Genomic DNA, 56688 nt, shown 5'->3' with positions numbered 1-56688 from the left:
GGACCGCGCCGCCCAGCTGCAAGCCACGAGCGATGCGCTCGGCGCCGGTGCCACGAAGGAAAACCTCGAGGCGTCGGAAACGATGCAAAGCGAAGCGTCGCAGGAAATCCAGGCGAAGCTGAAGGACGGCAACGTCAAGCTCGACGCCGCCGGCAAGAAGAAGTTCAGCGAAGGCCTGGGCTCGCTCGGCCGCGGCATCGCGAAGTACGCCACGCTGAAGGGCCCCATCGCCTCTTTCCAGAGCTCGCTCACCGGCGGCGGCGTGGCCGGCGCCCTGGGTGCCGCCAGCAAGCTCAACGCGGGCCGCTACATCGTCGGCAGCACGCCGGGCCACGTGAAGAACCTGTCGAGCACGCTCAACACCGCCGTCAGCTACGCGAAGAGCAACGACATCCCCGTGCCGGCTGACGCCACCGCGGCACTCTGATCCCGTTCACCGTCCCCCAGTCCCGCGGAGCGATTCGTCGATGAAATTTCACACCCTGATGTTCGCCTCCGCGTGCCTGGTGCTCGGTGCATGTGACCAGACGGTCACCCCGGCCGCAGCCCCCGTGGCGGCCAGCGCACCGGCCGCGGTGGTGACCCCGGCCTCGGCGGTAGTGGCCCCCGTGCCACCACCGCCGCCTCCCATGGTGGCCGGCCTCGACGTGGGCAAGACCAGCACACAGGCCACCCGGGCGCCCGGCGCGGGCAAGTCGCTCTCCGCCGCCGTGAATGACGCCATCCGCACCGCGATCCTGCAGGTCAACGGCACCACGGTGAACCTGAACACCGAGCAATACAAGTTCGCGCTGGATGCGGCCACGCCGTACAGCGAGGTCAACATCCGCGCCACCGGCTTTGCCGACGTGATGCGCCAGCAGACCCGCGGCGCCATCACCGGCTTCAAGCTCGACAGCGCCGAAGGCCCTGACGCCGGCGGCATCTACAAGGTGTGGATCGAGGCCCAGGTGGCCAAGTACACCGCGCCGGAGGCGGAAGCCAGGAAGATCAAGCTCGTCGTGGCACCCATCCGCTTCGACGCCAAATCGTTCACCGTGGGCGGCCGCTCCGTGCCGGCCACCCAGGTGGCGCAGGAGATCCGCGGCAAGATCCTCGAAACCCTCGCCCAGTCCGGCCGCTTTGCCGTGCTCGACCGCGAGTTCGACGCCGAGGTGCAGCAGGAGCTCGACATGGTCGAGTCGGGCCAGACACCCAACGCGCAGTTCGGCAAGCTGGGCCAGGCCTTCAGCGCCGACCTGATCTGGATCGGCCGCATCCGTTCGCTCGGGTACGTGCGCCACAGCCGCGAGCTGCGCGCCACCGATCGCGAGCTCGTCAGCTACTCGGGCGGCTGGGCTGTGTCCCAGAAGCTCGTCAACGTGGCCACGCGCCAGGTGCTGCTGGCCAACTCGCTGCAGGACCAGATGCCAGCCACTGCCCCCACCACGCTCGGCGTGTCCGTCGACAGCGACAAGACACTGTCGTCAATGCAGGCGGGCATCGCGCAACAGGTGGTGGCATCGATCATGTCGAGCAGCTTCCCCGTGAGCATCGTCTCGCGTGACGGCAACTCGGTGATCCTGAGCCAGGGCGCCAACGCGGTGAAGCTCGGCGCCCGCTACCAGGTGGTCGCACTCGGCGCCGAACTGCGCGATCCGCAGACCGGCCAGTCGCTGGGCCGCACCGAGGCACCTTGCTGCGAGGTGGTGATCGACCGTGTCACCCCCACGCTGTCGTATGGTCACCTCGAGGCCGTGGCCATCGCCATCGACCAGGTGCCGCAGGGCGGCCTGCTGCTGCGCGAAGCCATCACCCGCAAGGCGGCCCAGGTGGCCACGACGGACCGCCCGGCTGCAAAGGGCCGCCGTGCCGACAAGGACGACATGGGTGACCCGGTGCCGCCCACCAAATCGAAGCGTGGTGACGCCGACTGGTGACCTGACACCACCGAACCCCGCCAGCCCGGCACCGCAAGGTGGCCGGGCTTTTTCTTGCGCCGGCTGGCTTCGCGGAGTTCGTGACGGATGCAGCGGCACTCAGGGCACAAGCGCCTACTTCGCTAGTGCAACTACCGTAGCTGCGGAGGCCTGAACCTCCGAACATGGACTTTTCAACGTGATCGCCCATTGGAGTCCTGCCCATGCAAAAACCCTGGCTGAAGAGTTACCCGCCTGGCGTTCCTGCGGAGATCGACCCGAAGGCGTACGCCTCGCTCGTCGACCTGCTCGAGGAGTCGTTCCAGAAGTACGCGGGCCGCGCTGCAGCCGAAAGCATGGACAAGGTCATGACGTTCGGCGACGTCGACCAGGGCTCCAAGGCGCTCGCCGCCTGGCTGCAGGCGAAGGGCCTCGCACCCGGTGCCCGCGTGGCCATCATGATGCCGAACGTGCTGCAGTACATGATCGCCATCGCCGGCATCCTGCGCGCGGGCATGGTGGTGGTCAACGTGAACCCGCTGTACACCGCACGTGAGCTGGAGCACCAACTGAAGGACTCGGGCGCCGAGGCCATCATCGTGCTGGAGAATTTCGCCGCCACGCTCGAGCAGGTGATGGCCCGCACCAACGTCCGCCACGTCGTGCTTGCCGCGATGGGCGACATGCTTGGCGTGAAGGGCGTGCTGGTGAACTTCGTCGTGCGCCACGTACGAAAGATGGTGCCCCCGTTCCACCTGCCCACGGGCGGCGGGCGCACCGTCACCCGTTTCAACACGGCCGTGTCCGAGGGGCGCGGCCTGCCGCTCAAGCGGCCCACGCTCACCCCCGACACCGTGGCCTTCCTCCAGTACACCGGCGGCACCACGGGCGTGTCGAAGGGCGCCACGCTGCTCCACCGCAACGTGGTGGCCAACATCCTGCAAAGCGAGGCGTGGTTCACCCCCATGCTCAACAAGATTGGCGACAAGCAGCTCATTGTCGTGTGCGCACTGCCGCTGTATCACATCTTCGCGCTGACGGCCTGCTACATGCTGGGCGCACGCCGCGGCATGATGAACCTGCTGATCGCCAACCCGCGCGACATCCCCGGTTTCGTCAAGGTGCTGAAGAAGCACCGCGTGAACATGTTCCCGGCCGTCAACACGCTCTTCAACGCACTCGCCCACGCGCCCGACATCACCCAGGTCGACTTCTCCGAACTGGTAATCTCGAACGGTGGTGGCATGGCCGTTCAACAGGCCACGGCGGACAAGTGGATCAAGCTCACCGGCTGCCCGGTGGTCGAAGGGTATGGGCTCTCGGAGACCTCTCCCGTCGCCACCGTGAACCGACTCGATGCGCAAGAGTTCACCGGCAGCATCGGCCTGCCGGTGCCGTCCACCGACATCGTCATCCGCGACGACAACGGCAACGACGTACCGTATGGTGAAGCTGGCGAGATCTGCATCCGCGGTCCGCAGGTGATGGCAGGCTACTGGAACCGCCCCGACGAAACCGCCAAGACCATGACCGCCGACGGCTTCTTCAAGTCGGGCGACATCGGCATCATGGACGAGGCCGGGTTCACCAAGATCGTGGATCGCAAGAAGGACATGATCCTCGTCTCCGGCTTCAACGTGTACCCGAACGAGATCGAGCAGGTCGTCGCGCTGCATCCCGGCGTGCTGGAGTGCGCGGCGGTGGGCGTGCCCGACGCCAAGTCCGGTGAAGCCGTGAAGCTGTTCGTCGTGCGGCGCGACCCCACGCTCACCGAGGCGGCACTCGGCGAGTACTGCAAGGAAAACTTCACGGCCTACAAGCGGCCTCGCGTGATCGAGTTCCGCACGGACCTGCCCAAGACCAACGTCGGCAAGATTCTGCGGCGGGAACTTCGCGACAAGTGACCTCAACGGGCCGCGGCCCACGGGGCCAGGTCCATCGCATCCAGGCGTCGGCACGACAGTTGCCGGCGCGGAACGTGCGCGGTCGACGCTGGCAATCGAGCGGGCAGAGGTCACCCATTCGCGCAATGGGTGATCACTTGACGCTCCGGGAGCTTGCTACGCCGCTTCTGCGCGCCAACGCACGACCCACCGAAGTCGTTGGGATGGCGCAGGCTGCCCTTTTGGCGGCCCGGCGGGCAGCGAACGGCGGCCCAATCCGGTGCGGTGATTGCTCCACTCCCGCGGCTTCGCCATTCTGTCGCTGGAACCGCGTCGTTCTACGCAGTCAGATGCGCCTGAGCGGTGAACGCAATCGGTGCCGCAACAGGTAACCGATGACCGTCGTCCCCAGCCGGCACGCGCGGACGAAGTCTCATCCCAGCCACCAGATCACGCGGGAGCACCAGCACATCAGGCAAATGCTTGGCGCATGCAATATCAAAATGGGGGAATTGCGGCCGATGAATATCGAGGCCGAAAATAGCAAAAGCCCTCGTCACGCCGTGACGAGGGCTTTGCAATTAATAGCCTGACGATGTCCTACTTTCACACGGGAACCCGCACTATCATCGGCGCTGAGGCGTTTCACTGTCCTGTTCGGGATGGGAAGGAGTGGGACCACCTCGCTATGGTCATCAGGCTTAACCGTTCGCTGTCTTGAYTTTGGCAAGACAGCCAATTCGCAGAGTCGGCAGTTGATGCTTGTTCAGCGATCAACTGCAATCAGAATGTTCTTGATTACGCCAGCCAACGATTATGGCATAACGTGTCTTTGACTTCAAGTCAAAGTTATAGGGTCAAGCCTCACGAGCAATTAGTACTGGTTAGCTTAACGCATTACTGCGCTTCCACACCCAGCCTATCAACGTCCTGGTCTCGAACGACTCTTCAGGGGGCTCAAGGCCCCGGCAAGACTTATCTTGAGACGAGTTTCCCGCTTAGATGCTTTCAGCGGTTATCTCTTCCGCACTTAGCTACTCGGCGATGCCACTGGCGTGACAACCGATACACCAGAGGTGCGTCCACTCCGGTCCTCTCGTACTAGGAGCAGGCTCTCTCAATCTTGCAGCGCCCACGGAAGATAGGGACCAAACTGTCTCACGACGTTTTAAACCCAGCTCACGTACCTCTTTAAATGGCGAACAGCCATACCCTTGGGACCGGCTACAGCCCCAGGATGAGATGAGCCGACATCGAGGTGCCAAACACCGCCGTCGATATGAACTCTTGGGCGGTATCAGCCTGTTATCCCCAGAGTACCTTTTATCCGTTGAGCGATGGCCCTTCCATACAGAACCACCGGATCACTTAGTCCTACTTTCGTACCTGCTCGACTTGTCAGTCTCGCAGTCAAGCACGCTTATGCCTATGCACTATCAGCACGATTTCCGACCGTGCCTAGCGTACCTTCGAACTCCTCCGTTACGCTTTGGGAGGAGACCGCCCCAGTCAAACTGCCCACCATACACTGTCCCCAACCCGGATAACGGGCCAAGGTTAGAACCTCAAACACACCAGGGTGGTATTTCAACGTTGGCTCCACGACACCTAGCGGCACCGCTTCAAAGCCTCCCACCTATCCTACACAGATCTGTTCAAAGTCCAATGTAAAGCTACAGTAAAGGTTCATGGGGTCTTTCCGTCTTTCCGCGGGGAGATTGCATCATCACAAACATTTCAACTTCGCTGAGTCTCTGGAGGAGACAGTGTGGCCATCATTACTCCATTCGTGCAGGTCGGAACTTACCCGACAAGGAATTTCGCTACCTTAGGACCGTTATAGTTACGGCCGCCGTTTACTGGGACTTCAGTCAAGAGCTTGCACCCCATCATTTAATCTTCCAGCACCGGGCAGGAGTCACACCCTATACGTCGACTTTCGTCTTTGCAGAGTGCTGTGTTTTTAATAAACAGTTGCAGCCACCGATTCTCTGCGGCCTTATTGGGCTCACCAAGTAAATGGATCACCTACTAAAGGCACACCTTCTTCCGAAGTTACGGTGTCAATTTGCCGAGTTCCTTCTCCAGAGTTCTCTCAAGCGCCTTAGAATACTCATCTCGCGCACCAGTGTCGGTTTGCGGTACGGTCGTATGTAGCTGGAGCTTAGTGGCTTTTCCTGGAAGCAGGGTATCACTCACTTCAGCGGCAAGCCGCCTCGTTATCACGCCTCATCTAATTCCCCCGGATTTGCCTAAGGGATACGACTACACGCTTGAACCGGGACATCCAACACCCGGCTGAGTTAACCTTCTCCGTCCCCACATCGCACTACATATCGGTACAGGAATATTGACCTGTTTCCCATCAGCTACGCATCTCTGCCTCGCCTTAGGGGCCGACTCACCCTACGCCGATGAACGTTGCGTAGGAAACCTTGCGCTTTCGGCGAGGGGGCTTTTCACCCCCTTTAACGCTACTCATGTCAGCATTCGCACTTCTGATACCTCCAGCAGCCTTCACAAGCCACCTTCACAGGCGTACAGAACGCTCTCCTACCACGTGCAATAAATTGCACATCCGCAGCTTCGGTAACTGGCTTAGCCCCGTTACATCTTCCGCGCAGGACGACTCGATCAGTGAGCTATTACGCTTTCTTTAAATGATGGCTGCTTCTAAGCCAACATCCTGACTGTTTTAGCCTTCCCACTTCGTTTCCCACTTAGCCAATTTTGGGGACCTTAGCTGGCGGTCTGGGTTGTTTCCCTCTTGTGTCCGGACGTTAGCACCCGGTGCACTGTCTCCCAAGCTGTACTCATCGGTATTCGGAGTTTGCAATGGTTTGGTAAGTCGCCATGACCCCCTAGCCATAACAGTGCTCTACCCCCGATGGTAATACTTGAGGCACTACCTAAATAGTTTTCGGAGAGAACCAGCTATTTCCAAGTTTGTTTAGCCTTTCACCCCTATCCACAGCTCATCCGCTAGTTTTGCAACACTAGTCGGTTCGGACCTCCAGTACCTGTTACGGCACCTTCATCCTGGCCATGGATAGATCACTTGGTTTCGGGTCTACACCCAGCGACTGAACGCCCTATTCGGACTCGATTTCTCTACGGCTTCCCTATTCGGTTAACCTTGCCACTGAATGTAAGTCGCTGACCCATTATACAAAAGGTACGCCGTCACCCGTTTCCAGGCTCCGACTGTTTGTATGCATGCGGTTTCAGGATCTATTTCACTCCCCTCCCGGGGTTCTTTTCGCCTTTCCCTCACGGTACTAGTTCACTATCGGTCGATTACGAGTATTTAGCCTTGGAGGATGGTCCCCCCATATTCAGACAGGATTACACGTGTCCCGCCCTACTTGTCGCACGCCTAGTTCCACACTCGAGATTTTTCATACGGGGCTATCACCCGCTATGGCCGGACTTTCCATTCCGTTCTGATATCAAGAATGCTAAAACGTGCAGGCTCTTCCGATTTCGCTCGCCACTACTTTCGGAATCTCGGTTGATGTCTTTTCCTCGAGCTACTGAGATGTTTCAGTTCACTCGGTTCGCCTCGCATACCTATGTATTCAGTATGCGATACCCTTGCGGGTGGGTTTCCCCATTCGGAAATCTCCGGATCAAAGCTAATTTGCCAGCTCCCCGAAGCTTATCGCAGGCTATCACGTCCTTCGTCGCCTGTAATCGCCAAGGCATCCACCACATGCACTTAGTCACTTGACCCTATAACTTTGACACCGCTGACTGCAGTGTCGTCAAGGACTCATATTTGAGTATTACGCGTTATGCCGAATTCAATCTCTTTCGAGTTGAATTGTTGTTGACGCAATCAAAAACAGTTACTGTCGGCACGGTGCGTCTTGCGACGCTTTCCGACAGCAACTTCTGATTTTCGACTCTACGAATTGTTAAAGAACAACAGCCGATTCTTTCGAATCGCTGACGCAAACACCCATGTTCAGGCATTTGAGTCAACGATGAATATCGTGGTGATTGGTGGAGGATGACGGGATCGAACCGACGACCCCCTGCTTGCAAAGCAGGTGCTCTCCCAGCTGAGCTAATCCCCCAATGAATATTGGTGGGTCTGGTTGGTCTCGAACCAACGACCCCCGCCTTATCAAGACGGTGCTCTAACCAACTGAGCTACAGACCCTGCAATCTTCTTAGTGAAGCGCAAAGGCCTGGGCAGCGCCAGGACGCATTTGCCGGCTCACATTTCACACTGTTGTGAATTACAGCCGATAAGCGTGGGCGCAAGAATTTGAGTGCAATTTCCAGAAAGGAGGTGATCCAGCCGCACCTTCCGATACGGCTACCTTGTTACGACTTCACCCCAGTCACGAACCCTGCCGTGGTAATCGCCCTCCTTGCGGTTAGGCTAACTACTTCTGGCAGAACCCGCTCCCATGGTGTGACGGGCGGTGTGTACAAGACCCGGGAACGTATTCACCGCGGCAAGCTGATCCGCGATTACTAGCGATTCCGACTTCACGCAGTCGAGTTGCAGACTGCGATCCGGACTACGACCGGTTTTCTGAGATTAGCTCCCCCTCGCGGGTTGGCAGCCCTCTGTACCGGCCATTGTATGACGTGTGTAGCCCTACCCATAAGGGCCATGATGACCTGACGTCATCCCCACCTTCCTCCGGTTTGTCACCGGCAGTCTCATTAGAGTGCCCTTGCGTAGCAACTAATGATAAGGGTTGCGCTCGTTGCGGGACTTAACCCAACATCTCACGACACGAGCTGACGACGGCCATGCAGCACCTGTGTTCTAGTTCTCTTTCGAGCACGAAACCATCTCTGGTAACTTCTAGACATGTCAAGGGTAGGTAAGGTTTTTCGCGTTGCATCGAATTAAACCACATCATCCACCGCTTGTGCGGGTCCCCGTCAATTCCTTTGAGTTTCAACCTTGCGGCCGTACTCCCCAGGCGGTCAACTTCACGCGTTAGCTTCGTTACTGAACAGCAAGCCGTCCAACAACCAGTTGACATCGTTTAGGGCGTGGACTACCAGGGTATCTAATCCTGTTTGCTCCCCACGCTTTCGTGCATGAGCGTCAGTACAGGTCCAGGGGATTGCCTTCGCCATCGGTGTTCCTCCGCATATCTACGCATTTCACTGCTACACGCGGAATTCCATCCCCCTCTACCGTACTCTAGCCATGCAGTCACAAATGCAGTTCCCAGGTTGAGCCCGGGGATTTCACATCTGTCTTGCATAGCCGCCTGCGCACGCTTTACGCCCAGTAATTCCGATTAACGCTTGCACCCTACGTATTACCGCGGCTGCTGGCACGTAGTTAGCCGGTGCTTATTCTTCAGGTACCGTCATTAGCTCCTAATATTAGTAAGAGCCGTTTCTTCCCTGACAAAAGTGGTTTACAACCCGAAGGCCTTCTTCCCACACGCGGCATGGCTGGATCAGGCTTGCGCCCATTGTCCAAAATTCCCCACTGCTGCCTCCCGTAGGAGTCTGGGCCGTGTCTCAGTCCCAGTGTGGCTGGTCGTCCTCTCAGACCAGCTACAGATCGTCGCCTTGGTAGGCTTTTACCCCACCAACAAGCTAATCTGATATCGGCCGCTCCAATAGCGCGAGGTCTTGCGATCCCCCGCTTTCACCCGTAGGTCGTATGCGGTATTAATCCGGCTTTCGCCGGGCTATCCCCCACTACTGGGCACGTTCCGATATATTACTCACCCGTTCGCCACTCGCCACCAGGATTGCTCCCGTGCTGCCGTTCGACTTGCATGTGTAAGGCATGCCGCCAGCGTTCAATCTGAGCCAGGATCAAACTCTTCAGTTCGATCTTGATAATTTACTCAAAGAATTGAAGTGAACTTCACTTCTATGAGCGTTTAAGGTCCATGAGACCTCGAGTCTTGCGACTCTTGGCACTCGCCTTCAAACGCCCACACTTATCGGCTGTTAATTTTTAAAGAGCTTGCGAATTCGTTTCCGTTTTCGCGCTGCTGTTTGCGTTTTGTCGCATTCAGCAGAGAGAGCGATTATTGCATTCTTTTATTCAGACTGTCAACACATCGCTTCGTTTTCTTCTTCGCTGCTTGCTTGCTGTTTCGGCGTTTGCCAGAACCGCGCTGCACTCAGCGAAGTCCATGACTGTAGCACGATTTCTGGCTGACGCAACACCCTTGTGACATCTTCGTGAAGTGCCCGAACGGGCACTTCACTCCGCCGCGACGGCGCGGCGGTTGAAGAGGCGTTCGGCGGTGGCCTCCGGATCGTCGCTGCGGAGCACGTCGGCGACGTGAGGCGACAGCTGGCGGGTGTCCGCGCGCAGGATGCGCTGCTTGATGGCGGCGATGCGCGACGGATGCATCGAGAAATTGCGCAGGCCCATGGCCAGCAACAGGTCAGTGAACGCGGGGTCACCGGCCATCTCGCCACACACCCCCACGCTTTTGCCTGCGGCACGGGCGTCGGCGATGGTCTGGGCCAGCAGCTTGAGCACCGCCGGATGCCACGGGTCATATAGATGGGCAACGGCCTCATCGGCGCGGTCGATGGCCAGGGTGTATTGAATAAGGTCGTTGGTGCCCACCGACACGAAGTCGAAGTGCTTGAGCAGCGACGGCAGCATCAGGGCGGCCGCCGGCACTTCGATCATGGCGCCGATCTCGATGTCGCCGCACAGCTTGCCGGCCTCCAGCAGTTGCTGCTTCGCCCGGGCCACGGCTTCCAGCGCCTGGCGCACCTCGCTCAGGTGGGCCACCATGGGAATGAGCAGGCGGACCTTGCCCATGGCACTGGCCCGCAGGATGGCGCGCAGCTGTTGGCGGAACATGCCGGGTTCGGACAAGCTCCAGCGGATGGCGCGCAGCCCCAGTGCCGGGTTCAGGGCGTGCTCGTGGCGCAATTCGTTGGCCGACATGCGGTCGAGCGGCTTGTCGGCGCCGATGTCGACCGTGCGGATGGTGACCGGCAGCCCCTTCATGGCCTCGACCGCGGCGCGGTAGGCCTCGAACTGCTCGTCTTCGCCCGGCAGTTCGCCGCCCCGGTTCATGAACAGGAACTCGCTCCGGAACAGCCCCACCCCCACGGCGCCAGCCTCCAGCGCGGCCGGGGCGTCGCCCGGCAGCTCGATGTTGGCGAGCAACTCGACCCGTTCGCCGTCGAGCGTGACGGCCGGCGTGTGCCGAAGGCGCGACAGCCGGTCGCGCTCCAGGCCACTCTGGCGCTGGCGGAAGCGGTACTCCTCGAGCACGATGGGCGACGGGTCGACGATGACGACCCCGGTGTCGCCATCGATGACCACCCAGTCGTCCTGGCGGATCAGATGGCTGGCCTCCCGGGCACCGACCACGGCGGGGATGTCCATGCTGCGGGCGACGATGGCGGTGTGGGAGGTCTTGCCGCCCACGTCGGTGACAAAGCCGGTGAACACGCTGCGCTTGAATTGCAGCATGTCGGCCGGCGCGATGTCGTTGGCGACGATCACCAGGGGGTCTTCCCCGGCGAAGTCGCGCGGGCGCACCCCCGGGGCAGGCGCATAGCTGGTGGACGGCCCCCGGGCCATGGCGCGCAGCAGGCGCTCGACGACTTGCTCGAGGTCGGCCTTGCGCTCGCGCAGGTAGTCGTCTTCCATTTCGTCGAACTGGCGGGCCAGCACCTCGAGCTGGGCAGACAGGGCCCATTCGGCGTTGTAGTGCCGATCCTGGATCCACTGCCGGGTGGCCAGCACGAGGGTTTCGTCGCGCAGCAGCATCAGGTGCACGTCGAGGAGGGCGGAAAGTTCGGGCGGGGCGTCGGCCGGGAGGTCGCGCTGCAGCGTGCTCAGTTCGTTCGCGACAGCGTCGCGGGCGAGGCGAAGCCGTTCGGCTTCCTGGTCGACGTCGGCCTCATCGATGAAGTAGTGCGCGACATCGATGCGGCTGGATGCGACCAGCACCGCACGGCCGATGGCGACACCGCGGGAAACGGGCAAACCGAAGACCTGAAAGCTCATGTCCCATCGTAGCAGCGCGGTCCGTTCCGCCACATCAGGGTCCACCCCTTTCCGCCTGTCACGCAGGCGTCATGCGGAGTTCACGGCCGCGTCATCGTGCCGATCAACCATCCGCTCACCAACAGGAGAAAGATGTATGAGGGACTTGCCCCTGCCGACGATGCCGATTTCCGATTTGCTGGGCGAAAACACCCGGAGGTCGCTTCACCGACGAGCGCCGCACACCGAAGGCAGCCGGGCCGCAACGCCTCGCCTCGAAGTGGCTTGGGCTCGCGATGAAGCTGACGTTCGGCAAGCGCAACAGCTGAGGTACCTGGTGTTCGCCCAGGAGATGGGCGCCCGCCTCAGCGTGCCGCACGGCAGCCCCGCCGGCCACGACATCGACATGTTCGACCCGTTCTGTGAACACCTGCTGGTGCGCGACATGGCGGCCGGCGGCGAGACCGGCCCCGTGATCGGCACCTACCGGGTGCTGACGCCCGACGCGGCCAAGCGCGTGGGCAGCCTGTACAGCGACACCGAGTTCGATCTGACCCGCCTGCGCCACCTGCGCGGCTCGATGGTGGAGCTGGGCCGCTCGTGTGTGCACCCGGACCACCGCTCCGGTGGCGCCATCCTGGCGCTGTGGGGCGCCCTGGCGGAATTCATGGTGCGCAACCGCCTGGACACGATGATCGGCTGTGCGAGCGTCAGCATGCGCGACGGCGGACACGTGGCCGCGAGCCTGTGGGAGCAGCTGCGCCGCGACCACCTGGCCCCGATCGAGCTGCAGGTGCAGCCCCGCCTGCCGCTGCCGGTGGAAGAACTGCAGCGCGACCTGCCCATCGAGGCGCCGGCGCTGATCAAGGGTTATCTGCGGTGTGGCGCCAAGGTGCTGGGCCCGCCAGCCTGGGATCCTGATTTCAACACCGCCGACCTGCCGATGCTGATGCGCATCGGCGACCTGCCCCCGCGTTACCGGAAGCACTTCCTGGGCGCGTGAGTGGCCCGGGCGTTCGGCGAGGTGCCTATTCGGCCTCGCCGAACCGGTCGTCGATGAGCTTGCGCAAGGCGTCCATCGCGACCTGCTCGTCCGCACCCGCCGTTTCGAGTTCCACCTCGGCCCCGAGGCCGGCGGCCAGCATCATCACCCCCATGATGCTCTTGGCATTGATGCGGCGGTCGCCGCGCGCCATGAAAACGTCGCTCTGGAACGAACCGGCCAGCTTGGTGAGTTTTGCCGAGGCCCGCGCATGCAGGCCCAGCTTATTGCTGATGGTGATGGTGGACTTGATCATTGGCACCGGGTTTGAAGGCTTGGTTCTGCGGACGCGACACGGCCACCTGCATCACACCCTGCGTGGCACCGGCCACCGCACGGGCGACCAGGGCATCGAGGGGTTCGTTGGCATAACAGAGCGAGCGCCACAGCATGGGCACGTTGACCCCGGCAATGACCTTGACGTGCTCACCGTCGGCCAGGCGCTGCGCGATGTTGCAGGGCGTGGCGCCAAAAACGTCGGTGAACACCAAGGCATCGGGGGAACGCACCTCGGCCAGCAGCGCGCGGGCCTTCGCCTCGATTTCCTCGGCGCTCATGTCGGGGAGGACATCGAGCACCGCCAGGCGGGCTGCGCAATCCGGGAACGCATGCTCCGCCACGGCCTTCAGCGAGGAGGCCATGGGCGCGTGGGCGATGATCAACAGACCGGGCATGGCATGAAATTATCGGTGGTTCCGGGACAACGGGCTCAAGCTCATGCAGTGCACAGGGGCTCCTTCGCCTCAAAACACACACCGCATTAGACATCAGACGCTGACTGCACAACGCGCCGCCCGTCCGAATGGCCGACACGCCACAGCGGCAACCTGTCACGGCGCGGGGCGGATACCCTCGAAAAACGTGCCGGCCGCCTCGGCGGTGGCCTCACCCATCACCGCCACCTGGTACACCCGGGTGCCCCGCGCGAAATAGACCAGTTGCTGGCGCACCGCGGTGCCGTCCGGGAAGCGGCCGTTCACCTGCACCCGCTCGGGCACCGGCGCCGGGTTCGCGCCGGTCACGGTCACCGTGCCGAGGGACTGCGCCGGGGCGCCCAGGTTGCCGGCCTGGGCCGCGCGCAGCGCAGCCAGCGCCGGCGCCACCCGGCCCGGGTCGCCGGCATCGGCAAACGCCAGGCCGAACATGCTGCCGCCTGCCTCGCACGCCACCATGGTCATGCGCACAGGCTGGCCGGCCAGGGTGATCGACCGCGCCTCGGTGCGGGGCTTGCACGGGAACAGCAGTTGCACGCCGGCGTCGGCCGGCCGCACGTCGCGCCAATCGTAGGTGGGCGAACACGCCGCCAACCCGACCGCGGCGGCCCCCATCACCCGGCGCGCGGGCCTCATCCAATGATCCGACATGGCCACATTATCGTTGTGGGCCTGCCGCACAATGACCGGATGACCCAGACGCCTCCTCCTCCCCTGCCGCAGTCCCTCGCGGGTGTGCGTGTGCTCGACCTGTCCCGCGTGCTGGCCGGCCCCTGGTGCACGCAGACGCTGGCGGACCTGGGCGCCGACGTGCTGAAGATCGAGCGCCCGCTGCGAGACGGCGCCGGTGGAGACGACACCCGGGGCTGGGGCCCCCCCTTCCTGAAGGGCCGCGGCGGGGACGACACCGCCGAAGCGGCGTACTTCCTGGGTACCAACCGCAACAAGCGGTCGATCACGGTCGACATCGCCCACCCGGACGGCCAGGCGCTGATCCGGCGCCTGGTGGCGCAGTGCGACGTGTTCATCGAGAACTTCAAGGTGGGTGACATGGCCCGCTACGGCCTCGACGCGGCCTCGCTGCGCGCGGCCCACCCCGGCCTCGTCTATTGTTCGATCACCGGGTTCGGCCAGACCGGCCCGTACCGCGAGCGCGCCGGCTACGACTACGCCATCCAGGGCATCGGCGGGCTCATGAGCGTGACGGGTGAACGCGACGACCTGCCCGGAGGCGGCCCGCAGAAGGTGGGCGTGGCCGTGGCCGACCTGTTCACCGGCATGTACGCCACGGTGGCCATCCTCGCGGCATTGCGCCACCGCGAGGCCACCGGCGAGGGCCAGCACGTCGACATGGCGCTGCTCGACACGCAGGTGGCGATGCTCGCGAACCTTGGGGCCAACTACCTCACCACCGGCGTGCCACCAGGCCGCGTGGGCAACGCCCACCAGAACATCGTGCCGTACCAGGTGTTCGAGACCTCCGACGGCCACCTGATCCTCGCGGTGGGCAACGACGGCCAGTTCGCCAAGTTCTGCGGCATCGCCGGCTGCCCCGAACTTGCGGCCGACCCGCGTTTCATCCGCAACGCCGACCGGGTGCGCCACCGGGATACGCTGGTACCCCTGCTGGCCGGCCTGATCAAGGCGCGCGCGAAACAGGACTGGCTCACCGCCCTCGAGGCGGCGAAGGTGCCGTGTGGTGCCATCAACAACCTCGAGGAAGTGTTCGCCGACCCCCACGTGGTGGCCCGCGAGATGACGGTGCCCATGGCCCACCCGAGGAGCGACACGCTCCGGCTGGTCGCGAGCCCGATGAAACTCTCGGGCACGCCGGTGCAGTACCGGCGCCCGCCGCCCCTGCTTGGGGAACACACCGACGAGGTGCTGCGCGAACGAGGCTGGACGCCCCAGGAACTGGCGGCCCTGCACCAGCGAGGCGTGATCTGAGCATTGTTCACGCGGCACCACCATGAGTTAGGGGGCGCACCGGCCCCCTCAGTCCGGGGTTTTGGCGCTGACAAGCCGTCACAACTGACCCGAGTCAGGTGACACTTCTTGTCATAGGAACGGCGCCGAGTGGTTTTCGCCCGGCGGCCGGTGTTCCGAGGAATGGAACCTGCCATGGACCTGAGTGACCTGAACCGCGCCCCCGGCGCCAGCACGACGACCGCCACCCCCATCCCGGTGACCGACGACAAGACCGCGGCGGACATCACGCGCTGGCTCGACGTCGTCCAGGCCCTGTGTGCCGAGATGTCGGGGCCGTTGACGGCTGCGCTGGAGCGGGTCCAGACCCTCGCTGCCACCGGCCGCATCGACCGCGCGAGCCTGCGGGCCCTCGGTGAAGAGATCCAGCAGGTGCGCCTGGCCGGCATGACCGGCCAGCAGCTCGCCCGCCTGGCGTCCGGCCGGCTGCGCCAGACCCATGAGCGGCTGCGGCTCACCGACACCTTGAAGGACGTGCTGAACCAGCGCGCCCGCGAAACACAGGCCCGGGGCATCGTCATCAAGCAGATGCTCAAGCCGGCCGAGGTCATCGTGGATGCCTGCCTGCTGTTCAGCCTGTTCAACGCGATGCTGGCCTGGTCGCTCACGCACGCCCAGTCGAACATCGAGTTCCGCACCGACATCAAGACCTGGCCCACCCACGCACGCGTGGTGTGCAAGTTCGCCTACCGCGCCCCCGACGAAGGCATCGAGGAACCGGCCGAAACCGCCGCCCGTGCCGCGCTGGACACCACCACGTGGCGCCTGGTCGAACAGACGGCCTGGACGATGGGCCTGCCCCTCGACCGCAAGTTCGACGGGGCATGCACCACCCTCACCATCGAATTCCCCCGCACGGTCAACGACCAGCTGGAAGGGGTGAGCGCCATCGAGCTGGACCAGGGCTTTTCGCCGTCGATCAGCTCGAAGCCGCTGGCGGGCAGCCAGGTGCTCGTGGTGGCGTCCCGCCGCGACGTGCGCGTGCAGGTGCGCGACGCCATCCGCAACATGGGGCTGATCGTCGACTTCGTGAATTCGGTGCAGGAAGCCCGCGAGTTCTGCCGCGGCGGGCTGCCACACGCGGTCGTCATCGAAGCCGTGCTGCGCGGCGACCGGTTCAACGACCTGCGCAACGAATGCGAGTCGAACGGGTCCGATGTGGCGTTCATCGAGATCATCGAGGAAGGCAGCACCTTCGAGATCTCCGGATTCGGCGGTCTGAACATGGCCCGCGTGGGGCGCGACGCCATCATGGCGTCGCTGCCGTCCGCGCTGATGTTCGAGCTCTCGAAGACCACCTGAGCGGGCTCTCAAGGAAACGCCGGGCCGCCCCAAGTTCCTTGACCCCCACCGGGGGCGGGTCGGGTGCCGCCCGACCCTGGGGGCCCTCAAAGCCCGCCGAACACCTTCTTCAGGATGGCACTGCCGGTGCCGATGGGGTCCTGCCGGATCTTGCGTTCTTCCTCGCCGATCATCAGGTAGAGCCCGTCGAGCGCCTTGCCGGTCACGTAACGCTCGATGTTGGCGTCGTCGCCCCTCAGCAGCCCGAACGCCGCGGCCTTGCCGGCCACCGCGTTGTACTTCGCTGCCAGCGACACCCGTTCGGTGGCCCGCGTCACGATGGGCAGGAACCGTTCGCCCAGCGGCACGCGGGTCTTGTCCGCGAAGAATTGCGTGACCGAGTTGTCGCCCCCGGTCACGAGATGGCGGGCGTCTTCCACGCTCAGGTTCTTGACCGTGTTCACCAGCACCGCCTTGGCCTCGGGCACCGCCGATTCGGCAGCCCGGTTCATGGCCGTGATCAGGGCGTCCACGCGCTTTTGCTGGCCCGTGGCACGCAGCAGCGAAGCCGCGTCATTCAGGAACCCCGGCAACGGGATGCGAACTTTCGGGTTCCCGAGGAATCCATCCGTGCGGCCGAGCAGGCCCACGGCGGACACCGCCCCGCGTTCCAGGGCCGCCCGCACCCCGCTGGCGGCATCCGTTTCGCTGAACGGCGATGCACCGGCCGTTCCCCAACGTCCCGCGGCCAGCACCAACAAGGTGGCTGACGTAAACTTTCTGCGCTGCATGGAATGCTCCTGAACATGAAACTGACCCGCCATCTTGCCATCGGCCTCGGCGCCGTGATCTTCGCCGCCGGCGCCACCCTGGTGGCGCTGTCCGTCGGCACGGCAACGATGGCCCCCGACGTCGCCTACACGCGGCTCGACGGCAGCACCGCCCGCACGTCCGACCTGAAGGGCCAGGTCGTGCTGGTGAACTTCTGGGCCACCAGCTGCACCACGTGCGTGAAGGAGATGCCGCAGATCATCGCCACGCACAAGAAGTACGCCGGCAAGGGGTTCGACACGCTCGCGGTGGCCATGTCGTACGACCCGCCGGCCTACGTGGTCAACTTCGCACAGTCGCGCCAGCTGCCGTTCACCGTCGTGATCGACAACCTCGGCCACATGGCGCAGCAGTTCGGCGACGTGCAGCTCACGCCCACCACCGTGTTGATCAACAAGCGTGGCGAAATCGTCAAGCGTTACGTGGGCGAGCCCGATTTCGCGGCACTGCACGCGCTGATCGACCGGCTCATCGCCGAAGCCTGACGCGGCCTCAGCCGTTGCGGCACGGGGCGTAGGCGTCGAGCGCCGCGTCGTACACCGACGTGTGCACGCCCAGCAGCCCCAGCACCGAGTGGAAGTAGTGGTCGTGGGACACCTCGTTGTCCACGCGGCCGCGCAGGCAGCCGCGGTCCACCCCGGCCGATCGCTCGAAGCCCGGGGACATCCAGGTGATCCAGGGCACGCGCTTCTGCACATCGGGCGCCACGGCATACGGCAGCCCGTGCAGGTACAGGTTGTTCTCGCCGAGCGACTCGCCGTGGTCCGCCACGTACACCAGGGCCGGCTGCCACGCGGTCTCGTGGCGCTGCAGCCAGTGGATGCTGTCGCCGAGCAGGCGGTCGGTGTACGCGATGCTGTTGTCGTAGGCGTTGACCAGCTCGTCGCGCGAGCAGGCCTGCAGTTCGTTCTGGGTGCACTCCGGCAGGAACCGCTTGGTGTCGGGTGACGAACGGCGGTAGTAGGCCGGGCCGTGGCTGCCGATCTGGTGGAGCACCAGCACCACGCCACGCGCGCGGCGTTCCGCGGGCAGCGCCGCCAGCCGGTCGTCCAGGCCTGCCAGCATCACACCGTCGAGGCACTCGCCATCGGCACAGGTCGACACGTTGGGCACCCGGTCGCACACGCCCTTGCACCCACCCTGGTTGTCGAGCCACAGCACACCGTAGCCGGCCCGCTGCAGCACGTCGAGCAGGCCTTCCTCCTCGTGGTCGCGGTCGAAGAAGGTCTTGCGCGGCAGGCGCGAGAACATGCACGGCACCGACACCGCCGTGCTCGTGCCACACGACCACACATTGCGGAAGCTGACGATGTCTTCCTGGGCCAGGGCCGGCGTGGTGTCGCGGGCGTAGCCGTTGACACCGAAGTTGCCGGCGCGGCCGGTTTCACCGAGCACGAGTACCAGCAGCGGGGGCCGGGTGGTGCCGAACCGCGTGCCCGCCACGGCGTCGACGCCGATCGGCAGGAGGTCGTGCGAGCGCACCGGGCCCGCGAACGCGGTCTTCCCCACTGCGTAGACCACGTTGAGGGGGGTCATCAGGTAACGCACCTCGTGGTGGTTGCGCATCGTCGAGGCCAGCGGCTGGAAACAGGCCATCACCGCGACCAATGCCAGCCCCACCGCGGCCGCCCCGAGTTGCAGGTTGCCCCTCAGGCGGCGCAGCCACGGGCCATACGACACCCGCTGGCACACCACCCACACGGCTGGCAGCACGCCCAGCAGCACGAGGTTCACCAACAGGTGCACGTTCAGGAGGTCGGTGGCCTCGTGCACGTCGGTCTGCACCACGTTGACCATCATCGGCGGGTCCATCACGACCCCGTAGGACAGCATGAAGTGCGTGCACCCGGCTGCGGCCAGCAGCATCAACACCAGCATCGGCTTGAGCGTGCGGCGCCATGCGAACACGCTGAACCACAGCGCCATCAGGCCACCGATGCCCACGGCCATGCCCGCCACCAGCGTCCAGCCGGCCAGGCCGTGCCACACGCCGAGCCGTGACAGCTCGCGCCACAGCGCGACGTTGCCCAGCGTGGCGATCCACACACACACCGCGGCGATCAGCACCGAAGGGCGGCTGACGTTGGGCCACCCCAGGGAGACCCGGCGGCGGCGCCACTTCATGACCAGCGTGTTCATGCGAGCACCTCCGTCGCGACACGCGGCCACACGGCATCGATGGCCCACGCCACGACCCAGCAGATCCAGCCGGTCCACAAGGTGTGGCTCATGAAGTGAGCCCCACGCACCTGCTGGGCCACACCGAAGACCAGGCCCGCGCCGACGGCCGAGGCGAGCCACACGGCGGCCACACGCGGCCACGCGCGGAACACGAACCAGCCGCCGACAAAGGCAAACCCGGCCGATGCATGGCCGGCCGGAAAACAATGGCCACTGCCGCCATCGGGCAGGCCCCACAGGCGCCAGTGGGGCACGAAGTGCGCCACCCCGCCAAAGGCCTGCATGTCCCACGGACAACTGGAGCCACTGCCCGACTTGATCGCGACCACCACCCCACTGGCCACCATCGCCGTGGCAGCCAGCTGCAGGCGATGCGACAGGCCGATGCGGCGCAACACACCGACCGGCCACCACACCCCCAGGCAGAGGAACAGGGCAAAGGCCCACGACAGCCGCCGCCCCCCTTCATGGAGCACCTCGGAGAACAACCAGTGGTCACGCCAGGGAAAGCCGTGTTCGTTGCCGAACGTGTGCGCCCAGGCCATGTCGCGGCCCGACACCTCCCACAGGAACAGACACACGGAAACGAACAGCGTGGCCAGCGCCACGCCCAGGTAGCCCGGTCGTTGACCCGCGTGGGGCCGCTCTTGCAACTTGATCATGGGACCGCACGATCCGCCCCGTGGCTTAAGCCATCCTTAAGCCCCGGCGTGCACAATCCGGCCATGCGTGTACTGGTGGTCGAAGACGATGAGGGCATTGCCGACGGGCTGAGGGCCAACCTCCGCCAGCAAGGCGCTGCGGTCGACGTGGCCGGCAATGTGGCAGCCGCGTGGGCCGCGCTGCGCGCAGAGTCCTTCGACCTCGTGCTCCTCGACCTCGGTTTGCCCGATGCCGACGGCAGCGAACTGCTTCGCCGCTTGCGCGCTTCGCCACCCGCCGGCGTGCCCGATCCCGCCACCCCGGTGCTGATCATGACGGCCCGGGACGAAGTGGCCTCGCGCATCGCCGGACTCGACATGGGCGCCGACGACTACGTGATCAAACCGTTCGATGCGGGCGAACTCGCCGCACGCATCCGCGCGCTGCGCCGCCGTTCCGGTGGCCGGGCGCAGGCCAGCCTGCGATGTGGCGACCTCGAGATCGACACCGTCTCCCGCACGGTGTCCCGCGACGGACAGGCCATCGAGTTGTCGGCCCGCGAGTTCGCCGTCCTGCTCACGTTGATGGAAGCGAGGCCGCGCGTGCTGTCGCGCGCGCAGATCGAAGCGAAGCTCTACAACTTCGACCAGTTGCTCGACAGCAATGCGATCGAGGTCCACGTGCACCACCTGCGCCGCAAGCTCGGCGACAGCGTGATCCGCACGATGCGCGGCGTGGGCTACTTCGTGCCCGCCGACACCCCGGCATGAAACGCCGCACCCTGATCGGCCACCTGCTCGCCTGGGTGCTGGGTGCGCTTGCCCTCGTGTGGGCCGGCTTCGTGGTGATCGGGCTGCGAACGGGGGTCCACGAGGCCGACGAACTCACCGACGGCCACCTGGCCAGCACGGCGTCGCTGCTGATGAGCCAGCGCACGAACGAGTTCATCAGCGCGCGCGATGCGTCACCCCCGACGCCCGACCTGAAGCGCCACGACTACCAGCAATCGATGAGCGTGGTGGTCTGGGATGCCAACGGGCGGGTGCTGAGCCGCACAGGCGACGCGCCCGAGCCGCCCTTCGACCCGGGCGAAGGGTTCGCCACCCTCGAACTCGGCCAGCCGGCCGAAGCGTGGCGCACGTTCGCCCGCTGGGATTCACCCGCCCATGGGCGGCGCCTGATGGTGCTGCTGAGCATCGACGAACGCGACGACCTGGCATGGGACATTGCAGGCCAGGTGGCCGAACCCGGCCTGTGGCTGCTGCCCGTGGTGGCCATCGCGCTCGGCCTGGCCATCCGCCGCGGTTTGCGGCCGCTCGGGCGCCTGTCGAACGACGTGGCCGCGTTGAACATCCAGTCCGGCGAGCCGCTGCAGGCGGACCACCGCCACGAGGAATTCCGGGCCGTGGTGGAATCGGTCAACGCCCTGATCGTGCGGTACCAGGCGGCGATGGCCCGCGAACGGCACCTGGCGGGTGAACTGGCGCACGAGTTGCGCACGCCACTCGCATCACTGGCGTTGCATGCGCAATCGCTGCAAGGTTCGTTGTCGGAGGCCGAACGCCAGCAGGCCATCGGCCGCATCGCCAGCGATGCGCTGCGGGCCGGGCAAGTGTTGCAGCACCTGCTGACCCTCGCCCGCGCCAGCCACGCGGAACTGACCGAGGCCGCGGTGCCGTTCGATGTGGTGGCCATGGCGGCCCGGGTGCTGGCCGGCTACGCGCAGCCAGCGCTCGACGGACGCCACGAGCTCGCGCTGTCAGGCGCGCCGGCCTTCAGCGCCACCGGCCACGAGTTGCTGCTCGAACTGGCCCTGCGCAACCTCATCGAAAACGCGCTGGGCCACGCCCCGCCGGGCACTGTGGTGGAGGTGACGGTCGACGCCGAAGGCCGGTGGCTGCAGGTCACCAACGCCCACGACCCCACCGGCACGGCGCCGCTCCGCAGCGACGCCGCGGTGTCACGGCTGGGCCTCGGCCTCGGTCACCGTGTGGTGGAGAAGGTGGCGGCGATCCATGGGGCCGAGTTCGCGGAGGTGCCATCCGGCCCGGCGGTGCGCTGCTATCGCATCACCTTCTCAGGGTGACACACCCGCGGACAACCCGATCTCGCGCAGGTAGCGGCGATAGTGTGCGGACAGCAGGTCCGCCCGCTGCGCGAGTTCGGCCCGCACCTGCAGCGGCAGGCGTTTCGGGCGCTGCGATTCGAGGATGGGTTTGTCCTGCGCGAACACCATGTCCTGGAACGCCCGCACCTCGTCGTCGGCCTCCGGCGAACGCAGCGCGGAAAACACCATCCACACGAGGCAACGGGTCTCGGCCACGGGCTGGATGAACAACGTGACGGCTTCCGCCACGCCGGCCCCGGCCACCTGCTTGGTGAGGATGGCCTGCAGCGGCCGCGAGATGCGGTAGCCGTACCGCACGTCCGCGGGCGCAGTGGCCTGCGGATTCGCGCGCGGCTGCGTGACGGTCATGCCGGTGGCGCGCACGCCCGCCCGGCCGGTGGCATCGACGAACGGTTCGACGTCGTACGGCGGGATCTCGGTGGCGTGCGCATCGCCGAGGATGCCGTCGTGCACGAACCCGAAGTGCGCCATGTCGATGAAGTTCTCGACCACCCGCGGGCCACACGCGTCGACCGCGTACGGGCCGGCGAACACATCGCGCAGGCGCGGGTCGCCGAATTCCTCGAACGGCACCACGTCGTGGGCGGGGGTGCCCAGGCACACCCAGACGAGGCCGTGGCGTTCGCGCACGTGGAAGGTGTCGACGACGGGGTCCTTCGGGAGGGGGCCACCGGGTTGCGCGGGGCGCAGCACGCAGCGGCCATCGCCGTCGAAGCGCCAGCCGTGGTACGGGCAGGTCAGCGTGTCACCGGCCACCCGCCCCAGGGACAGCCTGGCGCCGCGGTGCGGGCAGCGGTCGTCCCAGGCCTGCAGGGCGCCATCGGCGCGGCGCCACACGACGAGTTCTTCGTCGAGCAGTTGCACCGGCACCAAAGCGCCGGGCGGCACCTGGTGCGACCAGGCCACCGGGTGCCAGTCGTTCCACAACACGGGGTCTTGGGTCATCAGGTCAGGATTTGCGCAGCGCGCGCTGGAGGCGTGCGGCCGCGCTGGCAGCGGGTTCGTCGGATTCCACGAACTGTGTCACAACCGCGGTCACCGCGTTGCGCAGGACCTCGGGTGTTTCGGCGACGAACCGGCTCACCAGCGTGTGCTGCTTCGCCGCGGCCTGCAGGTCATGTGCCGATTGGCGGGCGCAGTCGTCGTAGTGGTCGAGTGGCACGTCGTTGCGCGCCGGGATCGACCCCTTCGCCAGGTTGAAGGCCATCTGGGTGTCCGGATCCATCAGCGTGCGGGCCAGCGCCTGCTGGCCCTCGCGGCGCGCCGGCCCCAGGTCGGGCATCGCGAACAGGTCGGCGACGAACACATAGCTGCCGGCCGTACCCGGGTAGGGGAAGCAGATGAAATCGCGGCGCGCCTGCTGGCCACGCTTCGAGAACTCCCCCTTGGTCCAATCGCCCATCAGCTGCATCGCGGCCTTGCGCGACACCACCATGTCCGTGGCGAAGGTCGATGCGCGCCCCTTGGCGTTGTCCTCGGCGAGGCGCGACAGCGCCCTCACCTGCTCGAACACGGTCACCATCTTCGGACTGGCCAGGGCCACCGGGTCCTGCTCGACCAGGGCCTTGCGGTACCAGACCGGCCCGCCCACCGCCAGCACCGCGTTGTCGAACATCAGCGTATGCAGCCACGGTTCAGTGCCGTGGGCGAGGGGCAGGTATCCGGCGGCCTTCACGCGGCGAGCCACCTCGAGCAGTTCGTCGAACGTGGTGGGCGGGGTGAGCTTCAACTCGTCGAAGATCGCCTTGTTGGCCCAGATCCAGTTGGACCGTTGGATGTTCAGCGGCACGGCGCGCCAGTGGCCGCCGACCTTGGCCGCCTGTTGCAGCGGCACGGGCAGGACCTGGTCCCAGTGTTCGGCCGCCGCCAGGGCATCCCACGAGACATATCGGGCCGCCGATTCGCGCAGGCTGAAGCTGTGCAGCTGCAGCGCGTCCGGGAGCTGGCCCATGCCGTTGCGTGCCTTCGCGAACAGCAGCTTGCGCTCCTCGCCGCCCTGCGGCGCACTGTCCTTCCATGCGAACCCGCGGCGGCCAAGGTCCGCGCGCACCCCGTTCAACGGCGCCCCGCCGGCCGCCCACCAGTGCAATACCTCGACGGGAGGTTGGTCACCGGCGTGCACCTGGCACACGCCGGCGGCAAGCAGGGACATCAGGCAGCGTTGCAGCCGGGAACGAGGCAAAACGATCATGATTTGTGGCTTAGTTTACGCGGGGGGCCGCGCATCCAATGCCCTGCCCTGCATATCCGCGCGATTTGGTCGAATGTCAGGGATTGATAACGTCCGCTGCGCGCACCATCGCACCCAGCGGCCCGACCCGGCGGAGCCGGGACGATGGACGTACATGGTGGTTTCTCTTCTTCGAGAGGTCCGGATCGGCTACCGCCTGGTGTGGTGCTTCGGCCTGATCCTGGCCCTGATGATCGGCATGGCGGCCGTCGCGATGTTCGCCGGCCGCCAGCCTCGCCAGGAACTGGGCACGGTGATGGCGGAGTCCAGCAACAAGCTCGCCTATGTCAGCGAGATGCGCCAGCACCAGTACCGCGAAGGCATGTTCGGGCGCCGGCTCGGGTTGGCCATCGGTTTCGACGAGGCCGTCGAGGACATGCGATCGCTCGACCTGGAGCGGGCGGCCTACGACCGCGCCATGCTGTCCTTCTCGACCCTGCCGCTGTCCGAGCGGGAGCGGGCCATCGTGCTGGAGACCCGGCAGTACGCCGAGCGTGTCGCCCCCCACATGGCGCGCGCGCGTGAGCTGGTGTTTGCGTTCAACCCCAGGCAGGCCTCGCTCATCCTCGCGCGCGAGGTCGCCCCGGTGCAGGGCGAATGGCTGCTGGCCCTGGATCGACTGATCGACGTACAGAACACGGCCATCCTGGAGCACCTCGACGCGTTCGATGCGGCCAGCCGCCGGACCGACCGGGCCATCGCGGCGATCACGATCGCCGCCGTGGTGCTCGCTGCCGTGGTGGCCTGGGCCCTGACCCGCAGCATCACGGCGCCGCTCGGCCAGGCCGTCGAACTGGCGCAAGCCGTCGCGGGGGGTGAACTCGACCAGCCCATGCCACCCGCCTCCCCTGACGAACCCGGTCAACTGCTGACCGCGCTCGGCCACATGATGTCGAGCGTGCGCGACGCACGGGATTCGATGGCCCGGCTGGCCCAGGTGGATGGCCTGACCGGCGCCTACAACCGGCGCCATTTCGACACCACGCTCGACGTGAACTTCAGCCTGTCGCCCCGCTCGGGGGACGGTGCATGCCTGTCGCTGCTGCTGATCGACGTGGACCATTTCAAGGCCTACAACGACCGCTTCGGCCATCAGGCCGGCGACGAATGCCTGCGCCGGATCGTCCAGGCCATCAGCGGCGCCAACCTGCGCCCCACCGACCTGGTGGCGCGCTACGGAGGCGAGGAATTCGGTGTGGTGCTGCCCGGCTGTACCGCCCAGGGTGCGATGCAGGTGGGCGAACGCATCCGCCTGGCGGTGCAGCAGTTGCAGATGCCGTCGGCGAAGACGGAGACGTCCCCGTGGGTGACCGTCAGCGTGGGCGCCGCCTCGGTGACGGTGCCCAGCGGCACCACGCCGGCAGACCTGGTGCGCCTGGCCGACGCCGCGCTCTACGAAGCCAAGCGGGTGGGCCGCAACCGGGTGTGGGCGCCCCTCAGCGCGACAGCGTGATCGGGGCGCGGCGCACGCCGGCCCACAGCACCAGCAACAGCAACGCCGCCACCATCAGGTCGGCCAGGGACACGGCACCACCACCGCCACCGCTGTCGGACGACGCGGCCGACGTGGACGACGACGTGGCCGTGACGGTGGCCTTCCAGTCGGACGTGGCCTGCTTGCCGAGGTCATCGGTGATGGTCAGGCGCACCGTGATGGGACCGGCAGCCCCTGGTGTCAGCACCGCACGGTCGGTGTTGGACGAACCCACCGCGGCCACCGTGCCGGTGCCCTCGACGACGGCCCAGCCCACGCTGGCCCGCGACCGGCCGGCGCTCAGCACCTGGTTGGCAATGCTGAGGTTCACGGTCTGGCCCACCTGGGGCACCGAGGTGCTGGCGGACACACCGACCGACAGCGCATCGACCGGCACCGCGAGGTCGGTGCTGTTGGTGGCGCCCTGGTCGTCCTGGACCGTGAGGCGCACCGTGAACTGCCCGACGGCCGTGGGCACGATGGTGACGGTGGACTGGGTGGCGTCGCCGCTGAAGGTGGTGACGACGCCACCGGCGTCGACGATGGACCACGTGGTGGCCACCACCGACCGGCCGGTGCTGGCCTGGGTGGACGCGGCCGACAGCACCACGGCCTGGCCGGGATCAGGGATGGCCGGCGTGGCCGTGGCCACGGCGCGCACATACGAGGTGGTCGAATCGGCGCCGGCCGCCGCCGCGGCGAGCACCGCAGCGCCCGTGTCGAGCATGCCGGCGCCGCACGTGGTGGTGGTGCAGTAGCACTCGAGTTGGTCGGTGCCGGTGGGGGCATGGCAGGTGGCCACGCCGGCGTCCGCCCCGGTGACCGGGAACGGGCGAGCCGTGGACCGCATCAGCGACACCGCCTGCGCCGCGGACAGCGACGGGTTGGACGACAGCATCAACGCGAGCGTGCCGGACACCAGCGGTGCCGAGAAGCTGGTGCCCACCGCGTAGTTGGTGCCGTTGGTGTAGGCCGCCGAACCGGCCACCGGCGTGGTGGTGCCGGCGTTGGTGGTGCTGAGGATCGGGTACTGGCAGGTGCTGCCGAACGTGTCGACGCAGTTGCCTGCCGGCGCCGCGATGGCCGCGTTGGGGCCCACGTCGGAGTAACCCACCTTCGTGCCGGTGTGGCGCAGGCCGGTGACGGCCACGACCCCGGTGCAGCTGGCGGGCACGCCGAGCGCATGGCCGGAGCCGTTGCCCGCGGCGGCCACGACCACCGCGCCTTGAGTGGTGAGCTCGGCGATCGCGTCGGCGTAGGCGGCATCACAGCTGCCGTCACCGCCGAGGCTCATGTTGATCACGCGGGCCGGGGTGGCGTTGGTGGCGATGCCGCTCACCGCGAGGCCGGCGGCCCAGCGCATGCCCGCGAGGATGTCGGAGTCCCAGCCGCCGCACTTGCCGAGCACCCGCACCGGCAGCACCTTCGTGCCGCCGCCCGCGACCCCGGCCATGCCGAGGTTGTTGCTCCAGGTGGCGCCGATGAGGCCCGACGTCTGCGTGCCGTGCCAGGAACTGTTGGCCGCGGTGCAGCCCGTGATGGTGTTGGCCGCCGCCTCGGCGGTGGTGTAGTAGTCGCCCGGGTCGGACGGGTCGCTGTCGCGTGCGTCGCCGTCGTTCGAGATGCTGGTCCTCTCGACCATGTCGTAGCCCGGCAGCAGTTGCCCCGCCTGGAGGTCGGGGTGGTCCTTGCGGATGCCGGTGTCGAGCACGGCCACGACCACTGCCGACGTGCCGCGCGTGATGTCCCAGGCCTGCGGCGCGTTGATCGACGAGACGATGGCACCGGCCGGCGCCTTCAGGTACCACTGGCCCGAGGCCGGCGAGGTGCCGGACACCGGGCCGTACAACGGGTCATTGGGCACGGCCAGGCGGGTGCGGAAGCGGTCGACCTGGACGTATTCCACGTCGGGATGGGCGCGCAGCCGGGCCGCGAGCGCCTCGCTGCCGAGCCCGCTGGCCAGCACCACCTGGGCGCGGTCGGACACCGTGCGGCCGGCCACCAGCGTGGTGCCGGCACGGGCCGACAGCGCATCCGCGCGGGCCTGCATCACGTTGTGCACCTTCGCCGCGGTGCGGGAGGCATCGAGCGGAATGGACCGGACCGTGGCCGCCGACGCCTTGAACTTCACGATGACCCGGGCTTCGTTGTCGGGGGTGCCTTGCGGAGCCAGGCGGCCCATGGCCGACAGGTCGGCGGCGAACGCGCCGCTCGCGGTGCACAACACAACGCCCAGGGTGGCGCAACGCCCCCAATCGAATCTTCTGCTCATCGCCGGGTTTCCTTGACCACGCACGCTGCCAACGCGGGTTCGTGGGCAATGCGGCATTTTCGCTGACGAACGTGGCCCGGTGGACACACCTTCGTGAACGAATTGTCGCCGCGATGGCCCACCCCACCCCCAGCGTCGCATTGTTGGCAAGCGCCGTATCCCGCCTGTCTCCGCTTTGTATCCGGATGGATAAATAGGTGACAAGCAGCTTGCGTCAGCAGCGCACGCCGTGGCCCGCGGCCCTGGGCGGTGTGAAAAAACCTCAGGCGCGCCGCAAGAATTTCCCGTTTGGCCGCCGTGGCGCCGCTGCCTAACCTCGGGACTCCTCATCGTTTCCCGAGTCCCCGCCATGACCACCCTGCTGCAACTCGATGCCAGCGCCCAGCCCCTGGAGCGCTCCCACACCCGCCGCCTCGTCCGCGGTTTCCTCGACGCGTGGCGGGCCCGGCGCCCGCAGGACGAGCTCATCACCCGCGACCTTTCCCGCGACCCGGTCCCTCCGATCGACACCGCGTGGATCGCCGCGGCCTTCACACCAGCCGAGGCCCGCACGCCGGCGATGCACGAGCGGCTGGTGTTGTCCGACCGCCTGATCGACGAAGTGGCCGCCGCGGACGTGATCGTGATGGGCGCGCCCATGTACAACTACGGCATGCCCGCGGCGCTGAAGGCGTGGGTGGACCAGACCGCCCGCATCGGCCGCACGTTTTCGTTCGACCTCGCGCGAGGCGACGTGCCGATCGAACCGATGCTGCACGGCAAGGTACTCGTGGTGCTGTCGTCCCGTGGCGAGTTCGGTTTTGCGCCAGGTGGCCCCCGCGCGCACCTGAACGCACTCGATCCCCACCTCGCGGCCTGTGCGCACTACTGGGGTGTGGCCCCCCCGGACCACCACACGGTGGCGATCGAATACCAGGAATTCAAGGACCACCGGCACGACACGTCGGTGGCCCAGGCGCACGCCGACGTGCTGGCCCTGGTGGCGCGGCTGATGGCCGCACGCTGACCGGGTTGTGCAGTGTTTCACGCTATGCGGTGCTTATGGGCCAGCGGATTTGCGCGGACCCATAAGTGCCGCATAGCGTGAAACACTGCACTAGGCCAGGCCGGCCAGCCACGCGACCACGCGGTCGATCGCCGCACGCTGCGGGTGGTCGGCCACGAATTCCGCATGGAAGGCGAGGCCGGGCAGCACCTGCCCGTGCACCTGGACGAGCCGCCCGGCTCGCAGGTCGGGCCCGGCCAGCACCGAACTGGCGAGCACCACCCCGGCCCCGGCCACCGCCGCCTGGATGGCGTGGCTCTCTTCCGTGAACGACGTGGTGGGTCCCGGCGCGGGCAGGCCAGCCGCGGCAAACCACTGGGTCCATGTGGGGCCCAGCAGCCCGGGGTTGTGCCAGGTGAAGCCGAGCAGGTCGGTGTGCGCGAGGGTGCCTTGCGCGGGGTGACGCGCGCGCCACTCGGGGGACGCCAGCGCCAGGTACTGGTCGCGGTACAGCACCTGGGACCGGTGCGGCCGCGCGCGTTCGGCACCGTAACGCACCGCCACGTCGGCCTCGGCCTTGCGCAGGTCGAGCACGCGGTCGGTGGCCATCACCGTCAGCACCAGGTCCGGCTCGGCCGCACGGAACTCGGCCAACCGGGGCACCAGCAGGCGGGTGGCAAAGGCCGGGGTGACCGACAGCGTGAGCGTGTGGCCGTCACGGTGCAGGTCGGCGACGGCGCTGGCCATGCGGTCGAAGCTGTCCTTCAGCATCGGAAACAGCCGTTCGCCGTGGGGGGTGGGTGCGAGCGTGTTGCCTTGGCGGTCGAACAGCTTGTGGCCCACCCAGCGTTCGAGGTGACGCACCTGGTGGCTGACGGCCGCGGGCGTGACGAACAACTCGGCCGCCGCGTCCTTGATGCTCCGGTGGCGCGCCGCCGCTTCGAACGCGCGCAGCGCGTTCAGCGGTGGCAGCCGGGGACGGTTCAACCGCCGATCTCGACCCCGGCGTGTTCGGCCTGCTTGTCGGCGTGGTAGCTGGACCGCACCATGGCGCCGATGGCGGCATGCGTGAAGCCCATCTTGTGGGCCTCTTCCTCGTACATCTTGAAGGTGTCGGGGTGCACGTAGCGGCGCACCGGCAGGTGGTGGCCGCTCGGGGCCAGGTATTGACCGATGGTGAGCATGTCGATGCCGTGCTCGCGCATGTCGCGCATGACCTGGAGGATTTCCTCGTCGGTTTCGCCCAGGCCCACCATGATGCCGCTCTTGGTGGGCACGTGCGGTGCGAATTCTTTGAAGCGCTTCAGCAGGTTCAGCGAGTAGGCGTAGTCGGACCCCGGGCGCGCTTCCTTGTACAGGCGCGGCGCGGTCTCGAGGTTGTGGTTCATCACGTCGGGCGGCGCGGCCTTCAGGATCTCGAGCGCGCGGTCCATGCGGCCACGGAAGTCGGGCGTGAGGATCTCGATGCGGGTGCGTGGCGACAGCTCGCGCACCTGGCGGATGCATTCGACGAAGTGGCCGGCCCCCCCGTCGCGCAGGTCGTCGCGGTCGACGCTGGTGATCACCACGTAGTTGAGCTTCAGCGCGGCGATGGTTTTCGCGAGGTTGGCGGGTTCGTTGACGTCGAGCGGGTCGGGGCGGCCGTGGCCCACGTCGCAGAACGGGCAACGGCGGGTGCACTTGTCGCCCATGATCATGAACGTGGCCGTGCCGCCGCCGAAACATTCACCGATGTTGGGGCACGACGCTTCCTCGCACACGGTGTGCAGGTTGTGCTCGCGCAGGATCTTCTTGATCTCGTAGAAGCGGGTGCTGGGCGAACCGGCTTTCACGCGGATCCAGTCGGGCTTCTTCAGCTGTTCGGCCGGCACGATCTTGATGGGGATGCGCGCGGTCTTGGCCTGCGCCTTCTGTTTGGCAGAGGCGTCGTAGGCGGAAGGGGGGGTCAGCGTGGAATCGGACGACATCGATGAAGCTTCGGGATGGAGCCGTTCAGCTCAGGTGAGACACGAGACGGTCGCCCAATCGTTGTGCAACGGTCGGCCAGTCGGTGCGGACGCCCAGTGTAGCCAAGTCGACCGTTTGCAGGGCGGCGTAACCGCACGGGTTGATGCCCGAAAAGGGCTTCAGGTCCATGTCGACATTGAGTGCCACCCCGTGGTAAGTGCAGTGCCGGCTCACCTTGATGCCCAGCGCGGCCACCTTGCCGAGGCCGGCGAAGGTGTCGGGCCGGGGCCAGCTGAGCGCGGCGTGGCCGGCTGGGTCGGCGAGGTTCACGTAGATGCCCGGGGCGCCGGGCACCCGGTGGCCGGTGATGTCGAGCGTCTCGAGCGTCTTGAGCACCGCCTGCTCCAGCCGGTACACATACTCCTTGACGAAGATACCCAGCCGGCGCAGGTCGATCAGGGGGTAAGCGACCACTTGCCCCGGGCCGTGGTAGGTCACCTGCCCGCCCCGGTTGGTCTGCACCACCGGGATGCCGGCGGCGTCCAGCACGTGGCTGGGCAGGCCCGCCACACCCTGGGTATAGACCGGCGGGTGTTCGCACAACCAGATCTCGTCAGGGGTGTCGGTGGTGCGGGTCTCGGTGAAGGTACGCATCGCGTCGAGCGTCGGGGCGTAGTCGACGCGGCCGAGGTGGCGCAGCAGCGGGAGGGAGTCGGGCATCCCCGATTCTCCCCTGCCCGCGACACCCGCGCTTCAGCCGGCCCGGAGCTGCTTGGCCGCGGTCACCATGTTGCGCAGCGCCGCCTCGGTCTCCGGCCAGCCGCGGGTCTTGAGGCCGCAGTCCGGGTTCACCCACAGGTTGGCGGGCGGGATCACCGATCCGGCCTTTTTCATCAGGCGCAGCATCTCGTCGGCCGACGGCACCCGGGGCGAGTGGATGTCGTAGACACCCGGGCCGATCTCGTTCGGGTACTTGAAGTCACCGAACCCGCGCAGCAGTTCCATGTCGGACCGGCTCGTCTCGATGGTGATGACGTCGGCATCCATCGCGGCGATTTCCGGCAGGATGTCGTTGAACTCGGAATAGCACATGTGGGTGTGGATCTGCGTCGCGTCCCCCACGCCGCTCGCGGACACGCGGAACGCCCGTGCCGCCCACTTGAGGTACGCCTGCCATTGGGCCCGGCGCAACGGCAGGCCTTCGCGGATGGCCGGTTCGTCGATCTGGATGATGCCGATGCCGGCGGTTTCCAGGTCCACCACCTCGTCGCGGATGGCCAAGGCGATCTGCAGCGCGGTGTCGGCGCGGGGCTGGTCGTCGCGCACGAACGACCACTGCAGGATCGTGATGGGGCCCGTGAGCATGCCCTTCATGGGGCGTTTCGTGAGGCCCTGGGCGTAGGCGGTCCATTCGACCGTCATCGCGTTCGGGCGCGACACGTCGCCAAACAGCACCGGCGGTTTCACACAGCGCGAGCCGTACGACTGCACCCAGCCGTTGCCGGTGAACGCAAAGCCTTCGAGCTGTTCGCCGAAGTACTCGACCATGTCGTTGCGTTCGGCCTCGCCGTGCACGAGCACGTCGATGTCGAGTTCCTCCTGCTTCGCCACCGCGTGGGCGATCTCGCGTTTCATCGCGTCACGGTACGCGCCCTCGTCGAGCGCCTTGCGCTTGAACGCCGCCCGTGCGGCACGGATCTCGGCGGTCTGCGGGAACGAGCCGATCGTGGTGGTGGGGTAGTCGGGCAGCTGGAAGCGGCGGCGTTGCAGCGCCTGGCGCTCCGGGAACGCCTGCGGGCGGCGGTCGGCATCGGCGGGCAACGCGGCGATGCGCTGGGCCACGGCCGGGTTCTTGACACGGCTGCTGTGGGCACGGGCGGCCACGGCGGCGCGGGCCGCGAACAGCGCCTTGCGCACCTCCCCCTCGCCGTCACGCAGCGCGTGGCGGATCACGTTCAGTTCGGCCAGCTTTTCGGTGGCCCCGGCGAGCCAGCTGCGCAGCTCGGCGTCGAGCGACGGGTCCTGCGCCAACGACAGCGGCACGTGCAGCAGCGAGCACGACGGGGCGATCCACAGGTTGCCACCACGGCGTTCGAGGGCCGGGCGCAGCTGGTCGAACGCGCGATCGAGGTCGGTGCGCCAGATGTTGCGGCCGTCGACGATGCCCACCGACAGCTGCTTGTGGGCCGGCAGCCAGTCGAGCACGGCCTGCAGTTCACGCCCGGCACGCACCGCGTCCACGTGCAAGCCCGCCACCGGCAGCTTGCACGCGAGGCTGATGTGGTCCTCGAGCGGCGAGAAGTAGGTGGCAAGCAGCAACGAGACCTTGGCGGTCTTCAGGGCGTGGTACGCGCGTTCGAACGCCAGCGCCCAGGCGCCGGGCAGGTCCAGGCCGAGGATGGGTTCGTCCACCTGCACCCACTCGACCCCGGCGGCCGCCAGTTGGGCGAGCAACTCGTTGTACACGGGCAGCAGGGTGTCGAGCAGGTCCAGGCGGTCGAAACCCGCGACCTTTTCCTTGCCCAGCCACAGGAAACTCAGCGGGCCCAGCAGCACCGGCTTGACGGTGTGGCCCAGCGCCCGGGCCTCGGCCACCTCGTCCAGCAGCCGCGCGGACGCCAGGCGGAACGCGGTTTCCGGGTGGAACTCGGGCACGAGGTAGTGGTAGTTCGTGTCGAACCACTTGGTCATCTCGAGCGCGTGCGTGCCGCCCTCGGGGCCCGCGCCGCAGCCGCAGCCGTCGCCATGCACGTGTTCGGACGCCACGCCGCGGGCCATCGTGAAGTAGCGGGCGAGCGCCGGTTCGGTGCCGTCGAAGCCGAAACGGGCCGGCTCGCAGCCGAACAGCTGCACGTGGTTGGCCACGTGGTCGTAGTAGGCGAAGTCACCCACGGTGACGAAGTCCAGACCGGCATCGCGCTGCAGCGCCCAGTGGCGTGCACGCAGGTCACGGCCCACCTGCTCGAGCGTGGCGGCATCGGTTTCGCCCTTCCAGTGGCGTTCGAGCGCGAACTTCAGCTCGCGTTGTGCGCCCATGCGCGGGAAGCCCAATGTATGAATCTTGATCACGATGAATCCCTGTATCGATGAATTGTTATCATCGACAGACTTGATTCATGAATCAAACGGATATTTTTCAGGATCACCAGGAGTTTTATTCATGGCCTCACCCCTCGAACTCCGCCACCTGAAAACCTTCCACGCGCTGCGCGAGGCAGGCAACCTGTCGCGCGCAGCGCAGTTGCTGAACCTGACGCAGTCGGCGCTGTCGTACCAGATCAAGCTGATCGAGGACCACTACGGCACACCGCTGTTCGAGCGCAAGTCGAACCCGGTGGCGTTCACCGTGGCCGGCCAGCGGCTGCTGCGGCTGGCCGATGCGGTGCTGCCGCAGGTGGACGAGGCTGAACGCGACGTGAGCCGCCTGGTGTCCGGCGCCGCCGGTGCGCTGCGCATCGCGGTGGAATGCCACACCTGCTTCGACTGGCTGATGCCGGCGATGGACGCGTTCCGTGCGCGCTGGCCCGAGGTGGAGCTCGACATCGTGTCGGGCTTCCAGGCCGACCCCGTGGGGCTGCTGCACCAGGACCGCGCCGAACTGGCCATCGTGTCCGAGCTGGACTCGGCAGAAGCCGGCGTGACGTTCCACCCGCTCTTCAGCTTCGAGATCGTCGCGTTGCTGCCCAACGGCCACGCACTCCTCGGCAAGCCCTGGCTCGACGCCCAGGACTTCGCCGAGCAGACGCTGATCACCTACCCGGTGCCCGACGAGATGCTCGACCTCGTGCGCCGCGTGCTGCAACCGGCCGGCGTGACCCCGCCGCGCCGCACGAGCGAGCTGACGGTGGCCATGCTGCAACTCGTGGCGAGCCAGCGCGGGTTCGCGGCGCTGCCGCTGTGGGCGGTCAAGGGGTACCTCGACCGCGGCTACGTGGCGAGCCAGCGCATCGGCGCCGAGGGCCTCACCGGCCGGCTGTACGCCGCCACCCCGGCCCGGCTCGCCGGGTTGGCGTACGTGGCTGACTTCGTGCGCGTGATGCGCGAGACCTCGCTGCGCACGCTGGGTGGCGTGACCTTGCTGTGATGGTTGAAACAGGCGCATCCACCCGCGAACCACCTGCGTAGGGGATGGAGGTCGGCACAGGCCGACGCCCATCACCAGCCAGGAGTTCCCATGACCTCATCACTTTTCCGCGCGGCCCCGCTCGCGGCGGCCGCGGCGTTGTCAGTCTGCGGGGTGGTCCACGCGTCCAGCCACCGCGAGGCGCCGTTCATCACCACGTCACCCAAGGTCGATGCCACCGACTTCTACATGTTCCGCAGCTACGAGGCGAACCGCACCGGCTACGTCACGCTGATCGCGAACTACCAGCCGCTGCAGGACGCCTACGGCGGACCGAACTACTTCGCGATGGACCCCAACGCGCTGTACGAGATCCACATCGACAACACCGGCGACGGCCAGGAAGACATCACCTTCCAGTTCCGCTTCAGGAACACGCTGGCCGCCAATGGCCATGGCGTGGCGCTGCCGGTGGGTGACCGCAACGTCGCGATCCCGCTCGTGCAGGCGGGCGCGGTCTCGGGCGTGAAGGATGCCAACCTGAACATCGCCGAAACCTTCACGGTGGGGATCATGCGAGGCGACCGCCGCCGCGGCAACGTGGCGCTCCTGAGCAACGCGGCCAACGGTGCCACCACGTTCGACAAGCCGGTCGACAACATCGGGGTGAAGACGATCCCGGACTACCCGGCGTATGCCGCCAGACACGTCCACGCCGTCAACATCCCGGGCTGTGGCACACCGGGCAAGGTGTTCGTGGGGCAGCGCAAGGACCCGTTCGCGGTCAACCTCGGCACCATCTTCGACCTGGTCAACGCCCCGGTGGCCACCATCACCGACCCGACGCTGATCGGCGCGGTGCCCAACACGATCGACGACAAGAACATCACGACGCTCGCGCTCGAGGTGCCCACGTCGTGCCTCGTGGCCCAGGGGGAGCCGGTCATCGGCGGCTGGACCACCGCGAGCCTGCGCCAGGCACGCCTGCTCGACCCCACGCCGAAGCCGGGCCACCAGGCCACCGAAAAGACCGGGGGCGCGTGGACACAGGTGTCGCGCCTCGGCATGCCCCTCGTCAACGAGGTGCTGATCGGGTTGAGGGACAAGGACCGCTTCAACGGCTCGAAGCCGAAGGACGATGCCCAGTTCGCCACGTACGTGACCAACCCGACGTTGCCGAAACTCATCGAGATCGCGCTCGCGCTGCCCAACGCCGCCCCCACGAACTACCCGCGCACGGACCTCGTCACCACGTTCCTGACCGGCATCAAGGGCGTCAACCAACCAGCCCGGGTGGTGGCCTCCGAGATGCTCCGACTCAACACCGCGATCGCCCCGGTGGCCTTTGCGCAGCAGAACCGGCTGGGCGTGGTGGGCAACCTGCTGGCCGGCGGCAACGACAACGCCGGGTTCCCGAACGGCCGCCGCCCGAAGGACGACGTGGTCGACATCTCGCTCGTGGCGGTGATGGGTGGACTGTGCATGGCCAACGGAGACACCGATGCGCTCGAGTTCGGCGCGGCCTGCAAGCCCTCGGCCGTGCCGCTGAAGGAGACGGCGTTCAAGCTGCACGACGCGGTGGACCAGGCCGTGGTGCCGCTGCTCGCCGGGTTCCCGTACCTCGCGACGCCGGTCGGCGGCACGAAGTGAGGAGCGCACCATGAAGCACATGCTGCCCCTGGCCCTTGTGGCCTTGCTGTCCGCGTGCGGTGGTGGCGGATCCGACCCGGTGGTTGCCGACACCGAAGTGCCAGCGTCCGCCACCCGCTCGTCCGATGCCTACGTGGCCTACACGCAGGCGATGGTGCGCGCGGTGGACGACGCCGCCGACGCGTTGAGCCTCGCGATGGCCGATGCGCCACCCACCAGCGACACCGCGGACCCGGTCGACTTCGACTGACCGACCTCCCTCCCTCCGGGGCCATGCGCCCCGGAACGCAACCTTTTCGAGGAGCCTGCCATGCGCCCCCACGCCCTGGCCGCATTCGCCTGCGCGCTCGCATCCACCCTCGCGGCGGCCGCGCCGTTCGTGCCGGCCGGCGACACCGAGGTGGTTGAACGCCTGCCGTCCCGCCTCCTGCTTCCTGCCGAACGTGCGGTCCAGCGCGCATTGCGGAGCCAACGGATCGCCCAGCCCGCGAACCTGCCGGTGGCCGTGTCGGCCGCCCGCGCCGCGCTGCAACGGGCCCGCCGCTCGGGTGACCCGCGCGAGCTGGGCGAGGCCCAGGCCGCGCTGGCCCCGTGGTGGCCGTTGCCCGACCCACCGCCCGCGGCGCGCCTGCTGCGGGCCATGGTGCTGCAGGGCCAGCACCGCTTCGACGTGGCGTTGCGCGACCTCGACACGCTGGTGGCCGCGCCCGGCATCCCGATGGACGTGCGTGCGCAGGCGGCGCTCACGCGCACCACGGTGTTGCAGGTGACCGGCCGCTGGGCGGAAGCCGGTGCGGCGTGCGGCCAGCTGCCGCGCCTCGCGCCGGCGCTCGTCCACCATGCGCGTGTGTGCCGCGCCGAACTCGCGAGCCTGCGCGGTGACCCCGTGGCCGCAGCCACCCAGCTCGCCGCGGTGGCACGGGACACCGCCGATGACACCACCCGCCGATGGGTGAACCTCGTGCGCGCCGAACTGGCCGAACGCACGGGAGACTCGTCGGCCGGCGCGCTGTACCGAACGGCCCTGGGCGCGGACCCCGACGTCTACACCCAGGCCGCGCTGGCCGACTGGCTGCTCGCCCACGATCGTGCGGCCGACGTGGCCACGCTGCTGGCCGGCCGCGAGGATGCCGACGCGTTGCTGCTGCGGCTGGCCATCGCGTGGCGCCGCGCCGGTGACCCGCGGGCCAACACGGCGGCCCGCACGCTGGCCGAGCGGTTCCGGGCCGCCCAGGTGCGCGAGGAGACCACCCACCAACGCGAGCAGGCCCGCTTCGAACTGGACGTGCGCGGCGACGCCCCCGCCGCGCTGCCTCTCGCGGTGGCGAACTGGGCCGTGCAGAAGGAACCGGCCGACGCGCTGCTGCTGGTGCGGGCGGCGGCGGCGGCAGGCCAACCCGCGGCCGCCGCGCCGGTGTGGCGGTTCGTGTCGGCCACCGGGTACCGGGACGTGCGGCTCGACGCCGCGCGGAGGCAGCCATGATCGCCCGCCTGCTGTTGGCGGCCGCATTGCTGCTGCCCGGCCTCGCGGTGTCGCACCAGGCGAGCGACGCCTACGTGTGGCTCACCGTGTCGGGGGACACCGTCACACAACGGATGGACGTCGCGCTGCGCGACCTCGAGCGCGACCTCGCACTCGACACCGACAACGACGGCCTGCTGCAATGGCACGAGGTGCTGTCACGGTGGGCCGACATCGACAGGCTCGCGGCGGAAGGCCTGACGCTCACGGCCGACGGCCGCATGTGTGGCGCCGAGGCTGCCGGCACCCCGGCCCTCGACGAGCACGGCGGCGGCCGCTACGCGGTGCTGACCCGCACGTGGCGCTGCCCGGGTGCCGTGCACCGGCTCGAAGCCGACTACCGGCTGTTTGCCTCCACCGACCTCATGCACCGCGGCATCGTGCGCTGGCAACTCGACGGGCAAGATGGCCACCAGGTGCTGGTGCCAGGTGCCGGCCGGCGCGTGCTGGCCGACGCGGGTACGCCCTCCGGCTGGCCGATGAGCCTGTTCCTGGAAGGCGTCCACCACATCCTGATCGGCGCCGACCACGTGCTGTTCCTGCTGACGCTGCTGCTGCCCGCGGTGCTCGTGCGCACGCCCCCGGGCTGGACGGCGGCACGCGCCTGGCGGCCGGTGGTGCTCGACGTGCTGAAGGTGGTGACCGCGTTCACGGCGGCCCATTCGATCACCCTCGGCCTCGCGGTGTTCGGGGTGGTCGACCCGCCGTCGCGCTGGGTTGAATCACTGATCGCGGCCAGCGTGGTGCTGGCGGCCGCGAACAACCTGGTGCCGGTGGTGCGGGATGGCCGCTGGAAGATCACGTTCGTGTTCGGCCTGGTGCACGGCTTCGGTTTTGCCGGCGCGTTGAAGGCCATCGGCCTGGCCGACGGTTCGCTCGCGGCCTCGTTGCTGGCCTTCAACCTCGGCGTCGAGGCGGGGCAGCTCGCGATCGTGGCCCTGTTCCTGCCGGCCGTCTGGGGGCTGCGCCACACGCTGTTCTACCGCCGCGGGCTGCTGCCCGCCGGATCCCTCGCCGCCGCGCTGCTCGCGCTGGCGTGGTTCACCGAGCGTGCGTTCGACCTCTAGTGTCGATGCAGTTCCGTCAAAGGACGGTGCGCACGAGGGGATGCGTGGTCAGCGTGCGGTACAACTCGTCGAGCTGTTCGCGGCTGGTGGCCGTGATGGTGATGGTGACACCAAGGTACTTGTTGCCCGAACTGGGCCGCAGCTCCACGGTGCTGGCATCGAACGTGGGGTCGAACCGCTCGGCGATCTGCGTGATGGCGTTGACGTAACCGTCCACGTTCAGGCCCATCACCTTGATGGGGAACCGGGACGGGTACTCGATGAGCGATTGCTCGGGCGGAATGTCTTGCATCGGAGAACTCATCCAGGGCACATGGGGGCGCCGCCCCCGGTTTCAATCAGATGGACTGCGCGAGCTTGGCCTTCTGGTAGGCCTCGTACAGCCGGCCATACACCGGCCCCGGCTTGCCGCGCAGCGCACCGTGGCCCACCAGTTCACCGTCGATGCGCGTGACGGGCAGCAGTTCCTTGCTGGTGGCACTGAGCATCACCTCGTCGGCGGCCAGCACCTCGGCCTCCGAGATGGGGCGCAGGTTGTAGGCGATGCCCACCTCCTCGCACAGCTCGCGCAGCAGGTCGTAGCGGATGCCTTCGAGCAGGTGTTCGCTCTTCGGCGGGCCCAGCAGTGCGCCCTCCGAGGCAATCCACACGTTGCTGCCGGACGCCTCGGTGAGGAACCCGTCGCGGAACAGGATGGTTTCGGTGGCACCGTGGTCGGCCGACATCTGCCGTGCCAGCACGTTGCCCAGCAGCGAGATGGACTTGAGGTCACCCCGCTCCCAGCGGAAGTCGCGAGCGGTGACACAGGCCACCCCCTGGCGCCGCTGGTCGGGCGTGGGGGCCTTCATGGGGTTGACCATCATGAAGACGGTGGGTTCCACGTCGGCCGGCATCGCGTGTTCGCGGGGGGCCACGCCCCGGGTGACCTGCAGGTACAGCAACTGGTCGTCCGCAGCCTGCGCCTCGATCAGCCGCCGGGCAGTGGCGAGCCATTGGGCCGGTTCCAGCGGGTTCGGGATGCGGACCTTGCCGAGCCCCCGCGACAGGCGGGCCATGTGTTCGTCGAAGCGGAAGATGCGCCGGTTGTAGACCGGCAGCACCTCGTAGATGCCGTCGCCGAACAGGAAGCCGCGGTCGAGGACCGAGACCTTGGTGTCACGCAGGGCCCCGTACTCACCGTTCAGGTAGCACAGGCTGTCAGGAATCGCATGCATGGCGCCTCCGGCGACGGGTGGGACTTTGCAGGTTACTTGATCCAGAGGCGAAGCGCATCCCAGGCCCGACCCAGGATCCCGGCTTCTTCGACCCCCTCGAGCACCACGAGCGGCCGTTCGGCCACCTTGGCACCGCCAGCGGTGGTCACACGCACCATGCCGACCTTCTGGCCCTTGGCGAGCGGGGCCACCAGCGGATCGGTGCGCTCGATCTTCGTCTGCAGCTTCGCGCCCTCGCCCTTCGGGACGCTGGCGAACACCGCGCCGGCGGCGCCGAGCTTGGCCTCGTTGGCCTTGCCCTTCCAGACCGGCACGGTGGCCAGCGCGCGCTGGGCCTCGAACAGGCGCACGGTGTCGAAGGCCTGGAAGCCCCAGTTCAGCAGCTTCTGGCTTTCGTTGGCGCGGGCGTCCATGGAGGCGGCGTTCAGCACCACGCTCAGCAGGCGGCGCTTGCCGCCGGCGCTGCCGTTGGCGCCCAGGTTGGGGAAATCACGCTGGGCCGACGCCACGAGGCAGTAGCCGGCCGCCGACGTGTAGCCGGTCTTCATGCCGTCGACGCTCGGGTCGCGCAGCAGCAGCACGTTGCGGTTGTTCTCGTTCGACGCGGGCGAACCTTCGTAGCGGTACTTGCGGGTGGAGTAGATGGGGTAGAACTCGGGGAAGTCGCTGATGATGCGGGCCGCGGTCACGGCCAGGTCACGCGCGGTGCTCTGGTGGCCCGGCTCGGTGAGGCCCGTGACGTTCTTGAACGATGTGTTCTTCAGGCCGAAGGCCTGCGCCTGCCGGTTCATCATGCCCACGAACTGGTCGACCGTGCCGGCCACGCCTTCGGCGAGCACCACCGACGCGTCGTTGCCCGAGTTGACGATCATGCCGCGCAGCAGGTCCGAGACCTTCGGGGTCATGCGCGGCTCCACGAACATCAGCGAACCGCCGCCCTTGCGCTCTTCCCACGCGCGGGTGGACACCGGCAGCGTCTGCTCGAGCGTGAGCTTGTGTTCGCGGATGGCGGCGAACACGACGTAGGCCGTCATCAGCTTCGTGAGCGACGCCGGGTCGGCCGGGGCATCGGCCTCGCGTTCGGCGAGCGTCTGCCCGGTGGTCAGGTCGAGCAGGATGTAGCTCTTGGCGGCCACTTCGGGCGGGGCCGGCATCTGCGCGAAGGCAGAGGCGGCGGCGAAGCAGAGGGCCAGGAGCAGGGCAAACGTTCTTTTCATGAGGTGGAGCAGTTCAGCGAAAAATCGGGGGCAGCCTTGCGGCCGCAAACGGGGTGCGGCGGCACGCTCAATGCGGCCAGCCGCGCACCACCAGGGTCTTGAGCAGCGGCAGCTGCCCATGGAAGAAATGGCCGGCGCCCGGGATCACGACCACCGGCAGGGCCTGCGGCCGCGCCCAGTCGAGCGTGGCCGACAGCGGCACCACGTCGTCGGCCTCGCCGTGGATCACGAGCGTGCCTTCCGGCACGGCCGGCACCTTCTGCTTTTGCGTGGACGGGCCCACCAGCACGAGGCCGATGGCCTTCTGGCCTTCGGGAAGCATCGAGGCCGCTTGTGACGCCACGAACCCCCCGAACGAAAAACCGGCCAGTGCCAGTGGCAACGCCGGGTCCCGGTGTGCCGCGATCACGGCCAGCGCGTCATCCACCTCGCCCCGGCCTTCATCCCACTCGCCTTCTGAGGCGCCCACGCCGCGAAAGTTCAGGCGCACGGCGCGATAACCGAGCTGCACGAAGGCACGCGCCAACGTGGCCGCCACCTTGTTGTCGAGCGTGCCGCCCTGCAGCGGGTGCGGATGGCACACGACGGCCACGCCGCGCGGCGTGCCGTCGGGAGTGTCGATGACGACTTCGAGGGCCCCGCTGGGGCCGGGCATGGTGAGGCGACGGGAGGTGGGCATGGTCAGCGGCCGACCGAGTCGGGCAGCACGAGCCGCTCGACGACGACGCCGTTCTTGAGATGGGACTCGACGATCTCGTCGATGTCGCTGTTGTCGACGAAGGTGTACCAGACGGCCTCGGGGTACACCACGGCCACGGGACCGCCCGCGCACCGATCGAGGCAGCCGGACTTGTTGACCCGCACACCGCCGGGCCCGGCCAGGCGCTCGTTCTTGACGAGTTTCTTGCAGTGGTCGAAGGCGGCCTGGGGGTTGTGGTCCCCGCAGCTGGCTTCGTTGTTGTCCCGCTGGTTCAGGCAGAAGAAGATGTGACGCTTGAAATAGGTCATCCCCGGATTCTACGGACTGGGGCCGCCCGCCGGCAGTTCCGGCTTATTTCCGGGTTGCGGACCGGGAGGCTGTTCGCGTGCCGTGACACGGCCGAACAGGTAGGCCAGCGCCGCGTAGGGCCACAGCCAGCCCACCCATTGCGCGGCGCCGTGGAAGCGGATGAAACGCCCCTGCTCCCACGCGAACAGGCTTTCGGCGAAGTAGGGGTCGGTGGGTGCCTGGGTCACGCGCAGCACCAACGCGGTCAGCGTGATGAGGCCCAGCGTGGCGGCCACGCGGCGCGGCAGCCGCCACAGCGCCACGCCCAGCACCAGCCCCGTGAACAGGCCGGGCAACGTGGGCGGGGTGAGCCAGGTCAGCGCGTGCTGCGGGCCGAAGTTCATCGCGGTGGACAACGTGGTGGCCGCGAATCCCAGCACGGCCGCGCCGGCCGCCAGCACGATGCGCCGCCAGCCGGGCGGCACCACGGTGAAAGCCACGAGCATCGGTGACATCAGGCCCAGCAGCACCAGCATCCACTCATTGGCACGCGACAGCGGCGTGAGCGATGCCTGCGCGGTGAGCCAGCCATCGGCCCAGGCTTCCCACGGGGTGTCGGCCAATGCCGCGGCCACGAGTTCTTGCAGCCGGAACAGCACCTGGCCCACACCGAAGGGCACCGGAGTGGGAAACAGCAACCCGAGCGGCCACAACAGCAGCAGCGCGATGCCGCCGGCGCTGCGGTCGATGAACCAGCGGTCGCGCACGGCCTGCCATCGCGCCAGCCCGCCGAGCGCATGGATGGCCAGCGCCGGCAGCACCCCGAGCACGGCGCCGCCCGCGTTGAGCACCCAGTCGAGGCTGGACGGCACCCGCTGCGGCAGGTAGTTCTGCAGGCTCTCGAGCACGAACGACAGCGCGGCGCCGCCCGCGACCGCGGCCGCCACGGCCACGGCGGTGCGCCCACCGCTGCGCACCACGGCGCCGAACAGCAATGCTCCGAGCGGCATGTAGCCGATCAGGTTCGACACCACGTCGAACGCAGTCCAGTAGCGGGGCCACGGCAGGTGGCCGAACCCGAACCATTGCACGCCGGCCGGCACGCTCCAGCCGGTGAACGGCGAGAGGCTCGCGTACGCGATCAGTGCCGCGTACAGCAGCGCCAGCGGTGCGGCGGAACTGCGGTGGCGCGGTGGCATGGCCCGTTCAGAACGGCTTGACGATCACCAGCACGACGGTCGCCGCGAAGATCAGCACGGCCGATTCGTTGAACACCCGGAACCAGCGCTCGCTGCGCTGGTTCGCGAACGTCTCGAACTTGCGCAGCAGCGAACGGCACGCGTGGTGGTAACCGATGGCCATCACGACCAGCAGCAGCTTGGCGTGCAGCCAGCCGTTGCCCGGCCCGCGGCCGATGCCGAAGCCGAGCCAGAGCCACAGGCCAAGCAGCAGCGCGGGCACCATCAGCATGCTCGTGAAGCGGTAGAGCTTGCGCGCCATCAACAAGAGGCGTTCGCGTTCAGCGTGGCTGTCGGCGGGCACCATCGAGAGGTTTACGAAGAGGCGCGGAAGGTAGAACAGGCCGGCGAACCAGCTCGCGACGAAGATCAGGTGGAGGGCTTTGACCCACAAGTACAGGCTGCTCATCCACGCGATTATGGCGGTGCAGCAAAAGCCCGCCGCGGCGCGGCGCCCGGGGTGAACCAAAGTTCACCGAAGAACAGTGAAAGCGCGGAGGGAGCGCCGCGGGAGAACGTGGTTCGTAAAGTTTGGTGAAGGCTGCCCAAAGTGCAGCGCAGCCGCCACAAGCAGCGCTTCGGCACACGCAAAACGGGGCCCGAAAAGAAAAAAGCCCCAGCCAATTGGCTGGGGCAGAAAAGCCTTATCGCTGTCATCACGGCAAGGCTCCTGCTCAGGGAGGAAAAGCAGGGAATGACAACCTTGCGGCTATCATTCAGTGACAACTTTAGCAGATGAAGACGCTGCTGTAGCGGCCCACAGGCCCCGTGAATACACGTACATGTCTACTATGACCTGATGCCGTCGCATCGATTGCGCCGGTCCCGACACATCGCTTCAAAGAACCTGCCGTGCACACCCCGCCGCCCTACCCCGCCTCGCGTCCGCGCCGCCTTCGCCGCGACGAATTCACTCGCGCGATGGTGCGCGAACATCGCCTGCATCCGAACAACCTGATCCTTCCGGTGTTCGTGCTCGCGGGCCAGAACCAGGTGCAGGACGTGGCTTCCATGCCGGGGGTGCAACGCTTGAGCCTCGACCGCCTGTTGCCACTCGCAGAGGAATGCGTCTCGCTCGGCATTCCCGTGATGGCGCTGTTCCCGGTCATCGACAAGGCACTCAAGACCGACGACGGCCGCGAGGCCGCCAACCCCGAAGGCCTCGTGCCCACGGTGGTTCGTGAACTGAAGAAGCGTTTCCCCGAACTCGGGGTCTTGACGGACGTGGCCCTCGACCCCTTCACGTCGCACGGCCAGGACGGCCTGCTCGACCCCACCGGCTACATCCTCAACGACGAAACCGTCGCGGTGCTCGCGCAGCAGGCCGTGGTGCAGGCCGAGGCCGGTGTCGACATCGTCGCGCCCAGCGACATGATGGACGGCCGCATCGGAGCCATCCGCACGGCACTCGAGGCGCGCGGCCTCGTCCACACGAAGATCATGGCGTACAGCGCCAAGTACGCGAGCGCCTTCTACGGCCCGTTCCGCGATGCCGTGGGCTCGGCCGCCAACCTGGGCAAGAGCAACAAGAAGGTCTACCAGATGGACCCGGGCAACTCCGACGAGGCGTTGCGCGAGGTGGCCCTCGACCTCGCCGAGGGCGCCGACATGGTGATGGTGAAACCCGGCATGCCGTACCTCGACATCGTGCGCCGCGTGAAGGACGAGTTCCGCGTGCCCACGTTCGCGTACCAGGTGAGCGGCGAGTACGCCATGCTGAAGGCGGCCGCCGCCAACGGCTGGCTCGACCACGACGCGGTGATGATGGAAAGCCTCCTCGCGTTCCGCCGTGCCGGCGCCGACGGCGTGCTGACGTACTTCGCCCTCGACGCGGCCCGCCAGCTGCGTGCGCAAGGCTGACGCCGGGCATGCGTGTCTTCCACATCCGATCCGACCAGTTCACGGAACTCGACGAACTGCCGGCGCAGCTGCCGGCCACCGGCTACCTCTGGATCGGGTCGGCCCGGCGCGAGTTCGAGGTCAACACCCCCACGCTGCAGGCCGCGTTGCAGCGCTGGACGGGCGGCCAGCTCGTGGACCTGCACATCTCCGACCTGCTCAACAACCAGCTGCCGTCCCACTTCGACTACACCTCGTGGTACGACCTGATGGTGTTCCGGCGCCTGGCCGCGGGCACCGGCACCAACGGCCTGTTCCTCGACGACCAGACCGGCACCCCGTCGAGCGCCAAGGTGGCCCTCGCGTCCATCGACACCAGCCCGGTGGGCTTTGCGGTGTTCGACCGGGTGCTGCTCACCGTGCACCCCACCGACTGCATGGTGCGGGACTTCTTCGCGAACAAGCTGCAGCAGATGACGCTGGGCGTGGACACCCGCACCGAGCAGCGCGCAAGCGTGCTGCGCCTGCCCACCACGCCGGCCGACCTGATGCTCCGCATGATCAACCACATGGTGGACAGCTACCTCGAGCTGCGCCGCCTGTTGACCAAGCAGCTCGGTCACCTGCAGCAGGAGCTGTTGAACCCGCGCAGCCACTTCGACAGCTGGCAGGTGTTCCTCGAATCGCGCAACGCGCTGCACATGCTCGAGGACACCTGCGAAGACCAGCGCAGCGCCATCGTCGAGTGGATCGACGCACTCGACGAGTGGCCCGGCGAGACCGAGCCGCAGGCCAACCGCGAGCGCGAGCTGCTGAGGGTGCGTTCGCGCGACGTGCTCGAACACATCGAACGGGTGCTCACCCATGTGCGCCGGCTCGAGTCGTCGGCCGAGGCCGCGGTGCAGATGCACTTCTCCGCGCAGAGCAACCGCACCAACGACATCATGCGCACGCTGACGGTGCTCACCGCCATCTTCATGCCACTGAACCTCGTCACCGGGTTCTTCGGCATGAACTTCGACACGCTGCCGCTGATCCATAGCAACACCGGCGTGTGGCTAGCCTCCACCTTCATGGCGTTCGTGGGCATCGCGCTCGGCTGGTTCTTCTGGCGCAAGCGCTACCTCAGCACCGGCCGGCGGCCGTAGGCCGCGCCACGGAAGGTTCACTCGGGCCTGTACGGGTCGGCGAACCCCAGCCCAGCGAGCACCTCGGTCTCGCGGGCTTCCATGGCCCGGGCCTCGTCGTCTTCCTCGTGGTCGTAGCCCTGCGCGTGCAGCGTGCCGTGCACGAGCAGGTGGGCGTAGTGCGCCTCGAGGGTCACCTGTTCGGTGCCGGCTTCGGTTTCCACGACTGGCGCGCACAGGATCAGGTCGGCCACCACCACGGGTTCGTGGCTGTAGTCGAACGTCAGCACGTTCGTGGCGTAGTCCTTCTGGCGGAAGTCGCGGTTGAGCGACTGGCCTTCCTCGGCATCGACGATGCGCACGGTGATCTCGGCGGGCGCTTCGAGCGCCGCGCGGATCCAGCGGATCACCTTGTGGCGCGGCAGGTGCGCGCGGTGGCGCGGGTCGGCGAACTGGAGCGACAGGGTGAGGTCGGGGCGTGCCATCGGGGTCAGCTCCGGTCGTTCGACGCGATGTCGTAGGCCTCGACGATGCGGGCCACCAGCGGGTGGCGCACCACGTCGGCGGACGTGAAGCGGGTGGTGGCCACGCCACGCACGCGGCGCAGCACCCGTTCGGCGTCGATCAGGCCGCTGTCGACGCCCCGCGGCAGGTCGATCTGGCTCACGTCGCCGGTGACCACGCACCGGCTGCCGAACCCCAGGCGGGTGAGGAACATCTTCATCTGCTCGCGGGTGGTGTTCTGCGCTTCGTCAAGGATCACGAAGGCGTGGTTCAACGTTCGGCCGCGCATGAACGCCAGCGGCGCGATCTCGATCTGGCCCTTCTCGAAGGCCCGGCCCACCTTGTCGAACCCCATCAGGTCGTAGAGCGCGTCGTACAGCGGGCGCAGGTACGGATCGACCTTCTGGCTCAGGTCGCCCGGCAGGAACCCCAGGCGCTCGCCCGCCTCCACGGCAGGCCGCGACAGGATGATGCGCTGCACCGCGCTGCGTTCGAGCGCATCGACCGCGCACGCGACGGCCAGGAAGGTCTTGCCGGTGCCCGCCGGGCCGATGCCGAAGGTGATGTCGTGGTGCTGGATGTTCTGCAGGTACAGGCGCTGGTTGTCGGTGCGGCCCATCAGGTCGGCCCGCCGGGTGCGCAGCTGCGGTTCGGCGTCGCGCCCATCGGGCTTCGGCGGGCGGCCGCGTTCGGTGTCCATCAGCGCGAGCTGGAAGTCCTCGTGCGGGATGGGTTTCTCCGCGCGGGCATACAGCGCCAGCAGCAGCGCCATGGCCCGTTCGGCCGCGACCTTGGCACCTTCCACCCGGAAGAACTCGTTGCGGCGCGAGATGCTGACGTTCAGCACGGACTCGATGTCCCGCAGGTGGGCGTCCACGCTGCCACACAGGTTGGACAGCCGGGTGTTGTCGAGGGGCAGGAACTCGTGGCGCAGGATCACAGGGCGTACTTTCTGGGCAGGGCAAGCGGCCCCCCAGCGAAAAGAAGGGGCTCGGCGCGGATTGTCGCCCGTTGCGAAGGCAGCTGCATGGCGGCCTCCTGCACAATCACCGCCCATGCGCCCCCGCCTTAGCCCCGTCCACGTCGCCTCCCGCCTGGCCGCCCTGCTGCGCGGCCTGCTGCTGTGCGCCTTCGTCGTGCTGTGCCTGCCCTGCCGGGCGCAGGCCGACCCGCCGCCGGTGCTGCTCGAGGGGGAGTTGCGCATCCTCACGTCGGCCATGGCCGTGGCCGGCCCCGAACTGAGCTTCCCGGCCGACCGGCCCGCCACCAAGGTGCGCCTGCCGGACGACTGGTGGGCCAGCCGCCCCAAGGCCGACGGCCCCGTCTGGTACCGCCTCACGTTCGACGCCCCGGCCCACCCCGACCGCCTGCTGGCCGCCTACATCGAACGTGTCTGCAGCAACGCCGAGGTCCACCTGAACGGCCACCTGATCCACAGCGGAGGCCGCATGACCGAGCCGGTCACCCGCAACTGCCACTACCCGCAGCTCGTCACGCTGCCGTCGGGGCTGCTGCGCGATGGCGCCAACGAGCTCGACATCAAGGTGATGGGGTATGCACTGCAGAAGGTGTCCACCCGCCAGCGGGCCGGTGGCCTTTCGGCCGTCAAGGTGGGCCCGCAGGCGGTGCTGGAAGCCGAATACGCGTCCGACCGCTTCTGGAGCCTCACGGTGCTGGAAGTCATCACCGTGGGCACCACCATGCTGGGCCTGCTGGTGCTGTGCCTGGGGTGGCTGAACCGCCGCGAACCGCACCTGCTGTGGTTCGGCCTCATGACCCTCATGTGGAACGTGATGGCCATGCGCATGCTGGCACGCGACCTGCCGTTCGACAACGCCACCGTGGAACTGCTCTCGGGCGCCGGCTGGGCGCTGGTCACCGCACTCGGCGTGCAGTTCATGCTCAGCTATGCGAACCTGCGCTCGCGCACGCTCGAGATCGGTCTCACGCTCCAGTGTCTCGTGGTGCCCCTCACGCTGGTGCTCGCCGGCCCCAACCGGCTGTTCGTGGTGATGAGCGCGTGGCAGCTGGTGATGGTGTGCGAGGCCATCGCCACGATGGGCCTCTACCTGTACGCCATCTGGCACCACCGCCGGGAAGAATTCTGGCCCATGGGCATCACGGTGGTCAGCATGGGCGCGCTGCTGCTGGTCGAACGTGCCGTGCAGCACAACCTGCTCGACCCGCTGCGGCTGCACCTCTCCCACTTTGCCATGCCCGTGGTGTTCGTGGTGCTGGGCACTCGGCAACTGCGCTCGTTCAGCCGCGCCTTGCAGGATGCCGAAGCCGCGCGCAACTCGCTGGAAAGCCGCGTGGCCGAGGCCACCGCCGAGATGGAGCGCAACTACGCGCAGATGGCCGAATTGCGCGTCGAGCAGGTGACCGAAAAGGAACGCAAGCGCATCGCCGGCGACCTGCACGACGACCTGGGTGCCAAGCTGCTCACCATCGTGCACACCAGCGAATCCGAGCGCATCTCGTCGCTGGCGCGGGAAGCCCTCGAAGAGATGCGGCTGTCGGTCAAGGGCCTCACCGGCAAGCCGCTGCCGGTGGCCGACGCGCTGGCCGACTGGCGGGCCGAAACAGTGCTGCGGCTGGGCCAGGCCGGTGTCGAGGCCGACTGGCGCAGCCCCAACGAAGACCTCACGCAGCAGCTGTCCGCCCGCGCGTTCGTGCAGACCACCCGCATCCTGCGCGAGGCCATCAGCAACGTCATCAAACACAGCGGTGCCTCGCATTGCAAGGTGCGGTGCACCCTCGTGAACACGATTTCGTGCTCGTCGTGCAGGACAACGGCAAGGGCATTCCCATGGAACTCGATGGCAAGCTCGACCGAGGCCACGGCATGGCCAGCATGAAACACCGCGCCAAGCAGATGCAGGGGCAGTGCCTCGTGGAGTCGGGTCCGGGCTATGGCACCGTGATCCGCCTCACCCTGCCGCTGTAGGCACACGACCACGGGTGGCGCACAGGCTGTTACGATGGTTTCTGCGCCGCGCGCGCGCATCCACCTCACGGGTATGACCATGAACAAAATCCTCTTGCTCGAAGATCTCCCGGAGATCCGCTCGTGGCTGAAGGCACTGGCCCTTCAGGTCTTCCCCAATGCCCAGGTGTCGGAAGCGGCCCGCGTGCACGACGCGCTGGCGCTGGTCAGCGCCGAACGCTTCGAGGTGGCCCTGATCGACCTGGGCCTGCCCGATGGGTCCGGCGTCGACGTGGTGGCCGCGTTGCGCGAGAACCAGCCCGAAGCCCAGTCCGTCGTGGTCACCATCCACGACGACGACGACCACCTGTTCCCGGCGCTGCAGGCCGGCGCCTTCGGTTACCTGCTGAAGGAACAACCCCGCGAGCATTTCGTGGAACAGCTGCAGCGCATCAGCCAGGGCGAACCGCCGCTGTCGCCGTCCATCGCTCGGCGCGTGATCGCCTATTTCGCGGCCCAGAACAAGCCGCAGGAACGCCCGCAGAACCTGCCCCACGTCTCGCTCACCGACCGCGAGAACGAGGTGCTGCTGTGGGTGGCCAAGGGCTTCACGCTGCCCGAGATCGGCGTGCAGTTGAACCTGTCCCGCCACACCATCGCCGACTACGTGAAACAAATCTACCGCAAGCTGAACGTCAGCTCCCGCGCGGAAGCGGCCCTCGAGGCGCAGCGCCTGGGCCTTTTCCGCCGATGATCGGGCGGTTGTCCGGCCAGCTGGCGGAGAAAAACCCGCCCCAGGTGCTCGTCGACGTCAATGGCGTCGGCTACGAGGTGGACGTGCCCATGAGCACGTTCTACAACCTGCCCGCGCTCGGCGAGCGGGTATCGCTGCTCACGCACTTCGTGGTCCGCGAGGACGCCCAGGTGCTGTTCGGTTTCCTGACCGCGTCGGAGCGCACCACGTTCCGGCAACTCATCAAGATCACCGGGGTGGGCCCGCGCATGGCGCTGTCCATCCTGTCCGGGCTGAGTGTTGCCGAGCTGGCCCAGGCCATCTCGCTGCAGGAAAGCGGCCGGCTCGTGAAAGTGCCCGGCATCGGCAAGAAGACCGCCGAACGGCTGCTGCTCGAACTCAAGGGCAAGCTCGGCCCCGACCTGGCGTTGCCTGCCAACGTGGCCAACGACACCCAGGCCGACATCCTCCAGGCGCTGGTGGCCCTCGGCTACAGCGACCGCGAGGCCTCGTTGGCGCTGAAGAGCCTGCCTGCTGATGTCAGCGTGAGCGACGGCATCAAGCAGGCCCTCAAATCGCTAGGGAAATAGGGCCCCCCAGTCGCTTCGCTCCTGCCCCCGGGGGGCGACCCCGGGTCGGCCGGCGGAGCCGGTCCTCGCGGGTGGCTTGATCGGGCGCTTCGCTTCGCTTGCTTGCGCGCTGAAGTCCGCAGGATTTGTCAAACGCGGTCGGGCCAAGATGGCATCCTGTCAGCTTGAGGAGGCCCTCCCGATGTCCACCACCACCCTCGAACGCCCCGCCGCGGCGGCCTACGAATCCCGATTCGAACGGGTGCGGCAGTACATCCGCACCCACCTCGACGACCGGCTCGACCTGAACACACTGGCCGAGGTGGCCCACCTGTCGGCCCACCACTGGCACCGGGTGTACCACGCGGTGCACGGTGAAACAGTGGCCGACACGGTGAAGCGGCTGCGCCTGCACCGCGCGGCCGGCGACCTGGCCCAGGGCACGATGCCCGTGGCCGACGTGGCCCGCCGCTCCGGCTACCCGAACGTGCAGTCGTTCACCCGCATCTTCAAGGCGGTGTACGGCCTGCCGCCCGCCCGCTACCGCGAGGAAGGCGCCCACGCCCCGCTGCCCGACGCCACGGGACCCGACCGCCTGAAACCCCGCGCCGCGAGCTGGGACGTGGACGTGCAGGACCGGCCGGCCCGCGCGCTCGTCACGGTGGACCACACCGGCTCGTACATGGACATCGGCCACGCGTTCGAGCGCCTCTACGGTGGCCTGGCCGCGTCGGGCCTGATGCGCCCCGGCCTGCGGTCGTTCGGGATCTACCTGGACGACCCCACCGCGAAGGACGAGGTGTTGTTGAGGTCGAAAGCCGCCGTGCTGCTCGACGTCACCCAAGCGCTGCCCGCCCCGCTCGGGCGCCACGTCTTGCCCGCCGGGCGCTGCGCGGTGCTGCGTTACCGCGGCCCGTATGCGTCGATGCGTGCGGCGTACGACTGGCTGTTCGGTGAGTGGCTGCCCGCCTCGGGCCTCGAACCGGCGGATGCGCCGGTGGTGGAGGAGTACCTCAACAACCCGCGTGACACGGCCCCGGCGGACCTGCTGACCGACATCGAACTGCCGCTCGCCTGGTAGGGGGCAAGCCAGATGGCTTGCGCAGCGTGAGCAGGCCCTGCGGAAACGCTGAACATTTCATTCGGACGTCAGTCCGGAGCACATTGAAATCAACGCGTGATTCCTTGGCACGACTTGAATTCTTCAGCGTTTCCGTGACGAAGTCGCCACCGCGTTGCGATGGGCGGTAGGGGTATCCACGGAAATATCCAATCCGGTATCCAGGCACACAAAAAAGAGATTGGCCCTTCGCCCAACGCTTCCATAGCATCCCCTGCGCGATCTCGCCGAATGAGCGAGAAGCGATGGGCCCCGTCAAGTCGTGAAGGCATCCTGCCCACGACGCTGCACTTGCGGTGACGGGGGTTGAGCAAGCCTTTCGACGCTACCGCCCAATGGCAAGACATCAGCGAGAAGGCTGCTCTTTGCATGGAGTCAGGAGTTCACCCGTGAAGACGTTTCTGAGATCGATTCGGTCAGCCGTTGCCGCAACCTTGCTCGCCGCTGCCTTCGGCGGCGCGCAGGCGCAGTCGGCGGGCTACCTGCTGGTTCATTTCACCGGCGAATCCCCGCAGGGTGAGCAAACCTACATGTCCGTCAGCACCGACGGCCTGAACTGGACGGACCTGAACAACAGCCAGCCGGTCCTCATGTCGACCGTCGGCGAAAAGGGCGTGCGCGATCACGCCATCGTGCGCTCCCCCGACGGCACCAAGTTCTGGATCCTCGCCACCGACCTGCGCATTGCCAACGGCAAGGGCTGGGACGCCGCGATGCATGCGGGCAGCACCAAGCTGGTCATCTGGGAATCCACGGACCTCGTGCACTGGTCCGCGCCGCGCCTGGTCGATGTCGCGGGCGCCATCCCGAACGCCGGTTGCGCATGGGCGCCCGAGGCCATCTGGGACCCGGCATCGAATGCGTACATCGTGTACTGGGCGACCATCTCGCCGCTCAACGGCACCGACAAGCCCCGCATCTACTACGCCAAGACGACCGACTTCCGCACCTTCACCGCGCCGCAGATGTACATCGACCGGCCCGGCACGCAAGGCATCATCGACACGCAGATCATCGAGGTCGCGGGCAGCGTCGGCGGCTTCAAGTACGTGCGTGCCTCCGGTGATGGCCAGATCACCATCGAAGGCAGCCAATCGGTGCTGGGCGCCTGGACGACCATCGGCGACCTGTCACAGATCGGTTTGACGGGCAAGATGGTCGAAGGCCCCGTCCTCTACAAGTTCAACGGTGAGAACAAGTGGGGCATGTGGGTCGACCAGTACGCCGCGAACAAGGGCTACCTGCCGCTGACATCGATCAACATGGGCAGCGCACAGAACTGGCAGGCCGTGCCGTCGGGTTCGTACAACCTGGGTGCGGACCGCAAGCGGCATGGTGGCATCCTGAACCTGAGCGCCGCGGAGATGACCCGCCTGACCACGCAGTGGGGCGGCGCCACACCCATCAACCGGATCCAGTCGTCCAACTTTCCGGACCGATTCGTGCGTCATTCCAACTTCACGGTGCGCCTCGATCCGAACGTCTCGCCGCTGGATGATTCGAAGTTCCGGATGGTGAAGGGCCTGGCGAACAACACGGGCTATGTGTCCTTCGCCTCGGTGAACTACCCCGGCTACTACCTGCGGCACAAGAACTTCGTCTTCGAGCTGGCGCCCTATGACGGATCGCCGCAGTTCGCCACCGACGCGACGTTCAAGCAGGTGCCGGGACTGGCTGACACGAGCGCCAGTTCCTTCCAGGCGTACAGCGACCCGACCCTCTACATCCGCCACTACAGCTTCCTGCCACGCCTGGATCCCATCAAGAACCAGATCGACCGCAGCGATGCGACCTTCCATGTGACGAACTGACGGAGGTGCGCGCAGGCCGTGAGGCCTGCGCGCTTCAGGCCCAACCCTTCGGGCCTTCCCTCTGCCGCACAGACCCCTAGCAACGGCTGAAGCGGTCGAGCATCGCCGTGACCGCCCTCGACTGGCAGTTCTCAGCCAGGCCACGCAAGCGTGTGCTGAAGGCGGCATACCGCGCATCCAGCCCCTTCAGCCGGTCCGCCTCGTCACAGATGGCGCGCATGTCACCGGTGAGCGCCAGGTGTTGCAGCACCACGATGTCGGCGTTGGGCGGCGCCACGAGGTTGGTGTCGTCCAGCCCGGCCTCCTCGTCGCGCGCGGCAGGCGGGGCCTCGTGCAGCCAAGTCAGTTTCAGCAGGCGGCCGATGGCTTCAAGCAACACCACTTGCTCGATCGGCTTGCCGACGAAGGCATCGGCACCTGCTTTGCGGCTGTCGGCCGCGAACTGCGGGCTCGCACTCGCCGAGGCGGCGATGATGGGCAGGCCGGGACCATGCGCCGCACGCAGCCGGCGCGCCGCCTCGAAACCGTCCATCACCGGCATGACCATGTCCAGGATGACCAGGTCTGGCACGCGGCGCGCAGCCATCTCGATCGCCTCCGCGCCGTGTCTGGCCTCGACCACCTCGAAACCCAGCGAGCCCAGTGAATCGAGCAGCAGCATCCTGTTCTGCTGCACGTCGTCCACCACGAGGATCCGGCGGCGCGCGCCCTCATAGCCCACCGCGGCGGCATGCACCGGCAGCGCGCGCGCGCGCGCCCTCTCGATCGGCACCTCGATCTCGAACGAGAAACTGCTGCCCACGCCAGGCTGGCTGCGCACCTCGATTTCGCCACCCATCAGGCGCAGGAGCTGCCTGCTGATCGCGAGCCCGAGCCCCGTGCCGCCTTCGCGGCGCTTGGCCTCGGCCACCTGTTCGAAGGGCTGGAACAACCGCGCCAGTTGCGCCTCGTTCATGCCAATGCCGCTGTCCTGTATCTCGAAGCGCAGGCGGGCGAAATCACTTGGTGCCCCACCGGACGGCGACAGGCACGAGACCGTCAGCGTGACCTGCCCCCGGTCGGTGAACTTGACCGCATTGGACAACAGGTTGAGCAGCACCTGCCGCAAGCGTTTCTCGTCCACGCGAACCGTGACAGGCAGGTCGGGCTCGCGTTGGAAGAAGAACAGCAGGCTCTTCTCCTCGGCCTTCACGCGCACAATGTCGCACACCACTTGCATGAAGCCCGACAGGTTCACGTCCGTGGGGTAGATCTCGAGCTTGGCGGCATCGATGCGCGCCAGGTCGAGGATGTCGTTGATGAGGGTCAGCAGGTGCTGACCGCTCTCCTCGATGATCTTGAGCCCGCGCATCTGGCGCTCGGTGAATGCCTTGTCGCGCAGCAGGATCTGCGCGAAGCCCAGGATGCCATTGAGCGGTGTGCGCAGCTCGTGGCTCATCTGCGCCAGGAACTCGCTGCGCTGCCGTGCCAGTTGCCGAGCCTCGGCCAGCGCGGCTTCGCGGGCCGCCTCGGCAGCCTTGCGGTCGCTGATGTTGCGCGCCACGCCCACCGTTCCCAGCAGCGTGCCGTCGTCGTCGAGCACCGCGGTCTTGTACGTCTCCATCCAGACCGGCTCGCCATCGCCGTCCACGCATTCCTCGGTGGTCT

48 protein-coding genes, 2 tRNA genes and 3 rRNA genes (2 of these 53 running past the window's edge) are annotated in these 56688 nt (G+C 67.0%); 24 read left to right on the top strand and 29 right to left on the bottom strand.

All coding sequences use genetic code 11. The annotated features are described in order from the left end of the window. The 3 genes from ASC87_RS21650 to ASC87_RS21640 form a co-directional block, all read left to right on the top strand. Positions 1–427: the 3' portion of a hypothetical protein gene (locus ASC87_RS21650; RefSeq protein ID WP_056667205.1), read on the top strand. The gene continues 224 nt to the left of window position 1, outside the view; the window shows 427 of its 651 coding nt (coding positions 225–651); its start codon lies beyond the left edge, outside the window; the stop codon is at positions 425–427. Positions 428–467: 40 nt separating this feature from the next. Continuing rightward, entirely contained in the window at positions 468–1919 is a 1452-nt protein-coding gene (locus ASC87_RS21645; RefSeq protein ID WP_082568828.1) for a CsgG/HfaB family protein, read from the top strand. Positions 1920–2122: 203 nt separating this feature from the next. Continuing rightward, positions 2123–3802: a long-chain-fatty-acid--CoA ligase gene (locus ASC87_RS21640; protein ID WP_056667200.1), complete on the top strand. Its 1680-nt coding sequence runs from the start codon at positions 2123–2125 to the stop codon at positions 3800–3802. Between the two features lie 566 nt (positions 3803–4368). Here the strand turns inward: ASC87_RS21640 and rrf are convergent. From rrf to ptsP, 6 genes are all read right to left on the bottom strand, one after another. Continuing rightward, positions 4369–4481, bottom strand: a 5S ribosomal RNA gene (gene rrf / locus ASC87_RS21635). A gap of 153 nt (positions 4482–4634) precedes the next feature. Further along, positions 4635–7513 (bottom strand): 23S ribosomal RNA (locus ASC87_RS21630). 271 nt (positions 7514–7784) lie between these two features. Beyond that, a tRNA-Ala gene (locus tag ASC87_RS21625) sits at positions 7785–7860 on the bottom strand. A 9-nt stretch (positions 7861–7869) separates the two neighbouring features. Next, positions 7870–7946: transfer RNA gene (locus ASC87_RS21620), tRNA-Ile, on the bottom strand. 125 nt (positions 7947–8071) lie between these two features. Then, a 16S ribosomal RNA gene (locus tag ASC87_RS21615) occupies positions 8072–9602 on the bottom strand. Together the 16S, 23S and 5S rRNA genes with 2 tRNA genes alongside form the textbook arrangement of a ribosomal RNA operon. A 381-nt stretch (positions 9603–9983) precedes the next feature. Beyond that, on the bottom strand, positions 9984–11762 hold the full coding sequence (gene ptsP, locus ASC87_RS21610; protein ID WP_056667196.1) for a phosphoenolpyruvate--protein phosphotransferase: 1779 nt from the start codon (positions 11760–11762) through the stop codon (positions 9984–9986). A gap of 136 nt (positions 11763–11898) precedes the next feature. On the opposite strand from ptsP, the gene ASC87_RS21605 reads away from it, so the two are divergent. Further along, on the top strand, positions 11899–12744 hold the full coding sequence (locus ASC87_RS21605; RefSeq protein ID WP_056667194.1) for a GNAT family N-acetyltransferase: 846 nt from the start codon (positions 11899–11901) through the stop codon (positions 12742–12744). A gap of 25 nt (positions 12745–12769) precedes the next feature. On the opposite strand, the gene ASC87_RS21600 is transcribed toward ASC87_RS21605, so the two are convergent. From ASC87_RS21600 to ASC87_RS21590, 3 genes are all read right to left on the bottom strand, one after another. Beyond that, the gene (locus tag ASC87_RS21600) at positions 12770–13039 is read right to left on the bottom strand and encodes an HPr family phosphocarrier protein (RefSeq protein ID WP_056667191.1); all 270 of its coding nucleotides are present in this window, start codon (positions 13037–13039) and stop codon (positions 12770–12772) included. Then, complete coding sequence (locus ASC87_RS21595; RefSeq protein ID WP_056667188.1) at positions 13008–13457, bottom strand: PTS sugar transporter subunit IIA; 450 nt, start codon at positions 13455–13457, stop codon at positions 13008–13010. The genes ASC87_RS21600 and ASC87_RS21595 overlap by 32 nt, the downstream gene beginning before the upstream one ends. Before the next feature lie 156 nt (positions 13458–13613). Further along, positions 13614–14132 carry a hypothetical protein gene (locus tag ASC87_RS21590; protein ID WP_235582239.1) on the bottom strand — a complete coding sequence of 173 codons (519 nt, stop codon included), beginning with the start codon at positions 14130–14132 and terminating at the stop codon, positions 13614–13616. Positions 14133–14186: 54 nt separating this feature from the next. Between ASC87_RS21590 and ASC87_RS21585 the strand changes: the two genes are divergently transcribed. Together ASC87_RS21585 and ASC87_RS21580 are read left to right on the top strand one after the other, a co-directional pair. Further along, on the top strand, positions 14187–15443 hold the full coding sequence (locus tag ASC87_RS21585) for a CaiB/BaiF CoA-transferase family protein (protein ID WP_056667637.1): 1257 nt from the start codon (positions 14187–14189) through the stop codon (positions 15441–15443). A 174-nt stretch (positions 15444–15617) separates the two neighbouring features. Further along, positions 15618–16784: a hypothetical protein gene (locus tag ASC87_RS21580; RefSeq protein WP_056667181.1), complete on the top strand. Its 1167-nt coding sequence runs from the start codon at positions 15618–15620 to the stop codon at positions 16782–16784. Positions 16785–16870: 86 nt separating this feature from the next. Here the strand turns inward: ASC87_RS21580 and ASC87_RS21575 are convergent, their stop codons facing one another. After that, the gene (locus ASC87_RS21575; protein WP_056667178.1) at positions 16871–17554 is read right to left on the bottom strand and encodes a DUF4197 domain-containing protein; all 684 of its coding nucleotides are present in this window, start codon (positions 17552–17554) and stop codon (positions 16871–16873) included. 15 nt (positions 17555–17569) lie between these two features. Between ASC87_RS21575 and ASC87_RS21570 the strand changes: the two genes are divergently transcribed. Beyond that, on the top strand, positions 17570–18079 hold the full coding sequence (locus tag ASC87_RS21570; RefSeq protein ID WP_082568842.1) for a TlpA disulfide reductase family protein: 510 nt from the start codon (positions 17570–17572) through the stop codon (positions 18077–18079). Positions 18080–18086: 7 nt separating this feature from the next. Here the strand turns inward: ASC87_RS21570 and ASC87_RS21565 are convergent, their stop codons facing one another. Both ASC87_RS21565 and ASC87_RS21560 read right to left on the bottom strand, forming a co-directional pair. Continuing rightward, positions 18087–19733, bottom strand: coding sequence for a phosphoethanolamine transferase (locus tag ASC87_RS21565; protein WP_056667177.1), 1647 nt, complete (start codon positions 19731–19733; stop codon positions 18087–18089). Further along, entirely contained in the window at positions 19730–20437 is a 708-nt protein-coding gene (locus ASC87_RS21560) for a phosphatase PAP2 family protein (RefSeq protein ID WP_235582238.1), read from the bottom strand. Before ASC87_RS21560 ends, ASC87_RS21565 begins: the two co-directional genes overlap by 4 nt. Before the next feature lie 63 nt (positions 20438–20500). On the opposite strand from ASC87_RS21560, the gene ASC87_RS21555 reads away from it, so the two are divergent. Both ASC87_RS21555 and ASC87_RS21550 read left to right on the top strand, forming a co-directional pair. Beyond that, positions 20501–21187 (top strand): response regulator transcription factor, encoded by a 687-nt coding sequence (locus ASC87_RS21555; RefSeq protein WP_056667175.1) that lies wholly within the window; start codon positions 20501–20503, stop codon positions 21185–21187. Continuing rightward, complete coding sequence (locus ASC87_RS21550; RefSeq protein WP_056667173.1) at positions 21184–22503, top strand: histidine kinase dimerization/phospho-acceptor domain-containing protein; 1320 nt, start codon at positions 21184–21186, stop codon at positions 22501–22503. The genes ASC87_RS21555 and ASC87_RS21550 overlap by 4 nt, the downstream gene beginning before the upstream one ends. Here ASC87_RS21550 and ASC87_RS21545 read toward each other — a convergent pair. After that, positions 22495–23490, bottom strand: coding sequence for an aromatic ring-hydroxylating dioxygenase subunit alpha (locus ASC87_RS21545; RefSeq protein WP_056667170.1), 996 nt, complete (start codon positions 23488–23490; stop codon positions 22495–22497). The two genes, ASC87_RS21550 and ASC87_RS21545, sit on opposite strands and share 9 nt — an antisense overlap. 4 nt (positions 23491–23494) lie before the next feature. After that, complete coding sequence (locus ASC87_RS21540; RefSeq protein WP_056667166.1) at positions 23495–24697, bottom strand: ABC transporter substrate-binding protein; 1203 nt, start codon at positions 24695–24697, stop codon at positions 23495–23497. A 193-nt stretch (positions 24698–24890) separates the two neighbouring features. Between ASC87_RS21540 and ASC87_RS21535 the strand changes: the two genes are divergently transcribed. Then, positions 24891–26228, top strand: coding sequence for a diguanylate cyclase (locus tag ASC87_RS21535; RefSeq protein ID WP_056667163.1), 1338 nt, complete (start codon positions 24891–24893; stop codon positions 26226–26228). Here ASC87_RS21535 and ASC87_RS21530 read toward each other — a convergent pair. Continuing rightward, positions 26212–28521 (bottom strand): S8 family serine peptidase, encoded by a 2310-nt coding sequence (locus ASC87_RS21530; RefSeq protein ID WP_056667160.1) that lies wholly within the window; start codon positions 28519–28521, stop codon positions 26212–26214. The genes ASC87_RS21535 and ASC87_RS21530 overlap by 17 nt on opposite strands. Before the next feature lie 349 nt (positions 28522–28870). Between ASC87_RS21530 and ASC87_RS21525 the strand changes: the two genes are divergently transcribed. Further along, the gene (locus tag ASC87_RS21525) at positions 28871–29527 is read left to right on the top strand and encodes an FMN-dependent NADH-azoreductase (RefSeq protein WP_056667155.1); all 657 of its coding nucleotides are present in this window, start codon (positions 28871–28873) and stop codon (positions 29525–29527) included. Positions 29528–29617: 90 nt separating this feature from the next. Here ASC87_RS21525 and ASC87_RS21520 read toward each other — a convergent pair whose 3' ends face one another. From ASC87_RS21520 to metE, 4 genes are read right to left on the bottom strand one after another with little or no spacing between them, the layout of a single operon-like run. Further along, entirely contained in the window at positions 29618–30493 is an 876-nt protein-coding gene (locus tag ASC87_RS21520) for a LysR substrate-binding domain-containing protein (RefSeq protein ID WP_056667152.1), read from the bottom strand. Beyond that, positions 30490–31473: a lipoyl synthase gene (gene lipA, locus ASC87_RS21515; protein WP_056667150.1), complete on the bottom strand. Its 984-nt coding sequence runs from the start codon at positions 31471–31473 to the stop codon at positions 30490–30492. Before lipA ends, ASC87_RS21520 begins: the two co-directional genes overlap by 4 nt. Before the next feature lie 25 nt (positions 31474–31498). Beyond that, the gene (gene lipB / locus ASC87_RS21510; protein WP_056667146.1) at positions 31499–32173 is read right to left on the bottom strand and encodes a lipoyl(octanoyl) transferase LipB; all 675 of its coding nucleotides are present in this window, start codon (positions 32171–32173) and stop codon (positions 31499–31501) included. A gap of 33 nt (positions 32174–32206) precedes the next feature. Then, positions 32207–34525: a 5-methyltetrahydropteroyltriglutamate--homocysteine S-methyltransferase gene (gene metE, locus ASC87_RS21505; RefSeq protein ID WP_157604185.1), complete on the bottom strand. Its 2319-nt coding sequence runs from the start codon at positions 34523–34525 to the stop codon at positions 32207–32209. Between the two features lie 88 nt (positions 34526–34613). Here metE and ASC87_RS21500 point away from each other — a divergent pair, with 88 nt between their 5' ends. The 5 genes from ASC87_RS21500 to ASC87_RS21480 all read left to right on the top strand — a co-directional run bounded on the left by ASC87_RS21500 (position 34614) and on the right by ASC87_RS21480 (position 39755). Beyond that, positions 34614–35537 carry a LysR family transcriptional regulator gene (locus ASC87_RS21500; RefSeq protein WP_056667138.1) on the top strand — a complete coding sequence of 308 codons (924 nt, stop codon included), beginning with the start codon at positions 34614–34616 and terminating at the stop codon, positions 35535–35537. Positions 35538–35627: 90 nt separating this feature from the next. Then, positions 35628–37166 carry a DUF4331 domain-containing protein gene (locus ASC87_RS21495; protein WP_056667135.1) on the top strand — a complete coding sequence of 513 codons (1539 nt, stop codon included), beginning with the start codon at positions 35628–35630 and terminating at the stop codon, positions 37164–37166. 10 nt (positions 37167–37176) lie between these two features. Further along, on the top strand, positions 37177–37416 hold the full coding sequence (locus tag ASC87_RS21490; protein WP_056667131.1) for a hypothetical protein: 240 nt from the start codon (positions 37177–37179) through the stop codon (positions 37414–37416). Positions 37417–37476: 60 nt separating this feature from the next. Beyond that, positions 37477–38649 carry a hypothetical protein gene (locus tag ASC87_RS21485; RefSeq protein ID WP_056667129.1) on the top strand — a complete coding sequence of 391 codons (1173 nt, stop codon included), beginning with the start codon at positions 37477–37479 and terminating at the stop codon, positions 38647–38649. After that, entirely contained in the window at positions 38646–39755 is a 1110-nt protein-coding gene (locus ASC87_RS21480; protein ID WP_056667126.1) for a HupE/UreJ family protein, read from the top strand. Before ASC87_RS21485 ends, ASC87_RS21480 begins: the two co-directional genes overlap by 4 nt. A gap of 16 nt (positions 39756–39771) precedes the next feature. On the opposite strand, the gene ASC87_RS21475 is transcribed toward ASC87_RS21480, so the two are convergent. From ASC87_RS21475 to ASC87_RS21445, 7 genes are all read right to left on the bottom strand, one after another. Then, a complete protein-coding gene (locus ASC87_RS21475; protein WP_056667124.1) occupies positions 39772–40047 on the bottom strand; it encodes a YbeD family protein in 276 nt (91 codons plus the stop codon). A 46-nt stretch (positions 40048–40093) separates the two neighbouring features. Next, positions 40094–40969, bottom strand: a complete 876-nt coding sequence (locus tag ASC87_RS21470) for a D-amino acid aminotransferase (protein ID WP_056667119.1) — start codon at positions 40967–40969, stop codon at positions 40094–40096. 32 nt (positions 40970–41001) lie between these two features. Then, complete coding sequence (locus ASC87_RS21465) at positions 41002–42186, bottom strand: D-alanyl-D-alanine carboxypeptidase family protein (protein ID WP_056667118.1); 1185 nt, start codon at positions 42184–42186, stop codon at positions 41002–41004. A gap of 67 nt (positions 42187–42253) precedes the next feature. Further along, positions 42254–42865 carry an alpha/beta hydrolase gene (locus ASC87_RS21460; protein ID WP_056667114.1) on the bottom strand — a complete coding sequence of 204 codons (612 nt, stop codon included), beginning with the start codon at positions 42863–42865 and terminating at the stop codon, positions 42254–42256. A 2-nt stretch (positions 42866–42867) separates the two neighbouring features. Then, complete coding sequence (locus tag ASC87_RS21455; RefSeq protein WP_056667111.1) at positions 42868–43194, bottom strand: ferredoxin; 327 nt, start codon at positions 43192–43194, stop codon at positions 42868–42870. Positions 43195–43203: 9 nt separating this feature from the next. Continuing rightward, on the bottom strand, positions 43204–44373 hold the full coding sequence (locus ASC87_RS21450) for a VanZ family protein (protein ID WP_056667107.1): 1170 nt from the start codon (positions 44371–44373) through the stop codon (positions 43204–43206). A 7-nt stretch (positions 44374–44380) separates the two neighbouring features. After that, complete coding sequence (locus tag ASC87_RS21445; protein ID WP_056667105.1) at positions 44381–44821, bottom strand: CopD family protein; 441 nt, start codon at positions 44819–44821, stop codon at positions 44381–44383. 443 nt (positions 44822–45264) lie between these two features. Between ASC87_RS21445 and hemB the strand changes: the two genes are divergently transcribed. Both hemB and ASC87_RS21435 read left to right on the top strand, forming a co-directional pair. Then, a complete protein-coding gene (gene hemB, locus ASC87_RS21440; protein WP_056667102.1) occupies positions 45265–46272 on the top strand; it encodes a porphobilinogen synthase in 1008 nt (335 codons plus the stop codon). A gap of 8 nt (positions 46273–46280) precedes the next feature. Continuing rightward, positions 46281–47399 (top strand): magnesium transporter CorA family protein, encoded by a 1119-nt coding sequence (locus ASC87_RS21435; RefSeq protein WP_056667099.1) that lies wholly within the window; start codon positions 46281–46283, stop codon positions 47397–47399. A gap of 17 nt (positions 47400–47416) precedes the next feature. Here ASC87_RS21435 and ybeY read toward each other — a convergent pair whose 3' ends face one another. Both ybeY and ASC87_RS21425 read right to left on the bottom strand, forming a co-directional pair. Further along, positions 47417–47863 (bottom strand): rRNA maturation RNase YbeY, encoded by a 447-nt coding sequence (ybeY, locus tag ASC87_RS21430; protein ID WP_056667095.1) that lies wholly within the window; start codon positions 47861–47863, stop codon positions 47417–47419. 5 nt (positions 47864–47868) lie between these two features. Next, positions 47869–48822, bottom strand: coding sequence for a PhoH family protein (locus tag ASC87_RS21425; RefSeq protein WP_056667092.1), 954 nt, complete (start codon positions 48820–48822; stop codon positions 47869–47871). A gap of 115 nt (positions 48823–48937) precedes the next feature. On the opposite strand from ASC87_RS21425, the gene ASC87_RS21420 reads away from it, so the two are divergent. The 6 genes from ASC87_RS21420 (at position 48938) to ASC87_RS21400 (ending at position 55041) form a co-directional block, all read left to right on the top strand. Continuing rightward, positions 48938–50740, top strand: coding sequence for a sensor histidine kinase (locus ASC87_RS21420; RefSeq protein ID WP_235582237.1), 1803 nt, complete (start codon positions 48938–48940; stop codon positions 50738–50740). Continuing rightward, a complete protein-coding gene (locus ASC87_RS33325; protein ID WP_369820781.1) occupies positions 50692–50829 on the top strand; it encodes a hypothetical protein in 138 nt (45 codons plus the stop codon). Before ASC87_RS21420 ends, ASC87_RS33325 begins: the two co-directional genes overlap by 49 nt. 79 nt (positions 50830–50908) lie before the next feature. Next, entirely contained in the window at positions 50909–51562 is a 654-nt protein-coding gene (locus tag ASC87_RS21415; RefSeq protein WP_056667628.1) for a response regulator transcription factor, read from the top strand. Continuing rightward, positions 51559–52131 carry a Holliday junction branch migration protein RuvA gene (ruvA, locus tag ASC87_RS21410; protein WP_056667088.1) on the top strand — a complete coding sequence of 191 codons (573 nt, stop codon included), beginning with the start codon at positions 51559–51561 and terminating at the stop codon, positions 52129–52131. Before ASC87_RS21415 ends, ruvA begins: the two co-directional genes overlap by 4 nt. A 181-nt stretch (positions 52132–52312) precedes the next feature. After that, positions 52313–53191, top strand: a complete 879-nt coding sequence (locus ASC87_RS21405; RefSeq protein ID WP_056667085.1) for a GyrI-like domain-containing protein — start codon at positions 52313–52315, stop codon at positions 53189–53191. 428 nt (positions 53192–53619) lie between these two features. After that, entirely contained in the window at positions 53620–55041 is a 1422-nt protein-coding gene (locus ASC87_RS21400; RefSeq protein WP_056667082.1) for a glycoside hydrolase family 43 protein, read from the top strand. 76 nt (positions 55042–55117) lie between these two features. Here the strand turns inward: ASC87_RS21400 and ASC87_RS21395 are convergent, their stop codons facing one another. Further along, positions 55118–56688: the end of an ATP-binding protein gene (locus ASC87_RS21395; RefSeq protein ID WP_056667081.1), read on the bottom strand. The gene runs 1717 nt beyond the window's last position; the window shows 1571 of its 3288 coding nt (coding positions 1718–3288); the start codon falls outside the window, past its right edge; it ends in the stop codon at positions 55118–55120.

This window comes from Rhizobacter sp. Root1221, from assembly GCF_001425785.1.
GTDB lineage: Bacteria > Pseudomonadota > Gammaproteobacteria > Burkholderiales > Burkholderiaceae_C > Rhizobacter.
The sequence above is the reverse complement of the archived record's forward strand: the minus strand, read 5'-3'. Positions and strand labels throughout refer to the sequence as shown.

Excerpts from the sequence above, each read along its gene's own strand:
- ASC87_RS21645 (WP_082568828.1), top strand. The coding sequence starts at position 468 with ATGAAATTTCACACCCTGATGTTCGCCTCCGCGTGCCTGGTGCTCGGT.
- ASC87_RS21640 (WP_056667200.1), top strand. The coding sequence starts at position 2,123 with ATGCAAAAACCCTGGCTGAAGAGTTACCCGCCTGGCGTTCCTGCGGAG.
- ptsP (WP_056667196.1), bottom strand. The coding sequence starts at position 11,762 with ATGAGCTTTCAGGTCTTCGGTTTGCCCGTTTCCCGCGGTGTCGCCATC.
- ASC87_RS21605 (WP_056667194.1), top strand. The coding sequence starts at position 11,899 with ATGAGGGACTTGCCCCTGCCGACGATGCCGATTTCCGATTTGCTGGGC.
- ASC87_RS21600 (WP_056667191.1), bottom strand. The coding sequence starts at position 13,039 with ATGATCAAGTCCACCATCACCATCAGCAATAAGCTGGGCCTGCATGCG.
- ASC87_RS21595 (WP_056667188.1), bottom strand. The coding sequence starts at position 13,457 with ATGCCCGGTCTGTTGATCATCGCCCACGCGCCCATGGCCTCCTCGCTG.
- ASC87_RS21590 (WP_235582239.1), bottom strand. The coding sequence starts at position 14,132 with ATGAGGCCCGCGCGCCGGGTGATGGGGGCCGCCGCGGTCGGGTTGGCG.
- ASC87_RS21585 (WP_056667637.1), top strand. The coding sequence starts at position 14,187 with ATGACCCAGACGCCTCCTCCTCCCCTGCCGCAGTCCCTCGCGGGTGTG.
- ASC87_RS21580 (WP_056667181.1), top strand. The coding sequence starts at position 15,618 with ATGGACCTGAGTGACCTGAACCGCGCCCCCGGCGCCAGCACGACGACC.
- ASC87_RS21575 (WP_056667178.1), bottom strand. The coding sequence starts at position 17,554 with ATGCAGCGCAGAAAGTTTACGTCAGCCACCTTGTTGGTGCTGGCCGCG.
- ASC87_RS21570 (WP_082568842.1), top strand. The coding sequence starts at position 17,570 with ATGAAACTGACCCGCCATCTTGCCATCGGCCTCGGCGCCGTGATCTTC.
- ASC87_RS21565 (WP_056667177.1), bottom strand. The coding sequence starts at position 19,733 with ATGAACACGCTGGTCATGAAGTGGCGCCGCCGCCGGGTCTCCCTGGGG.
- ASC87_RS21560 (WP_235582238.1), bottom strand. The coding sequence starts at position 20,437 with ATGATCAAGTTGCAAGAGCGGCCCCACGCGGGTCAACGACCGGGCTAC.
- ASC87_RS21555 (WP_056667175.1), top strand. The coding sequence starts at position 20,501 with ATGCGTGTACTGGTGGTCGAAGACGATGAGGGCATTGCCGACGGGCTG.
- ASC87_RS21550 (WP_056667173.1), top strand. The coding sequence starts at position 21,184 with ATGAAACGCCGCACCCTGATCGGCCACCTGCTCGCCTGGGTGCTGGGT.
- ASC87_RS21545 (WP_056667170.1), bottom strand. The coding sequence starts at position 23,490 with ATGACCCAAGACCCCGTGTTGTGGAACGACTGGCACCCGGTGGCCTGG.
- ASC87_RS21540 (WP_056667166.1), bottom strand. The coding sequence starts at position 24,697 with ATGTCCCTGCTTGCCGCCGGCGTGTGCCAGGTGCACGCCGGTGACCAA.
- ASC87_RS21535 (WP_056667163.1), top strand. The coding sequence starts at position 24,891 with ATGGTGGTTTCTCTTCTTCGAGAGGTCCGGATCGGCTACCGCCTGGTG.
- ASC87_RS21530 (WP_056667160.1), bottom strand. The coding sequence starts at position 28,521 with ATGAGCAGAAGATTCGATTGGGGGCGTTGCGCCACCCTGGGCGTTGTG.
- ASC87_RS21525 (WP_056667155.1), top strand. The coding sequence starts at position 28,871 with ATGACCACCCTGCTGCAACTCGATGCCAGCGCCCAGCCCCTGGAGCGC.
- lipA (WP_056667150.1), bottom strand. The coding sequence starts at position 31,473 with ATGTCGTCCGATTCCACGCTGACCCCCCCTTCCGCCTACGACGCCTCT.
- lipB (WP_056667146.1), bottom strand. The coding sequence starts at position 32,173 with ATGCCCGACTCCCTCCCGCTGCTGCGCCACCTCGGCCGCGTCGACTAC.
- ASC87_RS21500 (WP_056667138.1), top strand. The coding sequence starts at position 34,614 with ATGGCCTCACCCCTCGAACTCCGCCACCTGAAAACCTTCCACGCGCTG.
- ASC87_RS21495 (WP_056667135.1), top strand. The coding sequence starts at position 35,628 with ATGACCTCATCACTTTTCCGCGCGGCCCCGCTCGCGGCGGCCGCGGCG.
- ASC87_RS21490 (WP_056667131.1), top strand. The coding sequence starts at position 37,177 with ATGAAGCACATGCTGCCCCTGGCCCTTGTGGCCTTGCTGTCCGCGTGC.
- ASC87_RS21485 (WP_056667129.1), top strand. The coding sequence starts at position 37,477 with ATGCGCCCCCACGCCCTGGCCGCATTCGCCTGCGCGCTCGCATCCACC.
- ASC87_RS21480 (WP_056667126.1), top strand. The coding sequence starts at position 38,646 with ATGATCGCCCGCCTGCTGTTGGCGGCCGCATTGCTGCTGCCCGGCCTC.
- ASC87_RS21475 (WP_056667124.1), bottom strand. The coding sequence starts at position 40,047 with ATGCAAGACATTCCGCCCGAGCAATCGCTCATCGAGTACCCGTCCCGG.
- ASC87_RS21470 (WP_056667119.1), bottom strand. The coding sequence starts at position 40,969 with ATGCATGCGATTCCTGACAGCCTGTGCTACCTGAACGGTGAGTACGGG.
- ASC87_RS21465 (WP_056667118.1), bottom strand. The coding sequence starts at position 42,186 with ATGAAAAGAACGTTTGCCCTGCTCCTGGCCCTCTGCTTCGCCGCCGCC.
- ASC87_RS21460 (WP_056667114.1), bottom strand. The coding sequence starts at position 42,865 with ATGCCCACCTCCCGTCGCCTCACCATGCCCGGCCCCAGCGGGGCCCTC.
- ASC87_RS21455 (WP_056667111.1), bottom strand. The coding sequence starts at position 43,194 with ATGACCTATTTCAAGCGTCACATCTTCTTCTGCCTGAACCAGCGGGAC.
- ASC87_RS21450 (WP_056667107.1), bottom strand. The coding sequence starts at position 44,373 with ATGCCACCGCGCCACCGCAGTTCCGCCGCACCGCTGGCGCTGCTGTAC.
- ASC87_RS21445 (WP_056667105.1), bottom strand. The coding sequence starts at position 44,821 with ATGAGCAGCCTGTACTTGTGGGTCAAAGCCCTCCACCTGATCTTCGTC.
- ASC87_RS21435 (WP_056667099.1), top strand. The coding sequence starts at position 46,281 with ATGCGTGTCTTCCACATCCGATCCGACCAGTTCACGGAACTCGACGAA.
- ybeY (WP_056667095.1), bottom strand. The coding sequence starts at position 47,863 with ATGGCACGCCCCGACCTCACCCTGTCGCTCCAGTTCGCCGACCCGCGC.
- ASC87_RS21420 (WP_235582237.1), top strand. The coding sequence starts at position 48,938 with ATGCGCCCCCGCCTTAGCCCCGTCCACGTCGCCTCCCGCCTGGCCGCC.
- ASC87_RS33325 (WP_369820781.1), top strand. The coding sequence starts at position 50,692 with ATGGAACTCGATGGCAAGCTCGACCGAGGCCACGGCATGGCCAGCATG.
- ASC87_RS21415 (WP_056667628.1), top strand. The coding sequence starts at position 50,909 with ATGAACAAAATCCTCTTGCTCGAAGATCTCCCGGAGATCCGCTCGTGG.
- ruvA (WP_056667088.1), top strand. The coding sequence starts at position 51,559 with ATGATCGGGCGGTTGTCCGGCCAGCTGGCGGAGAAAAACCCGCCCCAG.
- ASC87_RS21405 (WP_056667085.1), top strand. The coding sequence starts at position 52,313 with ATGTCCACCACCACCCTCGAACGCCCCGCCGCGGCGGCCTACGAATCC.